This is a genomic window from Acidimicrobiia bacterium, assembly GCA_040881685.1.
Lineage (GTDB): Bacteria > Actinomycetota > Acidimicrobiia > IMCC26256 > PALSA-555 > SHVJ01.
Genome location: JBBECS010000053.1, coordinates 91,217 through 148,887, shown reverse-complemented (window position 1 = coordinate 148,887; position 57,671 = coordinate 91,217). Strand labels below are relative to the sequence as shown.

Here is a 57,671-nt window from a genome sequence, read left to right as displayed (position 1 = left end):
CTCTTCGGCGGCGCGGCGCGCCGCGGCGGGATCGCACGGATACCCGTCCAAGGGCGAGCACTCGCCCCAGCCCGCCGGTCCCTCCAGGAGGGTCACCGCGCGTTCACCGATCCGCAGGCGATGCTCGGTCAGGACAGCCACAAACCCAACCCGAGCAAGAGGGCGGTGACGAGCTGCAGCCGCGCGGTGCCGACGAGGGCCATCACGAGCTCTCGTGGCGACACCGCTCGCAGGACGAGGCGGATGGGCGTGACGGCGAGCGGCAGCGCGGCGTACGCGACCAGCGCTTCGGGGCGGTCGGCGGCGATCGGCGCAACCGCGAGCAAGGCCACGACCACGCAGCCGACGTAGAGCTGCCGCGCTCGCGGCGCGCCGAGGCGTACTGCCAGCGTGCGCTTACCTACGCTCGCGTCGCCCTCGACGTCACGGATGTTGTTCGTCAGCAGGATGGCGCACGCCAGGAGACCAACGGTGAGGGACGCCCACCACGCAGGTTCCGGCACGCGCTCGAGCTGCACGAAGGTCGACCCGGCGGTCGCGACGAACCCGAAGAACACCAGCACCATGACCTCACCGAAGCCGAGGTAGCCGAGAGGCTTCGGGCCACCCGTGTAGAGGGCGGCGGCCGCGATCGCGACCGCGCCGACGAGCACCAGCCACAGCGTCACGATCAGTGCCAGCGCCAGCCCGGCGACAGCCGCGACCGCGAACGCCAAGAGCGCCGCGGTGCGGACGGCATTCGGCGATGCGAGACCAGACGCGGTCAGACGCAACGGCCCCGCTCGGTCCTTGTCGGTTCCGCGGACGCCGTCCGAGTAGTCGTTGGCGAAGTTCACACCGACCTGGAGCGCCAGCGACACCACGAGCGCAAGCAGCGCTCGCTCCCATGCCGCGTCACCGGCGACCGCATGTGCGACCGCGGTCCCCACGACGACCGGGGCGAACGCAGCGCCGAGCGTGCGCGGCCGCGCACCCATCACCCATTGCTTCGCTCCCACTGCGGTACTTCCGCTTTGCATTGGCAAGCCTCGCTTGGCGCCGGGGTACCCGGCGCCACCCTTTGGGACGCTCGTCGCGTCGCGTTGCGCTCGCTCCATTCGCTTCGCTCGCTCCGCGCCTTACGGACGCCTCGGGAAGCGTTCGAACTCCGGCCGCCGCTTCTCGAGGTACGCGCGCTTGCCCTCCTGCGCCTCCTCACTCATGTAGTACAGGAGGGTGGCGTCGCCCGCGAGCTGCTGGAGCCCGGCGAGGCCGTCGTCGGTGGCGTTCATCGACGCCTTGAGCATCCGGAGCGCGAGCGGACTGTGCGCGAGCATCCGCCGGCACCACTCGACGGTGGCGATCTCCAGCTCTTCGAGGGGAACGACGGTGTTCACGAGCCCCATGCGCTCCGCCTCGTCGGCGCTGTACTCGTCGCAGAGGAACCAGATCTCGCGAGCCTTCTTCTGCCCGACCATGCGCGCGAGCAGTCCGGACCCGTAGCCGCCGTCGAACGAGCCGACCTTCGGGCCCGTCTGGCCGAAGCGCGCGTTGTCGGCCGCAACCGTGAGGTCGCAGACCACGTGCAGCACGTGACCGCCACCGATCGCATAGCCCGCGACCATGGCCACCACCGGCTTCGGGAGGCGGCGGATCTGCACCTGGAGGTCGAGCACGTTGAGGCGGCCGATGCCGTCGTCGCCCACGTAGCCGTCGTCACCGCGGACGCGTTGGTCGCCGCCCGAGCAGAACGCCTCGGGGCCCTCGCCGGTGAGGATCACGACGCCGACTTCCGGGTCGTTGCGCGCCAGCTCGAACGCGGCCTGGAGCTCGAAAAGCGTTCCCGGGCGGAACGCGTTGCGCACCTCGGGCCGACAGATCGTGATCTTGGCGATCAGGCCACCCTCGGCCGCGGTGGTCTCGTAGCGGATGTCGGCGTACTCGACGTCGCTCGGCTTCCACTCCGCTCCGGGGCGGATGGCGCGGGGGCGGCCGTCGGCATCGAGGGCCACGGGGGGTCGGTCGGCCATCTCAGCTCCTCCTCCATCGGTCGACTTCGCTTCGCCCTCCCGGCCTCCGGCAGGGCTCGCTGCAGCTCCTGCTCGCGGATGTTGGGAGTGATCACTCCTACGGTACGCTCGGGCCTGATGGCCGGCCAGTCGGGGGCACCCCTCGTCGCGGTCCACCTCCCCCGCCCCGAGGCGGCCCGGGCCGTCACCGCGGCGTGGGACCGGGGAGACGCGGTGCTCGTGCTGGACCCGGCCGCGCCGCCGGCGGTCGTGACTTCCTTGATGGCCCGGCTCCGACCCACGCATCTCGCCACCGCGGAGGGGTTGCGAGCACTGCCAGCGGGCGCGGAGGCGGCCGCCGGGAGCGCAGCTGTCGTCGTCACGTCGGGCACGACCGGAGACCCCAAGGGGGCCGAGCTCAGCGTGGCCGGCCTCGAAGCGATCGGCGGCGCGTTCGCGGCCACGCTCGGTGTGGAGCCCGGCGATCGCGCCCTCGTGTGCCTGCCGCTGCACCACGTCGCCGGACTCGCGATCCTCGCTCGAGCACGCGTCAGCAGGATGCCGGTGACGGTGCATCCCTCGTTCGACCTCGCGGCCGTGTCGTCCGCGCCGCGCACGGAGGGTGTCACGGTCGTGTCGCTCGTGCCGACGATGCTGCGGCGATTGCTCGATGTGGGAGCACCCTTGCACGAGTTTCGACGCGTGATCCTTGGCGGTGCCCCCACACCACCCGATCTGCGTGCACGCGCAGAAGCTGAAGGTGCACCGATCGTGGACGCGTACGGTCTGAGCGAGACGTGGGGTGGCGTGGTTCTCGACGGCACACCGGTGCCCGGTGCCGAGGTGCGCATCGAGGACGGAGAGATCCAGATCCGCGGCGAGATGGTCATGCGCGGCTATCGGCTTGCGCCGCACGCCACGGCCGCCGCCTTCACCTCCGAGGGTTGGTTCCGCACGGGTGACATCGGAACGCTCGACGACGGTCGGGTGCGCGTGATCGACCGGGTTCGCGACATCGTGATCTCCGGCGGCGTCAACGTCAGCCCCACCGCGGTCGAAGCGGTGCTCTCGACTCACCCTGATGTCACCGACGTGTGCGTCACCGGTACACCGGATCGCGAATGGGGCGAGCGGGTCGTTGCTTTCGTGGTGCCCCGTGACGACGCCCACCCGACGCTCGACCAGCTCCGCGCGCACGCCGGCGACCGTCTCAGCACCGTGCAGCTGCCGAAGCAGGTGGTGCTCGTGGACGCCATCCCGCGAACCCCGGGGGGCAAGGCCTTGCGCCGCGAGCTGCGGGTGCCCGAGTGAGCAACCCTCTCCCGCTGCCGATGCTCGCCGTGGCCAGCGACGACCTCCCCCACGACGGCGAGAGCTGGGCCTACGAGATGAAGTGGGACGGCTACCGCGCGATCGTCGAGGTCGCCGAAGGACGGTTACGCATCGCGTCGCGCCGCGGCAATGACGTGACCGCTCGCTATCAAGAGCTCGATGGCCTGCCCGCAGCCGTCGGCGTGGATGCGATCCTCGATGGTGAGCTCGTCGTGCTCGACGAGCAGGGCCTCGCGAGCTTCCAGGCCATCCAGCAGCACCAGGCTCCGGCGGTATTCGTGTGCTTCGACGTGCTGCGCCTCGACGGCCGCGACGTGACGACGCTCCCCTGGCAGGACCGCCGCGCGCTGGTGGAGCGGTTGGGACTCTCGGGGGAGCGATGGCAGACCTCGCCGGCCACGATCGGCGACGGGCCGCGAGCACGCGCCGCGGCCGAGGAGCTCGCCTTCGAGGGCGTGGTGTGCAAGCGGTTGGACGCCCCGTACGTTCCCGGCCGGCGTTCGCCGGCGTGGCGCAAGGTGAAGATCACCAAAGGACAGGAGCTCGTCATCGGGGGCTGGCTGCCGGGCTCTGGTCGGCTCGCCGACACCCTCGGGTCGGTGCTGGTCGGGTACCACGACGGGGTGGGCGGGCCGCTGCGGTACGCCGGTCGCGTCGGCTCGGGATTCAAGGACCACGATCGCGACGCGATGAGCGCGGCGCTGCGTTCGCGCGCCACCAGTCCTTTCGACCCGCCACCCAGGATCAAGGACGCGGTGTGGGTCGAGCCCGACTGCGTTGCCCAGGTGAAGTTCACCGAATGGACGTCCGACGGCGTCCTCAGGCAGCCGGTGTTCCTCGGCCTGCGGGACGACAAGGATCCCAACGACGTCGTCCGGGAACGTTGATGGCGCGCGGCGAGCGAGCGAAGCGAGTGAGCTCGCCGGAGCAGCCGAGCGTCCCGTAGGGCGGCGGCAGGTACCCTGCCGCCGAGCGAGCGCGACCAGGATTTAGGCGTCGCGGAGGGATTCCTTCCAGGTGCGGAACCTGGTGTGGGTGACGCCGTCGGGGCCAGCGCCCTCGCCGGTGCCGTCGGCAAACAAGCGGAACACGTACTGGCGCCCGAAGTCGTCGGCGTCGACCGCCATGTAGCGGGCATCGGCATCGACGGCGGGACCGGCGCGCCACAGCAGGAACCCCTTGATCCGTCGCTTGTAGGCCACGAGCTCGATGCCGAGGTCCGCACCGAGCGTGCACAGCTCGGCTGGCGCCTCGACCCAACGCTCGGCCGGGATGAGGAAGTCGCGTTGCGGCGTCGCCGGGAGCTCGTCCGTGTGCCAGTCGCGCTCGGTCGGCGGACGCTGCTCCGCGGGTACTGGCATCTCTGCCATGCTCCCACGCGCATGGATGTTGACGCGCTATCTACGCCGGCGTTGGTAGTCGACGTCGACGCGCTCGAGCACAACCTCGCCTCGATGGCAACGGCGCTGCCGGGCTCGCGGTGCCGACCTCACATCAAGGCGCACAAGACCACCGCACTCGCCCACCGCCAGCGCGCAACGGGCCACGTCGGCTTCACGTGTGCAACGACACGAGAGCTGATCGGGCTTGCGCGCGCCGGCCTCGGCGACGATCTCCTGCTCGCCAACGAGGTCGTTGACCCCGACCACCTCACAACTCTCGCCGCACTCGACGCGCGTGTCACGGTTGCGGTCGATTCCGACACCACCATCGAGGCCGCGGCACACGCGGGTGTGCGTGAGTGCCTCGTCGACGTGAACGTCGGCCTTCCGCGGTGTGGCTGTCACCCCGACGACGCCGGACGGATCGCCGATCTCGCTCGCGCCAACGGGATCGAGGTGCGCGGCGTCATGGGGTATGAGGGCCACGTGGTCGGCGTCGTCGACCGCGCCGAGCGCGAGCAACAGACCGCCGACTGCATGGGTCAGCTCGCGCGTGCACACCTCGCCGTCGGCGGCGAGCTCGTGTCGGCCGGGGGGACCGGCACGTACGACTGCAACCGATTCGCTACGGAGATCCAGGCCGGTTCGTACGCCCTCATGGACACCACATACAGCCAGCTCGACGTCCCGTTCCGGCTCGCGCTCTTCTTGCTCGCGACGGTTGTCTCGGTCAACGAGCGTGAGGAATACGCAGTGATCGATTGCGGGCTCAAGTCGCTCGGCATGGACCACGGCAACCCCACGATCGAGGACGCCACCGTATGGTTCTGCTCCGACGAGCACACGACGTTCTCGACCGACGACGGCTTGCCCCTGCCCGACGTCGGCCAACGCGTCCGCGTGTGGCCCGCGCACGTGGATCCAACCGTCGCGTACCACGCACGCATGCACGTGATGGAGTCGGATCGCGTGGTCGACACCTGGGAGATCGATCTCCGCGGCTGGTGACACCGGAAGGCCCGGCACAGCGGGAGTACCCTGCCGAGCCATGGACTCTGAGCTCTCCACCCTCGACGCCACGGCGCAAGCGGAGCTCGTGCGCAACGGCGATCTCACACCGCTCGAGCTCGTCGACGCAGCCATCAACCGCATCGAGAAGGTGAACGGCGAGCTCAACGCGGTCATCCATCCGCTCTTCGACAAGGCGCGCGCCACTGCCAACACGGTCGTGGCCGACGGACCATTCCGCGGCGTTCCGATCGTCATCAAGGATCTCGACGGATCGTCGGCGGGCGACCCGCTGCACATGGGGAACCGGCTCCTGAAGCGTGTCGGATACGTCGCTGACCACGACTCCTACCTGTTCACCAAGCTGCGGGACGCGGGCTTCATCGTCGTCGGCAAGACGAACACGCCCGAGTTCGGGCTCATGCCCACGACCGAACCCGTGGCGTACGGGCCGACGCGCAATCCCTGGAGCACCGGGCACGGCACCGGCGGCTCGAGCGGTGGGACTGCGGCCGCGGTCGCGTCCGGGATGGTGCCGCTCGGCCACGCGGGCGACGGCGGGGGATCGATCCGCATCCCCTCGAGCGCGTGCGGCCTCTTCGGGTTGAAGCCGACGCGCGGACGCATGTCGCTCGGCCCGGAGATCGGCGAAGCCTGGGCCGGACTCGTGCAGCGCCACGTACTGACGCGCACGGTGCGCGACAGCGCGGCCGTGCTCGACGTGCTCGGCGGACCGATGCCGGGCGATCCGTACTTCGCGCCTCCCCCGACGCGCGCGTTCGGCGAAGAGGTCGGCGCCGATCCCGGCCACCTGCGCATCGGACTGCGCACGAGTGCGCCGGGAGCGATGGCCGAGACCGACCCCGCGTGCGTCGCCGCGGCCGAAGACGCGGCACGTCTGCTCGAGTCGCTCGGGCACCACGTCGAAGCGTCGTCACCCGCCGCGCTCGACGAGGTCGAGCTCCTGGGCTTGTTCTTCGTCGTCCTCACCACGCACGTCGTGTGGGACATCCGCCAGCTCGAGGCGATGACCGGCCAGACCGTGGGGCCCGACGATGTCGAGCCGCTCACATGGATGTACTACGAGCAAGGGCTGCCGGGCACCGCGATCCAGTACCTCGAAGCCGTCAACGGTACCCATGCGTGGTCGCGACGGATCGCCAACTGGTGGACGAGCGCCGAGAACGGCGGCCACGGCTTCGATCTCTTGCTCACGCCGACGATGGCCGAGCCGCCGCCGGAGATCGGCGACGTGGTGGGAACCAAGGAAGACCCCGAGCGGGGCATGCTCCGCGCCACCGCGTTCGCCACGTACGCGGCACCGTTCAACGTCACCGGCCAGCCCGCGATGTCGGTCCCGCTCGGTACGGATTCCACCCACGGGCTGCCGATCGGCGTGCACCTCGTTGCGCCGTACGCTCGCGAAGACATGCTGCTGCGGGTCGCCGCGCAGCTCGAGACCGCCCGCCCGTGGGCCGGCCGTCGCCCACACGTTCACGCCTGAAGACGTGACCCTGAGGATCGCCGGCGGGCAGGGTTTCTACGGCGACACGCCTCGCTCGGTGGAGGGCCTGCTCGACGACGGCATCGACTACTTGTGCCTCGAAGCGCTGGCCGAGCTGACGTTGGCGATCCTCCAGAAGGATCGCCAGAAGGACGAGGCGCTCGGGTACACACGCGACCTCCCGGCCTACCTCGCCGCTGCGCTTCCCGCGGTCGCGGCCGGGCGCACCAAGGTCATCACCAACGCCGGAGGCATCAACCCGGCCGCGGCCGCGCGCGCGGCGGTCGGCACGGCACGTGACCTGGGGCTCTCAGGCCTCCGGATCGCTACCGTCACCGGCGACGACCTGATGCCCCGCCTCGGCGACGTCGCCGCGGCCACCGGGCTCGCGCACCTCGACACCGGCGCGCCGTACACCGAATTCCCTGCGCCACCGCTGTTCGCGTCGGCCTATCTCGGGGCGCGACCGATTGCCGACGCTCTGGCCCAGGGAGCGGACGTGGTGATCACAGGTCGCGTCGCAGACGCCGCGCTGTTCCTCGCACCCCTCGTGCACGAGCACGGCTGGGCGTGGGACGACTGGGATCGCATCGCGGCGGGCACGCTTGTCGGCCACCTGCTGGAATGCTCAGGTCAGAGCGCGGGCGGGAACTTGAGTCGCGAGTGGTGGAACGTGCCGCGGCCCTGGGACCTGCCGTACCCGATCGCCGAAGTGGACCCCGACGGCTCCGCGGTCATCACGAAGCCGGCATCTTCGGGTGGACGGGTGAGCTTCGACACCGTGCGCCACCAGCTGCTCTACGAGGTACACGATCCGGCTGCGTACGTCTCTCCCGATGTGGTGGCCGACTTCACGAGCGCACGCTTCGATGACCTCGGTGATGACCGCGTGCGCATCACCGATGTCCGCGGCGCGCCTGCGACCGACACCTACAAGGCCTTGCTCTGCCACTCAGCGGGCTGGGCTGGCGAAGCGCGCGTCGCGTTCTCTTGGCCCGAGGCCGTCGAGAAGGCGAAGGCGACTTCGGCCATCTTCGTGAAGCGGGTGGAGCAGGCAGGCCTTTCGGTCGACGAGTGGTGCGTCGAGCTGTGGGGCGTGGACGCGCTCGGCGGTCCCACCGTGCCGGCCACCGACGCCGAGCCACCGGAGTGCGTCGCGCGGGTTGCGTGGCGCTGCGCCGATCCGATGACCGCAGGGCTGGTCGCGCGCGAGATGGTCCCCCTCACGCTCTCGGCGCCACCGGCCGGCATGACAGGCATGGGCCGCGGTGCGGGCCGGCCGACCGAGCTGCTGGGACTGTGGCCGACGCTGGTCGAAAAGGCTCTCGTCGACCCGCACGTCACCATCGCGATCGAGGAAACGTGACCGTGTCGACACTCCGGCTGTACGAGATTTGCGGCTACCGAGCCGGCGACAAAGGCAATATCTCGAACATCGCGCTCTTCGCCGATGACCGCGACGCGTACGACGTGATCGTCCGCGAAGTGTCAGCCGAGCGCGTGAAGGCACACTTCGGCACGATGGTCACCGGCGACGTGCTGCGATACGAGGCCGAGAACGTGCTGGGGCTCAACTTCGTGCTCCACGGCGCGCTCGGCGGCGGCGGTCCCCGCACGTTGCGCGCCGACAACCTGGGCAAGACCCTCGGCGGTGCCCTCGTGCGATTGGAGATCGAGGTGCCAGACGCCTTGCTCGGGCGGCGCGCGCCTCGACCCGACCTGGCCTGGGCCGACGCAATCCTGGACGCGCTGCGCTGACTGAAGACTGACTGAGATCAGACCGCGCGGTGCGACGCGCTCACCGCGATCCGTCCACCACGGCGCCCGAGGAACGCTTCGATCTCATCGGCCGGCAACGCCGGCGCGAATCGGTGGCCTTGCGCGAAGTGACATCCCGAGTCACGGAGGCGCTGCTCCTGGCTGGCCGTCTCGACCCCCTCCGCAACGGTGAACAGATCGAGCCGCCGACTGAGGTCGATGATCGAGTCGACGATCGCGTCGTCGAAGGGATCCTTGCCCAACCCGGCGACGAACGACTGATCGATCTTGATCGAGCCGACCGGGAGCTCCCGCAGGTGGACGAGCGCCGCCGCACCCGTACCGAAATCGTCGAGTGCGATCTTCACGCCCAGGTCGCGCAGGCGCATGAGCAGACCGCGCACTGCGGCGATGTCATCGGCGACAAGACGTTCGCTGATCTCCAGGACGAGAAGTGCTGGATCGATGCCGGTGCTGTGAACGGTGCGCTCGACGCTGATTGCAAGGTCGCGCTCCCGAAGCTCGGCCGCGGCCAGGTTGATGCCCATCACGAAGCGGCCCCAGTGCGGATACTTCGCATGCCACGTCGCCGCTTGCTGGCAGGCCTCGGCGCGCACCCACGCGCCGATCGGGCGCGCAAGCCCGGTCTCTTCGGCAACCTCGAGGAACTCCTGCGGTCCGAGCAACCCGCGTGTCGGGTGCGGCCACCGCACGAGCGCCTCGAAGCCGGTGAGGCGCGACGTCTCGAGCGACACGATCGGTTGGTAGTGCACCTCGAGCTGACATTGGTCGACTGCTTTTCGGAGCTCGCTCTCGATGTCGAGGCGAGCAACCACGCGCCGACGCAGCTCGTCGTCGAACAGCTCAGCTCGGGCCCGCCCTCGTTCCTTCGCCCAGTACATCGCGGCGTCGGCGTCGCGGAGCAGCGACTCCGGGTCGCGACCGTCGACCATCGCGATGCCCACGCTCGCGGTCACGACGACCTCGCTGCGATTGATCGTGAACGGCTCGCGCACGAGCTCGAGGATTCGAGCCGCGAGCGCGTACGCATCGAGCTCGCCGCCGACCCGCTCGCACACCATGACGAACTCGTCTCCACCAAAGCGCGCGACGAGGTCACCGGGTCGTAGGGCTTCACGGAGGCGTTCGCCGAGATCGACGAGGAGCTTGTCGCCGGCATCGTGACCAACGCTGTCGTTGAGCACCTTGAAGCGGTCGATGTCAAGGAAGAGCACCGCCGTCCCTGGGCCGTCGCGCTCGGGTCGAGCGACGATCCGCCGGAGGCGGTCGAGGACGGTCTCGCGGTTCGGGAGACCGGTGAGCGCGTCGTGGGTCGCTTGGTGCGCCAACGCCGCGGCGGTGCGGTCGCGCGCGATGGCGATCGCCGCGACGTTCGCGCCAATCTCAACCACGAGCCGTTCGGTGTCGGATGGCTCCGCGTCGTCCCGCCGGTACACGACCACCGCGCCCAACGCTGGGCGGTCACCGTCGACGCCGCTGACGAGGGCCGCCCAGAACGATCGGTACCCGCGCGCCCGCAGCGCGTCGATCTGCGCCTCGTTGTCTGCGGTGACCTCGATGGGTCCGACGAAGAAGCTGGGATGCGCTCCGGGCGGAGCGGGAGGCGGGAGCGGCATGTCCTGGAGCTCGGCGAACAGCTCGGCGGGCAGGCTCGGGGCGGACACCAGCCGGAACTGGCGGGGTTCCTGGTCGACGACGGCCACCACGCTCTGCGTCTCGGGCAACCATCGCTCGACCATCAGTACGACAGCGTCCAGTGCCTCGCTGAGTGGTGCGCCGCGCGCGACCAACTCGAGGATCCTGGCCTGATCGGCCGCGAGGTGCTCCGCGCGGTGCCGGTCGGTGACGTCACGCGCGTTCACGAGCACGCCAGCCACCGCGGGATCGTCACGGAGGTCGACGGCGATCGACTCGACGTAGCGCCACGACCCGTCCTTGTGCCGGATCCGGTGCTCGACCGGGATGGGGATCCCGGTCACCTGGAGCTGTTCGGCGAAAGCCTTCGCCACCGCTTCCTGCTCGTCGGGGTGCAGAAGGTTCACCGGGGACACACCGGTGAGCTCATCGGGGCCGTACCCCAGCACGCGCTCGTGCGACGGGCTCGCGTAGACGAATTGAGCCTCGGCGTCGTAGATCGACACCAGGTCGAACGAGTGACGAGCGAGGGCCTGGAACCGGTCGTCGCCGATCCGGCGCGCCGACTCCGCGTCGATGCGATCATGGACGTCGACACAGTGGCCGAGGTAGCCGAGGAACGCTCCCGACGTCTCATGCCGCGGCATGCCGCAGTCGACGACCCAGCGGTACTCGCCATCGGCGCGCCGCAGCCGGTAGTCAATCTCGTAACCCACCCGCTCGTCGAACACTTCGTCGAGGTGCGCGATCACTCGGTCGAGGTCGTCTGGGTGCACCCCGTCCCGCCAACCGTGCACGAGCTCTTGCTCTGGCGTCCGGCCGGTGAACTCGTACCAGCGCCGGTTGAACCACGAGGCGCCGTCCTTTTCGGGTCCGGTCGCCCACACCAGCAGTGGGGAGGCGTCAGCGATCGCGCGAAATGCCTCGTCGGCCCGCTCGTGCTGCAAGTGACCCCCCGAACCGACCCGACCGACGCCCATCCCTAGGTTCTTCGGCGATCCGGGACCCGGCCCTGAGATCTTCCGTCGGGTCAGGCGGGAACCGTACCCTCGGGGAGGCCGTCGACGTAGGTGACCGTACGGGTTCGGATCGCACTCACACCGGGACCGGACACGATCACGCCGACGAGGTTGAGGGGGTCGGTTGCGTTCACGACGACCGACTCGCCGTTTCGCGGGGCGCGTCGCACCTGTGCGAGCTGCTCGATGGCGGCCGGCAACGCGTACTGCTCGCCGGAGAACCCGGAGACGAAGCGGCCGCCGCGCACCAAGCCACGGTCCTCGAGGCGCCGCAACGCCCATTGCACTTCGCGCCAGGGGAAGCGTATCGAATCGTGGACCGCAAGGTCTCGAAATACCACGCCCCACCGGTTGAGCAGCAGCTCGGCCACCGCTTCGGCGACCTCGTCGCGTTCGAGCGCGGGGCCGGCCGCCTGCACGAGGGACCATCGCCCGGCCCCCGCCGCGCCCGGTCGGCCGCCGCGCATCAGACGCGACAGGCGTCGTGTCTCGAGACCACGACTCCCTCCGGCGAGTCGGGCGCGGATCGCTCCGAAGCCGTCGGATGTGACCAGCCCCCTCGCGACGCCGTCCCAGAGCGCGCGATCGATGTCGTCGGGGAGACGATTCGTGGCCGCGGCCAGCTCGCCCGCGAAGCAAGCGCCCCGCTCCCGCAGCACCTCGAGGATCTCGGCGGTCGCACCGATTGGCGGCTCGACGGGATCGACACCGATGCGCGCGGCCTCGAGCAGCCAGAACAGGTCGTCACGGAACACCACCGAGATCGGAGTGGCCTTCGAGGGTGCGCCGGGCGTGATCCGAGTGTCGTCGCCGGCGCGCGGTGTGAGGCGCAGCCAGCCCACCTGACCCTCGTGGCACAGCTGGTCGAGCTGCGCGGGTTGGTACCCGCGCACACGACGCGCGAGCAGCTCGGACTCCCATGCGACCGCTGCAGCCTCGTAGCCCTGAAGCTGGTTGATCGCGGCGACCAAGCCGGCCTCCCCCGCGAGCTGGGTGCCGGGGGCGACGTGCTGCCAGCGGAGCACGAAGCGCATGAAGTCTTGTGCGGTCACCGCGGTCACGGATTCGCGCCGAGTCCGACGCGAGTACGAGTGCATCCGGGCGAGCAATCGACGCGACACCCACTCGGTCGAGGCGCCGCCCGCTGGGTAGCGACCCTGGAGGGCGAAGCCCTCACGCTCGAGCGCTGCGAGCCCGGCGCTGACTCGTGCCACGGGCAGTGTCGTGAGCTCGCAGAGCGCGTCGCTCGTTGTGACGCCAGAGATCTCGAGGTGACCACGCAGCACTGCGGTCACCTCGTCGTCGTCGCCGTTCAACGCGCGCTCGGCGTCAGCGTGGAGCTCGGTCGTGCACCACAGCTCGTCTCCGTCCCGCTCGATCACCTGGCCCCGGTTGCGCGCTTGGAGCTCACCCCAGAGCGATCGCCATTCGTCGCGGGCTCTGGTGACGACGAGCGACGACAGCAGGTCGTGCAGATCGTCGGAGTGCGTGGGGTCGGGCGCGACTTCGGCGCGAACCCGCTCGACCGCCTCCGGCTCGAGGGCGCCGATCGCGCTGAGGTCCACGGCGAGCCCACGCCGGAGCGTGACCGCGGTCGTGCGTCGGTTCTGAACCTCTCCCTCGTCGTCGAGGAACGCATACGGGCGGGCGGTGAGGATCTCGTGGGCGAGCACCGACGGCTCGGTCGTCTCCACGCAATGGACCGAGACCTCACCAGATTCGATGCCTAGGAGCAGCTCCCGCACACCGTCGACGTCCAGCGCCTCGTGCAGCGTGTCGGAGAGGGTCTGGCGTACGAGCAGGTGGTCGGGGATCTCGATCGGACCGGCGACGTTCTCGGCGCACGCGGCTGCCTGCGGGAACACCGCGGCCATGAGGTCGTCGGCTTCCATGCGCTGGATCGGAGGCGGGTTGCGCCGGCCATTGCGGAACCGCAGCACCATCAGCGCGCGGTTGAGGTTCCACCGCCAGCGTGACTGGAACATGGGCGAGTCCAGGACGGCGTGGCGCAGTGTGTCCTCGATGGTTCCGCTGGCGAGGTAGCGGGGCACGTCGGCCAGCGGGAAGCTGTGGTGCGGGCCGAGCGAGAGCACGACCGCGTCGTCGTTCGCGGCAGCCTGCAGCTCGAAGTTGAACGTTCGGCAGAACTTCTTGCGCAGCGCGAGGCCGAGGGCCCGGTTGATGCGCCCGCCGTGCGGCGAGTGGACGACGAGCTGCATGCCGCCGGTGTCGTCGAAGAAACGCTCGAGGACCATCCGCGCCTGCGTCGGCATCGTGCCGAGCGCGGCACGGCCCACCGCGAGGTAGTCGACGACCATCGCGGCAACCACCGCGTCGACCCCGGCGACGTCGACGATGTGGGCGCGGGCGCCGTCGGGATCACCGACACCGAGCAGCTCGTCGACCCGATGACGGAGCGCGGACACCTCGGCCGACAGCTCGGCGGTGCGGGCCGGTGCCTCACCAAGCCAGAACGGGATCGTGGGTGGCGCGCCGGCTGCGTCGCGCACGCGCATCACGCCCGGCTCGATCTTGCGGACCTGCCACGAGTGCGTGCCGAGCAGGAAGATGTCGCCAGCCATCGACTCGATGGCCCAGTCCTCGTTGACCGTGCCGATGAACGTGTCGTCGGGCTCGGCAACCACCCGGTAGTCGCCGGTCTCGGGGATCGCGCCACCCGAGGTGAGCGCAGCCAGACGAGCTGCCTTGCGCCCGCGGACCTCGCCGTTCACCGCGTCGTGGTGGATGTACGCGCCGCGCTGCCCGCGCCCCGTGCGAATCCCATCGGCAACGAGCGTGATCACTTCGTCGAATCCTGCGCGGGTCAGCTCCATGTAGGGAGCGGCCTTGCGCACGAGGTCGTACAGATCGTCGGTGCGCCACTCCCGCGCCGCAACCTCGGCCACGATCTGCTGCGCGGCGATGTCGAGGGGGAGGCGCGCCGGGTGGATCGCATCGAGCCGCCCGGCGCGTACGGCCGCGAGCAACGCAGTGCACTCGACGAGCTCGTCGCGGGTGAGCGGATAGAGGCGACCCTTGGGCGTGCCGGCGCGGGAGTGGTTGGATCGGCCCACCCGTTGCAGGAACGTTGCGATGCTGCGCGGCGACCCGATTTGGCACACCAGCTCGACCGGGCCGATGTCGATCCCGAGCTCGAGCGACGCGGTGGCGACCAACGCCTTCAGCTCTCCGGCGCGCAGGCGTGACTCGATGCGGTACCGACGATCCTTCGAGAGGCTGCCGTGGTGCGCGGCGACCACGTCATCGCCCAAACGCTGTCCGAGCTCGTGCGCGAGGCGCTCGGCCAAGCGGCGCGTGTTCACGAAGACGAGCGTGGTGCGATGCTGCGCGACATGGGCGGCGATGCGATCCAGCACATCGGCCATCTGCTCGTGCGAGGAGACCGCCTCGAGCTCACCGTCGGGCAGTTCGAGCGCGAGATCGAGGTCACGCTGGTGGCCCGAGTCCACGATCTCGGGCAGCGGGCGATCACCCACGAGGAGCCGAGCGACGGTCTGGATCGGTCGTTGCGTCGCTGACAGGCCAACCCGGCTCGGTCGCTCGTCACACAGCGATTCCAGGCGCTCGAGCGTGAGCGCGAGGTGCGCGCCGCGCTTGTCCCTCGCGACGGCATGGATCTCGTCGACGATGACCGTGTCAACCGTGCGCAGGATCTCTCGGCTCTTCGCCGCCGTGACCAGCAGGTAGAGGGACTCCGGCGTGGTGACGACGAAGCTGGGCGGGCGGCGCAGCATCGCCGCACGTTGCGAGCTCGTGGTGTCACCGGTGCGCACCGCTACGCCGAGGCTCGGCGCGTTGAACCCGAGCTCGGCGGCAACCGCAGCGATCTCGGCGAGCGGGCGCTCGAGGTTCTCGGCGATGTCGACGGCGAGCGCCTTGAGCGGTGACACGTAGACGACGCGCGCGACGTCGTGGACCTGCTCACCCGCCTCGTGTGCGCGGTAGAGCCGGTCGATCGCGACGAGGAACCCGGCAAGCGTCTTGCCCGATCCGGTGGGTGCGGCGATGAGCGTGTCGGCGCCCGCCGCGATGTGGGGCCACCCATCGCGCTGGGGTGTGGTCGCCCCGTCGGGGAAGCGCCGCTCGAACCACGTGGCGACCGCGGGATGGAAGCCGCTCAGCGCACCGGGGACTCCGATGCCGGGGAGGCGCGGGACAGCGACCGTGGCCATGCCGGTTCATTCTCTCCCATGCGTGTGACAGGCTGCCCACGACTCGCGGCGAGCGAGCTCGCTCAGGGAGCGAGCGCCCGTGGATCGGGTATCCCGGCCCACGGGCGAGCGACCGAGGCAAGGAGGAGGAACCGCGATGGGCATTCTGGACAAGGCGAAGGAAGCAGCCAAGACCGTCGGCGAGAAGGCGAAGGAAGGCGTCGCCGCCGGTCAGGAGAAGGTCGACGACGCGAAGACCAAGCGAAAGATCTCGGACCTCAAGGAAGAGCTCGGCGGCATCGTCTTCACGCAGCACACCAGCGCACCCGCCGCCAACGCCGACTCCGAGATCACCCGCATCGTCGGCGAGATCAAGGAGGCCGAGGCGCACCTCGCCGAGTAAACCCCCCTCTTTGGACGCGAAGTGACGCTCGGTGTCACCCGGCGTCCAAAGAAGGGGTTAGAGGGTGGCGAAGGCGGTGGCGGCGGCGAGGAGATCGTCGGCCAGCGAGTCGTCACCCTCGATGGTGCGCGGGAGGGCACCGGCGTCGAGGCGCTCACCGGCGACCAGACACCAGTCCACGACGTCGGCCGTGACGGTCACGTCGGGCGCGGCACCGCCCTCCACCTTGCCGCCCATGGGCACGAGCCAGTCGCCGCCGCCGGCGCCCGTGAGCACCACGCGTGCGAGCTTGCCGGGCCGCGAGTGGCCGGTGGCGAGCAGCGCCATCGGCATCGTCCGCACAGACAGGTCGGCCATCTCGAAGAGCTCGGCCGCCGGCGGCACTTCCGTGCTCCGCCCGATGGCGCGGCGCAGGTCATCGCGGTGGATCCAGTTCTCGAACGCCCTGGCCACGAGGAGGTTGTCGCGCGGGAGGTCGAACTGGAGCCACGGGAGCGTGGCGCTGCGGTTGGCCTGATCCGCGGCCCACGTGCGGGTGGCCTCGACCGAGCGCTGCCACACGTCGTGGGCGTCAGCGATGGGTCGGTCGGCGAAGTGCTCGATGAGCTCGCTCGTGCGCGTGGGCACGTCTTCGCTCGTCACCTCGGGCACGGGCGACGCGTCGATCACCTGCGCGAGCAGGCTCTCCTGCGCAGCAAGGTGCACGACGAGGTCGCGAGCGTTCAGCCCGTTCGGCGTCGGCTCATCGAAGTCGCCGGGCTCGAGCGTTGCGATGGTGTCCTCAAGACGCGCCGTCGACGCGGTGTACACGCGCAGTGCCGGATCCAACGCTTCGTCACCGCGCCGCGCGCGGGCGCGAGAGAACAACGAGTCGCGCAGGCCGCTTGGAGCCTCCAGCGCTTCGGACGCGCCGATCCACACGGCGGCGTTCGCGAGCTCGGTGGCTTCGGCTGCGAGATCGGGTCGACGCGCGAGGAGCGCCTCGACTGCGGCCACCTCGTCGGGATCACACGCGTCGAGCGCGTACGCGCCCAGCAGCTCCTCGACTGCGGCGTCGTCTCGTCGTGCGGTCATGTCCATTGCTCCAAGCCATCGCGTTCGAGTGCCTCGGCGATCCGCTTCAGCCCAAGGCGGAGTCGTGACTTCGCGGTTCCCTCCGGGATGCCGAGCACCTCGGCCACCTGCCGGTACGTCTTGCCACCGAAGTACGCGAGCTGAATGCAACGACGTTGCTCGTCAGGCAACACATCCAGCGCGTCGCGCACACGCTCGGCGCGCACCATCGCGGTCGCCATCTCCTCGACATCGGGGATATAGGTGGGACGGCGCTCGGCCTCGCGCTGCTGGCGCCGGCGCCGCGCTTCCTCTCGCCGTACGTGGTCGACGGCGCGGCGGTGCGCGAGCGTGCCCAGCCAGGTGCGCAGGGACCCGCGCCCGGGCTCGAACGCCTCGGGGTGCTCCCACATGTGCAGGAACACCTCCTGGGACACGTCTTCGGCAGCACGGGCGTCGCCGATGACTCGCTGTGCGAGCCCGAAGACGAACGACGAGAACTGGTCGTAGATCTCCCCGAGCGCCGCCTCGTCGCCGGCCACGAGGCGCGTCCGAATCACCTGCTCCCAATCGCTCGAGGTCGCCCTCGCGCCGGTCACGGCCGTCACGCCCCCTCGTTCGCACCCGAGCCCCACCTGGATCACTCGAAGTCATCCGTGTCGAGCGCCCACGGCGAAGGCTAGACAGGGCGGCGAACGAGCGAAGCGAGCGAGCTCGCGGGAGCGGCGAGCGTCCCGACCGAGCGAATGGCTGCGGGACGGGTCACCCGGCCTGCAGTGAGCGAGCCATGCAGGAGAGCGGCGGCCGGGTATCCCGGCCGCCGAGCGAGTGCGACCAAGGGAGTGGCATGAAGTACGACCTCGTCATCGTGGGGATGGGCTCGGGCGGCATGGTGGCCGCCGAGTTCGCCGCCACGCTCGATCTCAAGGTGGCCGTGGCCGAGCGGGGTCGTGTCGGTGGCGACTGCTTGTGGACCGGCTGCGTCCCGAGCAAGGCGCTCCTGGCGTCGGGAAAGGTTGCCCACCACCTGCGAACGGCCGACGAGTACGGCATGGAGGCGGTCGAGCCGAAGGTCGACCGCAAGAAGGTGTGGGAGCGCATCCGCTCGATCCAGCAGCAGATCGCGGCCACCGACGACAACCCCGATCGCTTCACGGCCACCGGGATGGACATCGTCTACGGGCCGGCCCGCATCGCCGGTCCCAACACCGTCGTCGTGAAGACGGCCGACGGTGACCGCGAGCTCGAGACCCGCTACGTGCTGCTCTCGACCGGCAGCCGCCCGGTTGTGCCCAAGATCGACGGCCTCGAGGAAGCGGGCTACGTCACGAGCGAGAATCTCTTCGAGCTCACCGACCCGCCGGCGAGCTTCGTGAACATCGGCGGTGGCCCGATCGCGGTGGAGATGGTGCAGGGCTTCACTCGGCTCGGCATCCCGGTCACGCTGCTCCAGAAGGGCCCGCGCATCCTGCCGAGGGACGAGCCCGCGCTCGTCGACCTGCTCGTCGACAAGCTGCGCAAGGAGGGCGTTGACCTCCGCTTCAACGTCGAGACCGAGAAGGTCACGGTCGAGGGCGGCAAGAAAGTGGTGCACGGCACGGAGGACGGCAAGCCGGCGAAGTGGGAAGCCGACGAGCTGCTCGTCGCCGTCGGGCGCGCGCCGAACGTCGAGAACCTCGGGCTCGAAGAGCTCGGGATCAAGACGACACCCAAGGGAGTGGTCGTCGACAACCGCGGTCGAACGAGCGTTGACGCCGTGTACGCAGTTGGCGACATCGCCGGCCGCTACCTGTTCACCCATTCCGCGGCGTACGAGGGCGTCCGCGCGGTCCGTGACATGTTCTTCCCCGGCAAGGGCAAGGTGGTCGCATCGGTGCCGTGGTGCACGTTCACCGACCCCGAGCTCGCGCACGCCGGCCTCACCGAAGCCGAAGCCCGCGAGCAGTTCAAGGGCGACGCCGAGGTGTGGCGCCTGGATCTCGAGCACAACGACCGGGCCCGTGCCGACGGCGCGACCGAAGGCGCGGTGATCGTCATCACGCACAAGAAGAAGATCGTCGGTGCGCACATCCTTGCGCCCGCCGCGGGCGAGATGATCCACGAGTTCGCGCTCGCCATCGAAGAAGGCGTGGGTCTGAGCGAGCTCGCCACGTTCATGCACGTCTACCCGACGGTGTCCACGTCGGTCGGTCAGCTCGCGGGCGAGGCCGCCTTCGAGAAGGCCGAGAAGCTGCGCTGGCTCGTGAAGCGGAAGTGACGATCGAGCGGCTCGACGCGTCGAGGTTCGGGTTCGACAGTCGTTGCTTCGTGTGCAATCCCGACAACGAGCGGGGACTGCGCGTCCCGTTCTTCCACGACCACGATCAGGACCTGGTCTTCGCCGAGTTCGAGCTCCCAGCTGAGTTCTCCGGTGCACCCACCTATGTGCACGGTGGCGCGACGCTCGCGCTGCTCGACGAGGCGATGGCGTGGGCGACGATCGCGATCCTGGGCAAGTTCGCGGTGACGCAAGAGACCAGTGCTCGCTTCGCGTGGCCCGTGCGCGTCGATCGGCCCTACCGACTGGAGGCGCGCGTCACGGGCAGTGACGACACGCGCATCACGACCGAGGCTGTGGTGCTCGACGCCAAGGGCCGGTCGTGCGTCACGGCGAACGCCACCATGGTGGTGCTCGACCTCGGGCAGGCAGCCGATGCCGTCGGTACCGAGATCTCCGGCGAGGACGCGAAGTTCGTACGCTGACCCGGCCGTCCCCGATCAAGGAGACCACCGGTGAAGCAGCGAATCGAACGCGAGATCAAAGAGTTCATCGATCGCGGCAACATGCTCGACCTCGCGGTCGGCATCGTGATCGGCGTCGCGTTCACAAAGGTGCTCAACAGCTTCGTGAACGACGTGCTGAACGCACTCATCGGCGCGGTCGCCGGCAAGCCCAACTTCAACGATCTCAGCTTCGACATCGGCAACGGGGTGGTCCGTTACGGCGCGTTCCTCACCACCCTCCTCAACTTCATGATCGTCGGCTTCGGGCTCTACCTCGTGGTGAAGGGCTTCAACACCTGGCGGCGCAACGACCACGCCGACGATCTGGCCACCGACAAGGACGTGCTCATCGAGATCCGCGATCTGCTCGCGCGGGACCGCTAACCCACGAGGTCGTCGGGGAAGAACACGCACCCCACGGTGCCGAGGCCGGTGTGCGCGCCAACCGACGGGCCGACTTCGTACCGCACGGTCTCCCCCACGACCGGCAGGGAGCTCAAGGCTTCGGCGAGGTCGTCGGCGATGTCCTGTGCTCCGGCATGACCTACTCCGACGCGCTGCACACGGTCACCGGCCCGGTCACGCACGTAGTCGGCCATCGCAGACACCGCGGCGTCTCGATCCGCCGCTTCGCCGACAACCTCCATGGTCCCGCCGTCGAGCGCGAGCACTGGCACCGGACCTGACGACTCGACGCCGGGCGCGAGCCGCCCGCCGCGCCGCGCCAGGTCGAGGGCGCCGACGATGAACACGTTGCCGACCTCCGCCGCGATCGCGCGAGCCACCGAGGCTGCTTCGTCGATCGTGCCGCCCCGTTCGATGACCATGCCCGCGCCCCACACGCAGCACGCGACCGGGAAAGAGGCTGTGCCGGTGTCGAGCACGAGCACCGGCACCTCGATCATCGACACCGCGACCTTCACCGCGTTTACGGTTGCGGACGTGTTCGAGCCGATGTGGATCGAGAGGATCTCAGTCGCGCCTCGCGCAGCTGCTGATTCCCACGCCTCGAGGATGCGTCCCGGCGACGGCGCCGCGGTGGTGACCAGCGCGCCCGACGCGAGCTGGGCGTAGAAGTCGTCGCTGGCGAGGTCGACGCCTTCGGCGTACTCCTGGCCATCGATCACGATCGTGAGTGGCACGACCTGCACGTCGAAGCGATCGCGCAGCGACGCGGGCAGCTGCGAGCTGGAGTCGGTGACGAGTCCGATCACGCGGGAGCAGGCATCGGCGGTCGACGGGCGGCGATGAACTTGCCCAGGATCATGCCGGCCCCGACTGCGGCCGAGATCGGCAACCCCACCGACGGCTCCGGGCCCCAGAGGTTCGGCAGGTCGGCGAGCCACCACCCGAGCGCAGCACCCACCCACACCGGCGCGCTGATCCAGATCGCGCGCTCCGAGTTGTGCGTGGACAGCGCGCCGATGGCGGCAACCGCCGCGTCGACCGGGAAGTAGATGGGGAACACCACGAGCACCGCCCCACCCGACGTCGCCACACCCTTGCCACCCCGAAAGCGCGACCACACCGGGAAGATGTGTCCCGCGATCCCGGCCGTGGCCCCTGCATACGCGCCCGACTCATCGCCGACCAACCAGCCGAGCAAGCCCGCGACCACGCCTTTCACGATGTCGACGACGATGACGAAGACACCCCACTTCGCGCCGACGACCTTCATCGCGTTGAGCCCGCCGGGATTGCCGCTGCCTGCGGCGCGGATGTCCACGCGCCCTCGGGTGGCCAACTGCGTCACGAGGTCAGCAGTCGGGAACGTGCCGACGAGATAGCCCGCGAGCGCAGCCGCGATCGTCAGCAGGACGTCGTTCATCGGTCCAGAGGTTATTGACCGCTACAGATCGAGGGCGGGCGCCGCAGCGCACGGACCTCGGTTTCGAGCGCCTCGACGCGCGCCAACAGCGCGCTGATCGCTTCGGATCCGGTCATCCCTGCCCCCCACCCATGCCGAGCCCCGCCTCAGGTCGATCCAGGCTTGCACCAGCCTCGCGAACGTCAACCAGCGCCGGAGCGTTTCACCCGTTCGTCCATACCCAACCTTGAACTCGGTATTCTGCGGATCACCAACGGGAGGTAACGGTGCCGTACTTCATGGACCGCCACGACAATGTCGAGGGCACACCAGACGAGGTCGCCGAGGCTCACGCGCAGGATCTCGCCGTGCAGGAGAAGTACGGCGTCAACTACCTGAGCTATTGGTTCGACCCCGCGGATCGAGCAGTCTTCTGCTTCGTCGAGGCGCCGAACCAAGAGTCGGCCGAAACGGTGCACCGTGAGGCGCACGGGCTGGTGGCGAATCGGATCATCCCGGTTGAAGGTCAAACGGTGAACGCGTTCCTCGGACGGCCTCCCGACCATCCCGCCGGTGAGGGCTCCACTGCGTCCGCCTTCCGCACGATCCTGTTCACCGACGTCGTCGGATCGACCGACATGACGCAACGGCTCGGCGATGCCGAGGCGATGACCGTCTTGCGCGTGCACGACCAAATCGTTCGAGACGCGATCACGCATGCGAACGGCTCAGAGATCAAGCACACGGGCGACGGGATCATGGCCGCGTTTGCGTCGTCCAGCGCGGCGATCGAGTGCGCGATCGCCGTCCAGCGCAACCTTGCGAATCACAACCGAGATGCCGAGCACCCGCTCCATGTGCGAATCGGACTGAGCGCGGGTGAACCTGTGACCGAACGCGACGACTTGTTCGGTGCGGCGGTGCAGCTCGCCGCCCGTGCTTGTGATCGCGCGGCGGCAGGATCGATCCTCGTGTCGACCGCCGTCAGGGAGCTGGCCCGAGGCAAGACCTTCGCGTTCGAAGCTCGCGGACCGTTCGCGCTCAAAGGTTTCGACGAAGAGATCCCGCTCTTCGAGGTGGCGTGGGCAGAGAGCGGCCCTGCCTAGACGTCCATCTACCCGCCGGACACGTCTTGTGGACGGGCCTTGCCGGCACCGATCCACGGCATCATCGAACGCAGGCGCTCGCCGACCTCTTCGATCGGGTGGTCGGCCGATGCGCGCCGCAGTGCGTTGAACACCGGCCGCCCGGCCTGGTTCTCGAGGATCCACTCCTGCGCGAACTTGCCGCTCTGGATCTCGTCGAGGATGCGCTGCATCTCGGCGCGGGTCTCGTCGGTGATGATGCGGGGACCGCGGGTCATGTCGCCGTACTCGGCCGTGTCCGAGATTGAGTAGCGCATGTTCGCGATGCCGCCCTCGTAGATGAGGTCCACGATGAGCTTCACCTCGTGCAGCGTCTCGAAGTACGCCGACTCGGGCTGGTAGCCAGCGCGCACGAGCGTCTCGTAGCTCGCCTTGATCAGCTCGGTGAGCCCACCGCAGAGCACCACTTGCTCGCCGAAGAGATCCGTCTCGGTCTCCTCCTCGAACGTGGTGTCGAGCACACCGGCCCGCGTCGCGCCGAGGGCCTTGGCATAGGCCAGCGCGGTCTGCTTCGCCTTGCCCGTCTCGTCGGCCGACACCGCCACGAGTGACGGCACGCCACCGCCCTCTTCGAAGGTGCGCCGTACGAGATGACCGGGTCCCTTCGGCGCGATCATCCACACGTCGACACCCTTCGGCGGCTTGATCTGCCCGAAGTGGATGTTGAACCCGTGCGCGAAGGCCAACGAGTCGCGGTCGTCGAGGTTCGGTTCGATGTCCTCCTTGTAGATGCGCGCCTGCTCGGTGTCGGGCAGGAGCACCATGATCACGTCGGCTTCCTTGCACGCCTCCGCGGTCGCGAGCACCTTGAATCCGGCGGCTTCCGCCTTCTCCCACGACCGCGATCCCTCACGCAAGCCGACACGCACGTCGACACCCGACTCCTTGAGGTTCAGCGCGTGCGCGTGCCCTTGCGAGCCGTATCCGAGGACGGCGACCTTGCGCCCCTCTAGCAAGGCGAGGTCAGCGTCGGCGTCGTAGTAGATGGTCGCGGGCATGTCGGAACGTTCCTCTCGTGGTGATGGTGGGCAACAGGTTACGCCAGCATCGTCATCCGGCTCGACTGAGCAACACGTCAGCGAGCGGTACGTCGGGATCCTCAGCCAAGGCCGGGAGGCGGCGACGGTAGGCATCGATGTACGACGCAGCGTCATGACGGTCGGCAACCGTGCGCGCCGCAGCGGCCCCGAGGCGCTCGCGCTCCACTTGCTGGAGCGAGAGGAGCCTGACCAATGCGTCGCGCAACGCACCCACGTCTCGGGCTTCGAAGAGCAAACCGTTCTCACCATCACGGATCACCTCACTGGGCGGCTTGCCGTCATGTTCTGCGCTCGCAGGTCACAGTCAGACGCTCCTGTCGGACGAGCAACGGGTCGGGGGGAAGCGGGAACCGAGAGGCAGTCGAGGCGGTCACACCCCGCGGGTCTTGACGGCCCGCAAGCGCTGGGGTCGCCGGGAGAGCTTGGGGAGCGCGATGCGGCCGGTCCGCTGGAGCTCGACGATGCCGAACGGCGTGAGCAGATCGGTCATCGCGTCGAGCTTGTCTGGCCGCCCTGCGGCCTGAATCGTGATCGACTCGAAGCCGACGTCCTCGATGCGAGCCTCGAAAATCGACGCCAGCTCGGTGATCTGCGAGCGCGTCTCCGACTCGGCCTTCACCGTCACGAGCATCAACTCGCGTTCGACCGCGTCGTCCGGGTGCAGCTCCATGACCTTGATCACGGGGATGAGCTTGTGGAGCTGTTTCGTGACCTGCTCAAGCGGCGCGGACGCCGCGTCCACGACGATCGTCATGCGGCTGAAGCGCTCGTCCTCGGTCGGGCTCACCGCCAGCGAGACGATGTTGAAGCCGCGCCGCGCGAACAAGCCGGCAACGCGACTCAGCACGCCGAACTTGTTCTCGACCGTGATCGAGTAGATGTGGTGTTGGATGTCACCAAGGTTCGACACGGTCAGCGCTCCCCGTACGTATCGTGCGCGGGATCGAGGATGATCTCGTCGTTCGAGTGACCGGCCGGGACCATCGGGTACACCTTCTCCCGGTAGTCGGTACGGAAGTCGATGACCACCGGACGATCGTCGATGTCATTAGCCTTGTCGATCGCCGGTTCCACTTCCTCGGGCGAGTCCACGCGGATTCCCACGCAGCCCATCGCCTCGGCCCACATCACGTAGTCAGGAAGGTCCGGCGACAGGTACACCTCGCTGTAGCGCTCCTCGTAGAAGAGCTCCTGCCACTGCCGCACCATCCCGAGATACGCGTTGTTGAGGATGGCGATCTTCACGGGGATCCGCTCTGAGCTCGCGGTCACGAGCTCTTGCGCGGTCATCTGGAAGCAGCCGTCGCCGTCCACGGCCCACACCATGCGATCGGGCATCCCGACCTTGGCCCCGATGGCAGCCGGCACGGCGAAGCCCATCGTGCCGAGGCCACCGGAGTTCACGAACGTGTACGGGTGGTTGAACTTCCAGCGCTGGCTCGTCCACATCTGGTGTTGGCCCACGCCGGCAACCACGATCGTGTCGTCGGGCGTGTGGTCGCGCAGCTGGTCCACGCAGAACTGCGGCTTGAGCGGACCGTCGGGCTGCTGGTCGTAGACGAGCGGGAAGTCGCGCTGCCAATCACGAAGTCGCGTCTGCCACTCAGCGAGCGACGGCCACTGGGTGTCGTCGCCGGAGTGCTTGGCCTTGTCGGCCAACACCGCTTTCACCAGCTCCTCGATGACCTGTCGGCAGTCGCCCACGATCGGGACGTCGGGCTGACGCACCTTGCCCAGCTCGGCCGGGTCGATGTCCACATGGATGATCTTGGCTTCGGGCGCGAAGGCACCGACCTTGCCGGTCACGCGGTCGTCGAAGCGCGACCCCAGCGCAACGAGCAGGTCGGCCTGTTGCATGGACGTGACCGCCGTGTAGTTGCCGTGCATGCCGGGCATCCCGAGACACAGCTCGTGGTCGTCGGGGAACGAACCCCGCGCCATGAGTGTGGTCACCACCGGAAAGCCGGTGAGCTCGACGAGCTCACGCAGCACTTCCGCGGCGCGCGCCTTGAGGATCCCGCCACCCGCGTAGATCACCGGACGGCGTGACTGTGACATGAGCCGCGCCGCGTCCTTGATCTGCTTCGCGTGACCCTTCGTCGTCGGCTTGTACCCGGGCATGTCCACGCCGTCGGGCCAGTACCAATCCATCTGCTGGTTCGCGATGTCCTTCGGCACGTCCACGAGCACCGGACCAGGTCGGCCGGTCGTCGCCACGTGGAACGCTTCACGCACGATGCGCGGGATGTCCTGCGCATCCGTGACGAGCCAGTTGTGCTTCGTGACCGGCATCGTGATGCCGACGGTGTCGCATTCCTGGAACGCGTCGGTTCCGATGTTCGCGTAGGGCACCTGGCCGGTGATCACCACGATCGGGATCGAGTCCATGTAGGCGTCGCACAGCGGCGTCACGATGTTCGTGGCCGCCGGCCCGCTCGTCACCATCGCAACGCCCGGGCGCCCGGTCGCGTGCGCGTACCCCTCGGCCATGTGGCCAGCCCCTTGCTCGTGGCGCACGAGGATGTGGCGGATCGACGAGTCGATCAGGGGGTCGTACACCGGCAGGATCGCCCCACCCGGGAGGCCGAACATGACCTCCACGGCCTCGTGCTCGAGGCTCTTGATGAGGGCTTGGGCACCGGTGAGCTTCATCTCGGGTCCGCTTTCTCGGTTGGGTCGCTCGAAACGGGTCGGGATATGAAACGCCCCTCGCTGTGGCAAGGGGCGGGAGAGCGCACGCGCGCGTGGAGGCGGGCGTGCGCTACATAACGACTACGAGGAGGTCGGCGATGTGCATCGGACGATCAGTTTGCCCGAGTCCTCACCGGAAGGCAAGGGGTTTGGGCCCTGGACGGGGTCTCCGCCCGTGCCCTGAGGCACTTCAGACGGGCCGAGGGGAGGCCGATGATCTTCGTGGATTGGGCCAACACCACGAGGTGAGGCCGTGGGAGAGCACCAGGACATCGTGATCACGGACGCCGACCGGGCGGCCGCGCGCGAAGACGTCATGAATGCCTCCCGTGGCACCGGCGTGGGCGGCTTCATCATGGTCGGGCTCACCAACCTGATCGGTGCCGGCCTCGCGCAGCTGATCTTCCCGTCGCTCGAAGGCTTCCTCGGCGCCCTCGTCACCGCGGCTTTCGCGTTGACGTTCGCGATCCCACTGCTCTTCCTGATCTCCCGCATGGCCAAGGCCAAGGGCATGCACGCCGGTGCGCAGAACGCCGCGCAGGAGCGCGTGATGCGAGCTGACGCCCACCGGCGCGATTTCGAGACTCGTCTCGGTCGCGCGCTGGAGATGTCTGACGACGAGCCCTCCGCGTTCGACATCGTCGAGCGGGCGATGCACGACATCGCGCCGAGCGCTCCCGTGGAGCTCCTCCTCGCCGACAACAGCCACGCGCACCTCGACCGCGTCGTCGTGTCCCTTCCGGAAGGCACCAGCGAGCCGGGATGCCCGGTCGCCTCGCCCGACGACTGCGTCGCCGCCCGCCGCGCGCAGGTGCAAGTTTTCAACGACAGCGAAGACCTCGACGCGTGCCCGATGCTGCGTGGACGCGCGCAAGGCCGTTGCTCAGCTGTGTGCTTGCCCGTCTCGATCATGGGTCGCACCGTGGGCGTCGTCCACGCCGTGGGCGAGGCCGAGAGGCCGCTCGAAGAGAGCGCGGTGCACTCGCTGCAGACGCTCGCCAACTACGCCGGCAACCGTCTCGGGATGCTCCGCATCATGGCGGAGACGCACGTACAGGCCGCGACCGACGGCCTGACCGGGCTGATCAACCGCCGGACGCTCGAGAACCGCCTCCGCCACCTCGGCAACGACAGTGTCGAGTTCACCTTCGTGATGGCCGACCTCGACCACTTCAAGTCGCTGAACGACTCGCACGGGCACGAGACCGGTGACCGAGCGCTTCGGATCTTCGCCGACACCGTGAAGCGAGAGCTGCGCGCCGACGACCTCGCGTGTCGCTACGGCGGTGAGGAGTTCGCATTCGCGCTTCCCCATGCCGAGACCCACGACGCCATCGAGGTCGTGGAACGGATCCGGCTGGCGCTCGCCAACGCAACGGGCAGGGGTGACGCCCCGACGTTCACCGTGAGCTTCGGGATCGCGCACTCTCGTGATGCCGCCGACCTCAAGGACGTCGTGGAACGCGCGGACCGTGCGCTCTTCGCCGCCAAGGACGCCGGCCGCGACCGCACCTGCATCGACGGCCACGCCACGCCGATCACCCACACGCTCACCGCGCTGGGCTGAACGCCATGAGCATCAAATACGACGCACTGGCTACGGCCGAAGACCGCGCGAACGCCGAGGAGCTGACGCGCCGAGGCATCAAGGGTGCCGTCCCGGCGCTTGCGGTGATCATGGCGATCGCGTCGCTGGGTGGTGGCGCCATCGCGAGCGCAGCCCTCCCGGACGCCGGAGTGCCGGTGTTGGCGCTCGCGACTGGGGTAGCCGGGACCTTGGTCGGGCTGCCGATGCTCGCGGTCGTCGCAATCGTGACGAGGCGACGCGGCAACCTGATGAGCGTCGAGACCGTCGTGCGCGAGCGCGTGATGGAGACCGACGCCCGCCGCCGCGAGTTCAGCAGCCGTCTTGCACGTGCACTCGAGATGGCCGACGACGAGGTCGCTGCGTTCGATGTCATCGACCGCGCCATGCGTGACGTCGTCGGTGAACGGCCGATCGAGCTGCTCCTCGCCGACAACAGCCATGCCCACCTCGACCGCGTCGTCGTGTCGTCGCATGAAGATGCGCCCGGCTGCGGCGTCAGCTCGCCCGACGAGTGCGTTGCGGCGCGACGTGCACAGACGCAAGTCTTCAGTGACAGCGAGGATCTCGATGCGTGCCCGCTGCTCCGCGGCCGCGACCGCGGGCGCTGCTCGGGCGTGTGCATCCCTGTCTCGATCATGGGCCGCACGGTCGGCGTGATGCACACGGTCGGACCGGTCGACGAGCCACTCGCCGAACAGGAGGTCGCCGCGCTCCAGTCGGTGGCAAACCAGTCCGGCAACCGGCTGGGCATGCTGCGCGTGATGGCCGAGACCCAGGTGCAGGCGTCGACCGACGGGCTCACCGGGTTGATCAACCGCCGCAGCCTCGAGAACCGGGTGCGGCAGCTGCGCGCCGCACGGACGGATGTCGCGTTCGTCATGGCCGATCTCGATCACTTCAAGACCCTCAACGACGCGCGCGGCCACGAGGCCGGCGACCGGGCACTTCGGGTGTTCGCCGAGACGCTGCGCACGGAGCTTCGGGGCGAAGACTTGGCGTGTCGCTACGGCGGCGAGGAGTTCGCGATCGTGCTGCCTGGCCTCGACGTGCCCGAGGCGGTCGAGGTCGTCGAGCGCGTGCGTGATGCCTTGGCGAAGAGCACAGGCGGCGGCGACGCTGCGTCGTTCACGTGCAGCTTCGGCATCGCGCACTCCGCCGACGCCAGCGACTTCGAAGATCTGGTCCAGCGGGCCGACAAGGCGCTCTTCGCCGCGAAGAACGCCGGACGCGACCGCATCTGCCTCGACGGCCACAGCGCTCCGATCGCCCCCACGCTCACCGCCTTGGCCTGAACAGCTTCCCCTATTTGGTCAAATAAAGAGATCACACCTGGTGGACCGGACAGGAGTAGGTGGTGCGACCGCCCACGGTTCGTCGTTCGAGGGGCGCGCCGTCCTTCGGGCAATGACCGCCGGGCACGCGTGAGGCCATGTGGTCGCCGGTGTGCGAGCCCCCGCGGCGACCGAGCACCCGCAGCGTGTTGGCGATCGCGCGGCGCAGCCGCACCTGCTCGCCCGCGTCGAGCGACTCGGCGGGACGAGCGGGGTCGAGACCGGCGCGCCAGAGCGCCTCGTCGACGAGCAGGTTCCCCAACCCGGCGATCCTTGACTGATCCATGAGCACCGCCTTCAGCGGTGCCCTGCTGCGCGACACGATCGCCTGCAGGTACGGCAGCGTGAGCTCGAGCGCGTCGATGCCCAGCCGGTCCTCGTCAGGATCGAGCTCGACCGCGCCGAGGCGACGCGGGTCGCGCATCGCCAGACGGCCACCATCGGCGAACTCGAGCGTGAAGCGATGCCATTGCGTGACCTCTCGGTTGCTCGCGTAGAGGAGCGGGTCGCCCGCAGCTTCGCCGTCGATCAGCACGCGGCCGCTCATCCCGAGGTGCAGCCCGATCACCGGGCCGGCGCCGTCGTCGGTGTCGACGAGCATGAGCTTTCCGCGACGTCGTGCCGTGGTCAGCCGGCGACCCGGGAGCGCCTTGCGCACGGCACGGGGCGTGAGCCCGCGCTTCAAGTACCAGGTGTCGGGAGCATCGACCTTCGCGATCGGTCGCCCGAGGGCGCGCTCCTCGACGAGTGCTCGCGCGGCCTCGACCTCGAGGAGCTCGGGCACGAAGGCCTAGAAGACGTTCGTGATCGCGCCTGTCTCGGCGCCCTGCGCCAGGCGCGCGTACTTGGCGAGGAAGCCACTCGTGTAGCGCGGCTCCATCGGCTTCCAGTCGGCGCGTCGCTTCGCGATCGTGGCGTCGTCGACCATGAGGTCGATCGTGTGCTTCTCGGCGTCGATCACGATGCGGTCGCCTTCTGCGACGAACGCGATCGGGCCACCGTCGACGGTCTCAGGCGCAACGTGCCCCACGCAGAAGCCGTGCGTGCCGCCAGAGAAGCGACCGTCGGTCACGAGCGCAGCGTCGGCACCGCGGCCGACACCTTTCATCGCGCCGGTGATGGCGAGCATCTCCCGCATGCCGGGCCCACCCTTCGGGCCCTCGTAGCGGATCACCACGATGTCGCCCGCCTCGATCTTGCGGGCGAGGACGGCCTCCATCGCAAGGTCTTCGCCGTCGAACACGCGGGCGCGTCCTTCAAATCTGAGCGCATCCAGCCCGGCCACCTTCACCACGCTGCCCTTCGGCGCGAGCGAGCCGGTGAGGATCGCGATCCCACCGTGGGTGTGGATCGGTGCCGACAACGGGTGCACGACCTCGCCGTCGGGCGCGGCAGGATCGAGCGCCGCGAGGTTCTCGGCCATCGTCCGGCCGGTGACCGTCAGGCAGTCTCCATGGAGCAAGCCGGCATCGAGCAGCTCGCGCAACACGACCTGCACGCCCCCCACTCGGTCGAGGTCGGTCATGTGGTACTTGCCGTGCGGCTTCATGTCAGCGATGTGCGGGACCCTGGCCCCCACCCGGTTGAAGTCGTCGAGCTCGAGCTCCACCCCTGCCTCGAAGGCGATCGCGAGAAGGTGCAGCACGAGGTTCGTGGAGCCGCCGAGCGCCATGCCGATGGCGATGGCGTTCTCGAACGCCTCCTTCGTGAGGATCTGGCGCGGCCGGATCCCCGCCTCGAGCAGACCCATGACCGCGCGTCCGCTCTCGAACGCGAAGTCGTCGCGCCGACCGTCGACCGCGGGCGCGGCCGAGCTTCCGGGCAATGACATGCCGAGCGCTTCGGCGGCCGCCGCCATCGTGTTGGCGGTGAACATCCCGGCGCAGGAGCCGATCGTCGGGCACGCGGCCATCTCGATCTCGCCGAGCTCGTTCTCCGAGAGCGTGCCGGCGGCGCACGCGCCGATGCCTTCGAACACGTCCACGACGGAGATCTCCCGATCCTTGTGCTGGCCCGGCAGGATCGTGCCGCCGTACAAGAAGACCGAGGGGAGGTTGAGGCGGGCCGCGGCCATGAGCATGCCGGGCAGGCTCTTGTCGCACCCGGCGAACGTGACCAGCGCGTCGAGACGCTCCGAGTGCATCACGCACTCCACCGAGTCGGCGATGATCTCGCGCGACGGGAGCGATCCGCGCATGCCCTCGTGCCCCATCGAGATCCCGTCGCTGATCGCGATCGTCACGAACTCGAGCGGGAACCCGCCCGCCTCGCGCACGCCGTCCTTGGCCTTCTTCGCCAGCCGGTCCAGCGCCATGTTGCAGGGCGTGACCTCGTTCCAGCTGGAGGCGACGCCGACTTGTGCCTTCCCCCAGTCGTCGTCGGTCATGCCGACCGCGCGCAGCATGGCGCGCGAACCGGCCGTCTCGATTCCGTCGGTCACATCACGGCTACGGGGCTTGATGTCGGCCATGGAGGGGATCGTACCGGCCGGGGTTACTCTCACCTCGTGGTGTTCGCACTGGTTGCCACCGACGAGGGCATCACGATGCTCGACGCGGATGGCACAGCGCGCCCTGAGCTCGACGATGCCGCGGTCGCACGGCTCGTCCGCACCGCTGACGGGTGTTGGGCGATTGCCGACAGGACCTGCCTGTTGCGCCGCCTCGAGGACGGTTCATGGGATGAGATCGCGCAGGCCGACGCCAACCTCACGTGCCTGCTGCCGTTTCAAGGCGGGGTGCTCGCCGGGACCACTGATGGCCAGTTGCTACGCGTAGACAGCGACTCGGTCATGCCCCTGGCCGGCTTCGACTCCATCGACGGACGCGAGGACTGGCACGCCGTCCCGAGCGGAGTGCCCTACGTGCGCTCCCTCACTGCGACGGCCGACGCCGGCGCGGTGCTCGCCAATGTGCACGTCGGCGGCATCCCGCGTTCCACCGATGCCGGGGCGACGTGGTCGCCGACGATCGATCCCGACGCCGACGTGCACGAGGTCCGCGCCCACCCGACCGACCCGGCCCTCGTGCTTGCAGCCGCGGCGGTTGGCTTTGCCAAGAGCACCGACGGTGGCGTGGCGTGGCACGTGATCACCGACGGCTTGCACGCCACGTACGCCCGCGCCGTGGCGTTCACGAACGAGGCCGCGTTGGTCACGGTGTCGGACGGCCCGTTCTCGACCACGGGCGCGGTCTATCGGTGGATCCTCGGCGGGGACGAGCCGCTCGAGCAATGCCTCGACGGCCTCCCCGGCTGGCTCGCGGGCAACGTCGACACCGGCTGCCTCGACGCCGCGGGAGAAGACGCGGTGCTCGTCGATGCCGGCGGCGCGGTGTTCGCCTCCGGCGATGACGGCATGTCCTGGTTCCACCTCGCCGACGTCGAAGGCGCGAACTCGGTCGTGCTGGCGTAGGCCGGGAGGGCAGGCCCTCCCCGCCTCATCAGCCTCCGAGGCGGGTGTCGAGGAGGCGTTGGAGGACCTTGCCGTTCGCCTGGCCCTTCGTTGCCTGCATTGCCTTCCCGATGAAGAAGCCCTGGAGCTTCTTGCGCGCCTTCTCGTCCCCAGCCCGGTAGGCATCCGCTTCTTTCGGGTTGGCATCGATGATCTCGTCGATGACGGTGGAGAGCTCGGACTCGTCGCTCACCTGCGCCAGGCCCCGCTCCTCCACTACTTGCTCCGGGCGTTGGCCGGTGCTGAGGGAGACGGCAGCAACTTCTTTGGCTTGGTTTCGTGAGATCGAGCCGGCGGCGACCAAGTCGACGAGCTCGGCGGTGCCTTCCCCGGTGAGACGAAGCTCAGTCGGCGACTCGCCGGTCTCGTTGATATGCGCGAGCACCGGGCCGAGCTCCAAGTTCTCGACATCTCGAGCTTCGCCGCCGGTGAGATTCACGACAGCCGTTGTGGTGTGTGTGGCCAACCCGGCACCCACCAGCGTGCGCGCACCTTGTTCAGAGATGCCGAGCTCGACCAGCTTGGCTCGGTCTTGGCTCGGGAGATTGGTCCCGCTGACGTCCTGCGCCGCCCGTGCGCGCTGCTCGGCGGTCGGCTCTACCGGCAGCAGGTCGGGCTCGGGGAAGTAGCGGTAGTCGCTCGAACCCTCCTTCGAGCGCATGCCGTGGGTCCGGCCGTCGCTCTCGTCCCAGTGCCGGGTTTCCTGGGCGATACGCTCGCCCGCGTCCAACAGTTCGGCCTGGCGTCCGATCTCGTGCTCGATCGCCCGCCCGAGCGAGCGCAGCGAGTTCATGTTCTTGATCTCGACCTTGGTGCCGAGTTCGGTTGACCCAGTCGGGCGCAGCGAGACGTTGGCGTCGACCCGCATCGACCCCTCTTCCATCTTCACATCGGAGAGGCCGATTGCCCGCAGCACCGCGCGCAGCTCCGTGATGTACGCACGCGCTTGCTCCGCCGAGCGGATGTCGGGACGACTCACGATCTCCATGAGCGGTACGCCGGCGCGGTTGTAGTCGACGAGCGAGTGCGAAGCCTCGTGGATGCGGCCGCCGCCGCCCACGTGCATCGTCTTCCCGGTGTCCTCTTCGAGGTGCGCCCGTTCGATTCCCACGACCGCGCCGTCGACCTCGAGTCGGCCGTCGGCGAGGATCGGTGCTTCGTACTGGCTGATCTGAAAGTCCTTCGGCATATCCGGATAGAAGTAGTTCTTCCGCGCGAAGACCGAGCGCTCGGGAACATCGAACTCCAGTGCCTCGGCGAGGCGCAGCGCGAGCTCGACGGCGCGCTCGTTGAGCACGGGGAGCGAACCAGGCAGACCAAGGCACACCGGGCACACGTTGGTGTTCGGCTCCGAGCCGAACTCGCTCGGACACCCGCAGAACAGCTTCGTCTTCGTCAACAGCTCTACGTGCGACTCGAGCCCGATCACCGCTTCATACGTCGTGCCAGACTCAGCAGCCATGAGCGACACCCCCGATCCGAACGCGTTCACAATCCGGCGCGAAGAGGTGCGCAACGGAACGGAGCTCGCGTTCGTACACGAAGGGGTTGGTGGGTTCCCCATCCTCCTCGTGCACGGGTACCCCGAGACCAAGCGCATCTGGTGGCGCAACATCGGCCCACTCGCGGACGCTGGCTTCGAGGTCATCGCACCCGACCTGCGCGGCTTCGGCGACTCCGGCCTCGCGCCCGACGGCTTCTATGACGTCGCCGCATACGGCCTGGACATGTACGCGCTCGCCCACGACGTGCTCGGGCACGAACATTGCGTGGTGGTGGGTGGTGACCTCGGCGGATGCGTCGTCTACGACGTGGCGATGCGCAACCCCGGCTTCGTGCCGCGCATGTGCTTCTTCAACACCATCGTTCCGCTGCGCCCCGAGCTCTACGAAGCGGCCGGCATCCCGCCCGACGAGCCTCACGCCACACGCCAGACCGCCGACTACTTCCGCCGTCAGGGGACCGATGGCGACAACCTGATCAAGGAGCTCGACACGCCGGAGCGCCGCCGCGCGTGGGTAGCGGCGATGTACGGAGCACGCCTGTGGGCCGCTCCTGGCCACTTCACGCAAGCCGACGTCGACTTCATGAGCGAGCCGTTCGCCGACCCCGAGAAGCTGCGCGTGTCGTGGGGTGCGTACGAGACCGCGTTCGGGAACCGGGACCTCGAAGACATCCCGTGCCTGTTCGAGCCCACCGATGTGCCGACACTCGCGTTGTACGGACCCGACGACCACGTGCTGGCGCCGACGTTCCCCGACCGGTGTCGCGTCGCCTTCACCAACTGCATCGGTCCGTTCGTGCTCCAGCGTTGTGGACACTTCGTGCAGTGGGAAGCGGCTGACGTGCTGAACAACGCCCTGCGTTGGTTCTGCTCGGACTTGCTCGACGCACATCAACGCGCCGACTCCAACGCCTGAGCCACCCGCAGCATCACGACCTCGGCGAGCGCCGGCGCGAGCACCTGTACGCCCACCGGCAGGTCGTCAATGCCCGAGCCGAACGGAACGCTCATCGCGGCGTGCCCGGCGAGACTGCTCGGTACGGTGCACACATCCGACAGGTACATCGCAAGCGGATCCGCGGCCTTCTCTCCGATCTTGAACGCCACGGTTGGCGCCGTCGGTGCGAGCAAGACGTTGTGCGACTCGAAGACCCGCGCGAAGTCGCGGATGATGAGCGTACGCACTCGCTGCGCGCGGCCGTAGTAGGCGTCGAAGTAGCCGGCGGAGAGCGCGTACGTGCCGAGCATGATGCGGCGCTTGACCTCCGCACCGAAGCCAGCGGCGCGTGTGAGTGAGTTCATGGTCCCGGCATCTTCGGCATCGACCCGCAAGCCGTAACGCACACCGTCGTAGCGAGCAAGGTTCGAAGAGGCTTCGGCGGGGGCGATCATGTAATAAGCGGAGATCCCGTAGACCGTGCTGGGTACGGAGACGCGGTCTACGGTCGCACCCGCAGCTTCGAGCGCCGCCGCGGCCCGCTCGACCGCGCTGCGAACCTCGGGCTCCACGCCGTCAGCATCGGTGAGCTCTTCGACGATGCCAACGCGCACGCCCTCGATGCCGGTGCTCAGCGCGTCGACGAAGGAAGGTGGTTCGTCGGGGATGCACGTGGAGTCCCTGGGGTCGGGGCCCCCGATCACCTCGAGCACGGTCGCAGCATCGGCCACCGTGGTGGCGAACGGACCGATCTGGTCGAGGCTGCTCGCGAACGCGACGAGCCCGTAGCGAGACACGCGCCCATACGTGGGCTTGACCCCCACCACACCGCACATCGCCGCCGGCTGACGGATCGAGCCGCCGGTGTCGGATCCCAGCGAGATCGGCGCGAAACCAGCAGCCACCGCGGCGGCCGACCCACCACTCGAGCCGCCGGGCACCCGTGTCGTGTCGCGGGGATTCACGGTCGGGCCGAAGGCCGAGTTCTCGGTCGAGGACCCCATCGCGAACTCGTCGAGGTTGGTCTTGCCGACGGCAACCGCGCCGGCGGCACGGAGGCGTTCGACGACGGTCGCGTCGTACGGCGGTCGCCAACCCTCCAGGATGCGAGACCCGCACGTCGTCGGGATGCCGCGCGTGCACATGTTGTCCTTGAGCGCGACCGGCACACCTGCGAGCGGTCCCGGATCGTCACCCGCGGCGACGGTGGCATCGACCGCATCGGCTGCGGCGCGCGCTTCATCGGCGAGCACCGTGTTGAACGCGTGGATCGCACGTTCGCGAGTCTCGATCTCAGCGAGGTGCTCGTCGACCACTTCGCGGGCGGAACGGCGACGCGCCCGCACGTCGGCCGCGATGTCGATGGCGGTCGCTGTCACGGGGCGTCGAGGATGCGAGGGACTCGGAACCGGCCGTCTTCAGTCGCGGGCGCCTCGCCGAGAACCTCGTCGCGGTCGAGCGTGGACCCGACCTCGTCGGCGCGCAGCACGTTCACGAGTGGGAAGGGGTGCGCGGTCGGCGGTACGCCGTCGAGATCCAGCGCGGCAAGATCCTCGGCGTGCTCGAGGATGCCCGCGAGCTCGCCGATGAAGCGCTCGATCTCGTCATCGCCGAGTGCGAGGCGAGCCAACCTGGCCACGTGCTCAGCGTCTGCTCGCGTGATCCGGGACGTCACGGTGGCGAGTCTACGATCCGGTCGCGCGGCGATACGGAGGAGTTGGGTGACAAAGCACGCCTTCCTGTCCGACGAGTGGTTCGCAGTGGTCGAGAAGCTGTTCGAAGAGCACGGCGCCGAGGGGCCCGCCAACGTCGATCTCGTCACCAACGTCGTCGTCACCGACACGCCGTTTGGTGCCGAACGTCATCTGCACATGTCGTCGCGCGGCGGGCGCGGCCACGTCGGCATCGGTCACGCGCCCGACGGCGACGCGATCGTCACCACGGACTACGAGACGGCCAAGGAGATGTTCACGTCGGGCGATCCGAGCGCCGCGATGCAGGCGTTCATGGCCGGCAAGCTGCGCATCCAGGGTGATCTCGCCAAGATCATGGCCACGCAAGCGGCCGGCAACCCGACCGCGGCGAACGTGGCGCTCCTCGAAGCGATTCAGGGGATCACGGCCTAGCTTCGGTCGTTCGCTGTGTGCCGGGATACCCGGCCCACAGCCGCTCACTCCCTGGCGAGCACCTCCGCTCCCTCCGGTCGCTGCGGTGCCGCGTCTTGTCGACCGATGACTAGCGGTGCTCGGGCAGCCAGTTCCAGCTGCGCAGGAAGATCAGCACCGACGCGAGCGCCAGCGACCCGTACGACAGGAGGTCCGCAATGCCCTGCTGGCGCGCGACATCGCCGCCACCGCCGCCCAGATCGAAGAACTCGCCCGAGAACTCTTCGAGTGCGGGTGGCAGATCTCCACCGGGCGGCACCGCGTTGATGCCGTCTCCCCCTCCGAACACGCCAGGGGCGATGATCTGGAAGATGCCATAGACCGCCTTCGACGCCGCCACGAGCGCGATGACCGCGGCGACGAAGCACACGCTGTAGTGCGTCGCGCGTGCGACCGCGCCGGTCGCACCGCGAGCCACCTTGCCCGCCGGCGCGAGCGCAGTACAGCGTTGGTAGTGGAACATGAAGACCACGCCCGCCGCGATCAGCAGCAGGCCGTTCTCGAGCGCGTGACGGTAGATCGAGTTGTCGTCATGGCCGTCCACGATGAACCCCGTGAGCCCCCGAACCACGTTGTAGAACGCCACGAGAGCCACGAAGAGTGTGATGATGCCAATGGCCCCGACGTAGCGCGTCTGCGTGCGAGTCCCACCGGTGTCCTCGTCGCGGCGGCCGGACGCGAGGATCAAGATCGTTGCGACCAGGACCAGGACCCCGACCAAGATCAGCAGGAAGTCGGGCGTGTTCTGGAACAGGTTCATCTCGCCCCCCAACATGGGACGCTCGGAGCGCCCCGTCCCCGTCAGTCTTTCAGGGCGACACCGATCTCGTCGGGACCTCCGCGCCGCTTCTTGGGCTCGAGCCCCTTCGCCGCCTTCGCCAGCTGCTCCACACTCCAACGCTCACCGTTGTTCGTGATCTTCTCGGCGATCGAATACGACTGGTAGCGCGCGACCCGGTCGCCTTCCACGAAGAACGTCTCGCCGGTGAAGGGACAGTCGGCCGTCGAGAGGTACGCGACCATCGGCGACACGTTGGCCGGGTCCCACATGTCGAACTTCGACGCGTCGGTCGGTGCCTTCACCATGTCTTCCATGCCTGGTGTTTGCTCGGTGAGGCGGGTGCGCGCCATCGGAGTGATCGAGTTCGAACGCACGCCATAGCGCCGGAGCTCCATCGCGCAGATCGACGAGAACGTGGCAATACCGGCCTTGGCCGCGCCGTAGTTCGTCTGACCCGCGTTCCCCAGCACGCCCGACGTGGACGACGTGTTCACGATGGCAGCGTTGACCGTCTTCTCGGCCTTGACCTGCTCGCGCCAGTACGCAGCGGCATGCCGCGTCGGGCAGAAGTGGCCGCGGAGGTGCACTTCGATGACCGAGTCCCAGTCCTCGGCGGTCATGTTGACGAGCATCCGGTCGCGCAGGATGCCGGCATTGTTCACGAGCACGTGGAGATCGCCGAACGTCTCGATGGCGAGGTCGACGAGGCGCTTGGCGCCGTCCCAGTCGGAGACGCTGTCGGTGTTCGCGACGGCTTCGCCACCCATGGCATGGATCTCGTCGGCCACCTGCTGCGCCGGCGCTCGATCCTCTCCCTCACCGTGGATGTCGCCACCGAGGTCGTTCACCACGACCTTGGCACCCTCGCTCGCGAACAGCAGCGCGTGCTCGCGCCCCAGCCCGCGCCCAGCCCCCGTGATGATCGCGACCCGACCGTCCAGCGTTCCCATGTGCGCTCTTCCTTCTTCAGCCGACGACGCCGGATCGTACGCGGGCTACCGAGGCGAACGCCCGCGCCGTAGGTACCCTGCGGCTCATAGGAAGAGGGTGACCTTGGACCCGATCTTCACGACCGTGCCGCCAAGCGGGGCCTGGGCGCGCACGGTGGCACCCGGGGAGTAGTTCTCGACGTCGGGGCTGAGTCCGAGGTCGCGCAGCGCCGCGCTCGCAGCCTCGACCGTCATGCCCACGACGTTGGGCACCTCCACCATCTGGGGGCCCTTGCTCACCACGATCGTGACCACGGAGTCGCGCGCCGCGGGCTGGCCGACCGCCGGCTTGGTACCCATGACGACGCCCGCCGCCACCGTGTCGCTGAAAACGTCCTCGCGCGCCGCGCCGAGGCGTGCGGAGGCGAGGATCGCCACCGCCTCGTCGTACGTCTTCCCCGCGACGTCGGGCACCGGCACCGGCTTCGGACCGTCGCTCACGACGAGCGTGATCGTCGACTCGGGTCGCGCCTTCTTGCCGGCGACCGGAGTCGTGCCGAGCGCGATGTCCTTGGCCACGAACTCGTTGAACTCGCGCGCGATCGAGACCACGAAGCCAGCCTGCTCGAGCGTGGCTTGGGCCTCGGCAACCGGCTTCCCGGCGACGTCGGGCAGCGCGATGGGTGGCGGTCCACGCGACACGACGACCGTGATCTCGTCGCCCTCGGTGAGGAAGGCACCCGGACCCGGCCGTTGCTCGATCACGAGCCCTCGAGGGTCCTCGGACGTACGCCGTTCGACGATCTTCATGAGCAAGCCCGCGTCGGTGGCATCGCGGGCAGCGGTCGTGCGGTCGAGGCCGACCAAGCTCGGCACCGCAGCAGTCGCCCCACCGGTGGACAGGAAGAGCGCGACCGGCGCGATCAACATGGAGGCGATCGCGAGGCCGACAAGCACCGGGATCGCGCTGCGGCGCATCACGGCGTGGCGCGACTCGGCGCCGATGATCTCCAGCGGCGCCGCCGACTCAGACACGGTGTCGTCGGTCGACGAGTCGCCGCTGCTCACGCCGCGGCGGGAGCGCCCGATCCGCGTGGGGTCGATGTCGTCGAGACCCTCGCCGAGCCCGGCGATCGGCAACGGCGCCGGCGGCGGAAGTTGTCGCGCGACGCGCGCGAGCGCGGAGCCCATGTCGGACGCATCGGCGTAGCGCTCGGCAGGATCGGGACGGCCAGCGCGCGCGAGGACGTGCGCGAGCGGCCCGAGCTCCAGCGGAGGCTGGATGCCGCGAGTGGCGCGCATCCGGATCGTACCGAAGGCGGTGTCCGCGACGACCGGAACCACCCCGGTGCACGCCTCGACGAGCACGAGCGCGAGCGCGTAGAGGTCGGCGCGCCCGTCGAGGCGACCCTCTTCGGCCTGCTCGGGCGCCGCATAACGGGCGGTGCCCAGCATGGTGCCGCTCGGTTCCGTCCACGAGGCTTCCGCGAGCGCGCGGGCCAGCCCGAAGTCGGCCACGCGCACGATGCCGTGCTCGTCGAACAACAGGTTGGCGGGCTTCACGTCGCGATGCACCAGACCGCGCGTGTGCGCGTAGCGCAGCGCGGCGGCCACCTGACGGCCGATGTGGGCGGACTGCTCGGGCGTCAGGCGGGCGCCCGAGTCGAGCAGGCCCCGCAGCGACCCACCTTTCAGGAGCTCGAGCGCCATGAAGGGCACGCCTTCGTCTTCGCCCCAGTCGTAGACGGCCATCACGTGCGGGTGGTGCAGCGCCGCCGCGATCTGGGCTTCGGCCCGGAAGCGGCGGAGGAAGCCGGCGTCCTCGGCGAGCCCGCTGTGCAGGACCTTGACCGCGACGCGGCGCCGCAAGCGGACGTCGTCGGCCAGGTAGACACGGCCGCTCCCGCCGGCTCCTACGGGGGCGAGGAGGCGGTAGCGCCCGGCCAGGACGCGACCAACGAGGTCAACGAGGGCAGTGTGGGCCATGTGGCGTACCAGGGTACGGGCCACACGCCGTGTTCCGAGCCACCCCTCTGCGCTCGCTCTCTGCGGGCCGGGACCCACTCCCTGGTCGACTCCGCAGGCTCCGTCTCCTGGGTGTCGAGCGGCAAAGCCACCCGACCCCCGTCCCGCGGGCGTTCGCTCGCTGGCGAGCGCCCCCGCTTCGCGGCGGCGCCGCATCACGGTCACGCGGGCGCGTCGGTAGCCTCCGCTCGATGCTCCCTACGCCGCGTGTCCGCGAGCGCCGGCTGCGTCACCCGTGGCGCGTCGTCATCGTGGTCGGCCTGCTGGCGGCGGCAGTCAGTCTGGGCGCGATCGCGATCAACTCGGCCGACACCACACGCGTGGGCGAGGAGCCCCGCGACGCCATCGACAGCGTGAACCCCGCCCCCGGCGAGATCCTCCAGGACGCGATCACCGCCGACCTGCGCAACACCTTCACCGGTGTACTGGTGATCGACGGGATCGAGGTGCCCGAAGACCAGGTCGACCGGGTCGAGCCCCTCGGACAGGTCAGCTTCCGGCCAGGCCCGGGGAAGGACGTCGCGCGGTTCTCGCCCGGCGTCCACACGGTGGTCGTGCTGTTCTGGGAGCAGGGCAAGGAACGCCCTGCGAGCCCGGAGGCCTATTCATGGACGTTCCGCTCGGTCGCCTGAGTCAGCCCGGCGCGCGCATCACTCCTGGGGGCCGTGCTCGAGCAGCGCGAGGAAGCCCTCCTCGGCGAGGATGGTCACGCCGAGGCTCTCGGCCTTGGCGAGCTTCGACCCGGGGCTGTCGCCGACAACCACGTAGCTGGTCTTCTTCGACACCGACGACGTGACCTTGCCGCCGCGCGCCTCGATCTCGGCCTGTGCCTGCTCGCGCGAGAGGGACTCGAGCCCTCCGGTGAGCACGAACGTGAGGCCTTCCAACGGACCTCCGGCCACGGGCGCGGCGCGCGGTGCCGTGAGATCGACGCCGGCGGCGCGCAGCTTTTTGACGAGGGCGCGGTTGTCCTTCACCGAGAAGAAGCGCTGCACGCTCTGGGCAATCACCGGCCCGACGCCGTCGACTGCCGTCAGCGCTTCCTCCGATGCCTCCTCGATCACGGCCAGGTCTCCCATCGCGCGTGCGACGGCCTGCGCAGCCGTCGGGCCGAGATGACGGATGTTGAGCCCCACGAGCACCCGCGCCAGGCCGCGCGCCTTGGACGCCTCGATCCCCGCGACGAGGTTCTCGGCCGACTTCTGCGCCATGCGCTCGAGCGGCACGAGCGCCTCGACGGTGAGTGAGTAGATTTCGGCGGTGTCGCGCAGCAGCCCGGCATCGACGAACTGCCGCACGCGCTCCTCGCCGAGCCCTTCGATGTCCATTGCGCCCCGGCCGGCGAAATACACGATGCGTTGGACGCGCTGCTCCGGGCACTCGACGTTCACGCAGTGGTGGTCGGCTTCGCCTTCGAGACGCACCAAGGGAGCACCGCAGGCCGGGCACTCTTTCGGGAAGACCCACTTGCGCGCGCCCCGTTTGCGCTTGGCCAGCACCGGTCCGACGACCTCGGGGATCACGTCGCCGGCCTTGCGCACAATGACGGTGTCGCCCGGGCGCACGTCTTTGCGCGCGACTTCGTCCTGGTTGTGCAGCGTGGCCAACCCGACCGTTGAGCCCCCGACGAACACGGGATCGAGCTGCGCGAACGGTGTGGCGCGCCCGGTCCGCCCGATGCTGACGAAGATCCCGCGCAACAACGTGGCCTTCTCCTCGGGCGGAAACTTGTACGCGATCGCCCAGCGCGGCGCGCGGCTCGTCGTCCCCATCTCGTCGCGTTGCGCGAGATCGTCGACCTTCACGACGATGCCATCGATCTCGTAACCGAAGGAATGGCGGTGCTCGAGCATCTGCGCACAGAACTCGTACACCGCGTCGATGTGGTCGAGCTGCTCAACATGGGGATTGACGGGAAGGCCGAGGTCGCCGAGCCAAGCAAGCGTCTCGTGATGAGAGCGCAGCTTGGGGCCACCGCGCTGCACTCCCAGCTGGTATGCGAAGAAGTCGAGGTCGCGGGAGGTGGTGACGCGCGCGTCCTTCTGGCGCAGGCTCCCGGCCGCCGCGTTCCTCGGGTTCGCGAACAGCCGATCATCCGCTTCGCCCTGGCGCCGGTTCAGCTCCTCGAACGACTTCAGCGGCATGAACACCTCGCCACGCACCTCCAGCTGCTCAGGAATCGAGCTTCCGGTCAGCCGCTCGGGGATGGAGTCGATGGTGGCGACGTTCGGGGTGACGTCCTCTCCCGTGATGCCGTCGCCGCGCGTCGCCGCCCGCGTGAGACGCCCGGCCTCGTACAGCAGCGAGATAGCGAGCCCATCGAGCTTCGGCTCGCCGTCGAACACGATCGGGCCGGGAACGAGCTTCACGATGCGGTCGTGCCACGCGATCAGCTCCTCGCGTGAGAAGGCGTTGTCGAGCGAGAGCATCGGTGACACGTGGCGCACGGGCGCGAACGTGGCGGAGGCACCGCCACCGGGTCGCTGCGTCGGTGATTCGGGCGTGACGAGCTCGGGATGGGCGCGCTCGAGCTCGCGGAGCTCGCGCATGAGCTCGTCGTAGTCGGCGTCGGAAACCTCTGGCGCGTCTTCGAGGAAGTAACGCTCGTTGTGGTACTCGATCAGCGCGCGCAGCTCTTCGATGCGCTCCGCGGGATCAGCCATGCGTCGCAGGATACCGATCGACTGTGACGCCTCTCCCCTACGGCATGATCGACGTGGTCGTGGGGTTCGTGGAGGTGGTCGTGGTTGGCCCAATGACCGACAGTCGCATCATCGTCGCTCATCCGCGCCGAAGTCTCGGCAGGCCAGACTACGGCGATGTCCTCGAGGTTGTGGCTGTTGCGCGTCGCGTGGATCACCCTCCCGTTGAGCACTGGCGCGGCAGCGAGCGACGCCATCGCCAGCTTCGACGAAGCCGCACGTTGGGTCGGCGCGGGGCTGTTGTTCGCATCGTGGGGTGCCGGCGCGGTAGCGGTGTTGGCCCCTCGCCCGGTCGGACTCACGCTGCTGCGCGCGACCGCGCCTGCGTATGCATTGCTCGCCATCGCGGCACTGGTCGCGAACGAGACAGATGGCCTCGAAGGCTGGGGCGCAGTCGCCATCACCATTGTCACCGCAGTCCTCACTTCGATGCCTGACATCGCGCGCGCCGCGGCGAACGGCATCGCATACGGCAACGAGGAGCGTTTTCCCCTGCGCGTTCCGCCCGCGCTCTTCATCGGACCGCTGCCGATCGTGCGCGTGGCGGTGGTCGTCGGCGCCGCGGCGGGACCCCTGCTGCTCGCCGATGGCGAGATCGCATGGGGCATCGTCGCGCTGGTCCTCGGTCTGCCGGCGCTGGTGTTCGGCGCCCGCGCCCTGCACGGGCTCTCGCGTCGATGGCTGGTTCTCGTACCGGCCGGCGTCGTGGTCGTCGACCCCATGACCCTCGCCGAACCGGTGCTGTTCGTGCGCCGTCAAGTGCGCACGCTCCACGCGGCCGACGTGACCGTGCCGATCCCTGGGGATGCCGCAGACCTGCGGCTCGGCGCGTCGCTCGGCAACGTGCTCATGGATCTCGCCGAGCCCGTCGAGCTCACGCGCATCGCACGGGGCCGCCGAGGAACCATCGCGACGCGGGCGACCCAGCTCCTGGTGGCCGTGGGCTCGCGACGGTCCTTCCTCGAGACCGCCGCCCGTCGCGGGGTGACTGCTTCTCGCGCGCGCTGATCGCTACGCGGCGATGCCGCCGCCCACCAGCGCGTCGTCGTCGTAGAAGGCGACCACCTGACCCGGCGCCACCCGCGGCTGCGGCTCGTGCAACACGACGCGGTCTGGTGCAACGACCCTGCCCCGAGCAACGTGACCGTGCGCGCGTACCTGAACGTCGACGTCTCGCTCGGCATCGATGGCACTACAGACCCATGTGACCTCACGAACTGGGATCTCGTGTCGCAACAGGTCCTCGCGACGGCCGATCGTGACGGTCGCACTCGCCGCGTCCACGTCGACTACGTATCGGCGCTCACCGGCCGCGACGCCGAGCCCGCGACGCTGACCCACGGTGAAGTGCGCGATGCCATCGTGCTGCCCGAGGGGGTGCCCTTTGGTGTCGACGACCGAGCCGGGTCGACGTGGTGCGCGCACATCGAGGAACTGCCGACGCTCGTCGCGCGCAACGAAGCAGACGTCCATGCTCTCGGCCTTGTGCGCGGTGCGCAGATCGAGCGCGGCTGCGTGCGCCCGCACCTCGGCTTTCGTGAGGTCACCGACTGGGAGGACGACCTGGGCCAGCTCGCGCTGGCCGAGCATGTAGAGCACGTAGGACTGGTCCTTGGCCGAGTCGATGCCGCGAAGCAGGTCGTACCGCCCGTTGCTGCTGCGCCGCACGCGCGCATGGTGCCCCGTCGCGACGGCATCGAACCCGAGCGCCCGTGCTCGACCCAGAAGCACTCCGAACTTGATGGAACGGTTGCACTCGACGCACGGGTTCGGCGTACGACCGGCGGCGTACCCCTCGACGTACGGGGCCACGACACTGGCGTCGAACTGCTCGGTGAGGTTGAACACGTAATGTGGGACGCCCAGCTGCGCGGCGACGCGGCGGGCGTCCTCGACGTCGCCGACGCTGCAGCAGCCGGAGTCGGTGTTGCCACCCCAGAGCCGCAGCGTCACGCCGGTGACGTCGTGGCCGGCGTCGAGCAGCAGCGCAGCGGCCACCGACGAGTCGACCCCGCCGCTCATGGCGACGAGCACGTTCATCTTGGTCGGGCTCGCTCGGCGCCGGGGACCACAACGCTGGTCGACTCCGCAGGCTTCGTCTCCTGTGATGACGAACGGCGAAGCCCTTCGTCATCGGCGCCGCCCGCCGGGACGTTGGCCACTCCCGCGAGCTCGCTCGCGGTGCTCGCTCGCCGCCCTTCCTGACGGAGTTGCTCGACCGCGTCGGGGATCACGGCGAGCGCATGGTCCACGTCGGCGTCGGTGGACGCGAAGCCGAGACTGAGCCGGATCGACGCGAGAGCCCGCTCGCGCGCGATACCCATCGCGGCGAGCACGTGGGACGGCTCCGTCGCACCGGATGAGCAGGAGGACCCGGCCGCGGCCAGCACGCCGCCGCGATCCAGCGCCACGAGCAAGGTCTCGGCCTCGACGCCAGGGAAGCCGACGTGGCAGTTCCCGGCGACCTTGCACATGGGGTCGCCGTTGAAGAAGGCGTCGGGCACCGCGTCGGCGATGCCCGCGATGAGTCGATCGCGCAACCGACCGGCCGCGGCCACCTCGTGTGCGCGCTGCTCGTGCGTGACGCGCAGCGCGGCCGCCATCGCCGCGGCTCCGGCCACGTTGACGGTCCCAGCGCGCAGCCCACGCTCTTGTCCCCCACCCTCGATCAGCGGCTCGATCGCCACCGCGCCCCGCACGACGAGTGCACCGGTCCCCTTCGGCCCGCCGAACTTGTGTGCCGAGACGGACACGAGGTCCGCAGGGTTGGTCTCGGTCGAGACATCGAGCCACGGCACGCCCTGCACCGCGTCGGTGTGGATCACCGCCCGCGGGGCGCGCGCTCGCACCAGTGCGGCGACCTCGGCCAGCGGCTGGACGGTGCCCACCTCGTTGTTCACGAGCATCACCGACACCACGACGGTCCGCTCGTCGAGCGAGGCCTCCAGGGCGTCCAGGTCGACGACGCCACCGGGCGTGACAGGGACCCGGGCGACGCGGAACCCGTCGCGCTCCAGTCGGTCGCACGGCGCGAGCACACCTTTGTGCTCGAACTGCGTGGTGACGACACCGTCACCTCGCCCCGCTGACCGAGCCGCGCGTGCGGCGCCGAGCAGCGCCAGGTTGTCGGACTCGGTGCCGCCCCCCGTGATGACGACCTCACCTGGCCGCGCGCCGAGGAACGCCGCGACGACCTCGCGGGCTTCCTCGAGCGCGTTCTTAGCGGCGCGGGCACCGGCGTGCCCGCCGGACGGGTTGCCAAAGGACTCGACGAGGAATGGCGCCATCGCGGCCAACGCTTCGGGCCGCATCGGGGTGCTGGCCGCATGGTCGAGACAGGCCGAGGGGTCTCCGTGCACGCCTGGAAAGTCTACGGGTGCCAGCCGCGTCCTCGAACAGGACGATGAGGTCGCGTGCGAAGGCTAGGTGTCGCTCCTACGAGCAGCCGGAAAGCAGCATTGCGTTCGGGTCGATCAAGCCGAACCCGAACGAGTTGTCGCGCCCAGGGAGACCGAGATCGATCACGGCCCCACTCAACGGATCGGTGAGCTTCGACGTGACAAGGGTGACCGCTCCGACCGTGTCGTCGGCTCGCACTGCCGGGCACATCGCGAGGAACAGCGCGGCGGCGGCGGCCACGTACGGCGAAGCCATCGACGTGCCGCTCAGCGCGATGTACCCATTGTTCGGATACGTGGACCAGATCGCCGAACCCGGTGCAGACAGGTCGACCTCGCCATTGGCTCTCGAGAACGGTGCCCGCACGAGAGGCAGCGGCGGAACCTCCGGAGGGGCGGGATCGTCCGCGAGCGCATTGGCGGCTACCGAGATCGCCTCTGGGTACGCAGCCGGATACACGGGGCCGTCGGGTGTCCCCTCGGGGTCGCTCGAGCATTGCGGGTTGCAGTTCCCTGCAGATGCCACCACCACCACACCGTGGTCTCGTGCGTACTGCACCATTGCCTGCACCGTCGGCATCGGTGCAGGGTCGCCCAAGCTCAGGTTGATCACGTCCGCGCCGTGATCAACGGCCCATTTGATGCCGTCGGCCAGATCGGAAACGAGCCCGGAGCCGTTCTGACCCAACACTCGAACCGGCATCAGCTTCACGTTCGGCGCCGCGCCGGCGATGCCGATTGCGTTGTTTTCGATGGCGGCGATGACCCCAGCCACGTGCGTGCCGTGACCGTGCGCGTCAGCACAGCCCGGACGGCCATCGACGACCCAGTCGACGCCCGGCACGAATTGGCCGGCGAGGTCCGTATGCACGCCGTTGATGCCAGTGTCGACGATGGCGACTACTACCCCGTCTCCGAGAGTGCCGGCGGTGTCCCACGCGTCCTCGAACGGCACGCGGTCGAGCGCCCACTGGTCAGCGCGCCGTGGGTCAGTAGCCGTGGTGACGGCCTGAACGAGTCCGTTGGTCTCCACGGCAAGCACGACGCCGGCGGCCTCGAGCTCATCGACGAATGCTTCCGCCGCGGCGGGCGTTTCGGCCTCGTGCGTCACCACGTCGACCGTGCCGTCGTCGGCCTCGGTCACGGCGACGAGCGACACCCCCTCACCATCGAAGACGGCGGCCGCGGTGGGACCGCCGCTCGAGAGGGCGCACGCCAACGTCGGCGGTGGCGGCGGCGGTGGCGGCGGGGGCGCTGGCTTCAACGTCCGACAGGCGGTGCCTGTCACGGCCGTGAGCCCGAGTAGCAGCGCTGCGGTCGCTCTTCGGGAGCCCATCAGACCATGAGGGTGGAGGCGGTGGCAGCGATCGCGTCGCCGAAGCGGAACGCACCCGAGGCATAGACCGGGCACGGCGAGGCGTGCGCGATCGGGCAGAAATGCCCACGAGACGTCGGGTTGCCGGCGTCGGGTGGGAGTCCGTCGCGGACTTGGATCTTGAGCGTGTTGTCGGTGAGATCCATCACGCATCCGGGAAGTGTGAGCTCATGGGGAAGGCACGGCATGCGCAGCGGGAACACGAACTGGCCTGGCACCGAAGGGTCAGCGACCGCCAGCGCCATCTCGGGCGCGTTTGAGAACGTCACGCCACTCGCGGCGCGCGCGGCGGCGACCGATGAGTACACCCCGTCTAGGACGTGGGGAGCAGGGAAAAGAGGGGGCGGCTCGAGGAAGGGTCCAGGGCTGGCGACGAAGCCAACCTTCACCCCTCGAGCTGTCCAGATCGCTGCTGCGGCGTTGGCATCGGTGGTGTACTTGGCCAGATACCCGGGGCTGCCAGCCGGAGTACTTGCCGCCATGCACGGGGTGAGCGCGTTGCCTGAGAACTGGACGATCACGACTCGCGCGTTCAAGCCCCCGTCCTTCTGCATCTGCGCGAGCCAGTCGCAGATTGCGGTCCCTCCGAAGGAGCGGATCACCACTCGCCAACCCGGGCGTCGCTTCGCGATTCCCGCTTCGATGAACGCCTTCGATCCATTGGTCAACGAGTCGCCGTAGACGATCACCGTGGGCGGCGGAGGGGGCGGTGGGCGTGCCGGGCGACAGGCCGCGGCGATCAGGACGAGCCCGATCAGCGCTGCTCCCCGCCCTCTCATCACGATGCCTCCCTCCTTCCGACCCCTCAACACCATCGGCACCCACCGCCGATCTATTGAGACTGACGTTCCATCCCAAGAAGGACGCAAGAACCTACGGAAATGTTGGGCAAGGGACCCAAAAACTGCCCATCTCGGGAATGACTGTCACACCCCTGGGGGATATTCATGGTGTGAACACGCAGCTGCATCTCGTCGACGCCCCAGCCGGGCGTGCGGTTGCCCGCAAGCCCCGTCGCGCCCGGACCGTGAAGTCCTCTCGAACACCTCGGGTCCGTTGGGGCACCGACTGGCGCCTCGACGCCCAGGCCCGCCGCGTGGGCCGTGAGGGCGTGGCCGCGGCCCGGGCGGAGCTCGCGCGCGTCAACCAGCCCGACTCCCGGCTCCCGAAGGCCAGCTAGGCCCGACGGCAGCCCCGACGAGCTAAGGCTGGCTCGTCGTCGTGACGGGACCGCTCGTCGTCGTCGAGCTGGTGGGGACTGCGCCGCCCGAGAGGGTGGTCGACGTCGTGCTGCTCGTGCTCGTGCTGCTGGTGCTCGTGGTCGTCGGTGGGTACACGATCCCCGCCTTCACTTGCTGCCGCAGGGTGGCGAGCTCGCTGTAGAAGGCATTGCCCGGGCAACCGGTCTTGTCGACGTCGCGGTGCGTGACGATCGCGTTCGGCAGGAACACCTTCGATCCCACTGGCCAGTTCTGGCAGTTGCACGGCGACGAGGCGACGGTCTGCCAGAACCCCCTCAGTGGGTCGACGAACCCGACGCTCAGCCGCCAGCGCAAGAGATGCACGAGTGACTGCCATTGCGCGTTCGTCGGCTTGATGCTCGTGAAGTCACCGAGCAGCGCCACGCCCACGGAGCCGGTGTTGAAGCCACCGGCATGACCGCCGATGACTGGGTTCGCGATGCCGCCGGCGCGGCCTTCGAAGATCTGGCCGTACTTGTCGATGAGGAAGTGGTACGCCACGTCGCAGAAGCCGTTCGCGTTCATGTGGTACGACTGGATGCCGCGCACGATCGACGCGCTCTGACTCGCGGTGTAGTTGTTGCTCCCTGCGGTGTGATGCACCACGGCAAAGCGCAGGCCACCAGCAGCCATCTGGGGCGCGCTGCACGTGACGGGCCCGGTACCGAACGGTCGGGCGGCCCACTGCGATCGCATGATCATCCCCGGTTGCACCGTGCCGTTGGCGGCCGGCGCCGGGCGACAGGCGGAGACCGCGAGCGCGCCCACGACGACCACGAGCAAGGTCCGGCGCGCGGCGCGGTAGCGCCAAGGTGACCAGCCGAACGCGATGGCAACCAACAGGGCAGCCGAGGCCAGGAGCGCGCCCGCGAAGAGGTACCGCTGCGGTCCGTCGATGATCGGGAAGAAGCCACCCGCGGCACCGGCCGAGCCAGAGGGCGGGTCGGCCGCCGACGCATCCACGGCTTCGACGGTCACGTTCGTGGCGGTGCCGTCTGCGAGCGTGACGCGCACGGCCGTCGCGTTGTCGCCGATCCAGATCGGGTCAGTTGCTGTCGACGGATCGGCGATTGCGCCGACCGCATCCGCGCTTCCGGTCTCGACCTGGCCGTCGGAATCGCCCTCCACGGCCGTGGCCTTCGACCATGTGCCGTTGGACTGCTGGACCTCGACGGTGAACTCGGCCGACCGGTCGCCCTCCCACGAGATGCCGACAACGTTGGCGTCGACAGGAGTCGTGGCGGACTGCCAGCCCTCGGCCACGGTCTGGCCCTCGGCCACCACGGGGACCTCGTCGGTGGTCACCGGCGGTGGCGTGGTGCTCTCTAGGGCGAAGACGGGCCCGCCGAGCAGCACGAGCAGTGCCGCGGGAAGGATGAGCAGACGGCGCATGGGGGGCGTCCTCAATATCGTTGGGCTGGATGTCCCGTACTGACCGCCCGCCCCGGCAGTCTCGCGCGAGTTCTCGTCCACTTCCAGGGTTCACTTGACCCACATCTGCCCACCGTCCTGGTCGCACTCGCTCGCCGCCCGCCTGACGCCAGGTCGCTCAACGGGCAGAGACCCCTCTACCGTTGAGTTCATGCCGAGTGTGCCCGACTGGAAGGGCCTGGCCGCCAAGGAAGTGGGTGGGGAGCCCGACCAGCTGGTCTGGGAGACGCCGGAGGGGATCCCGGTCAAGCCGCTCTACACCGAGGCCGACCTCGAGGGCCTCGAGGCCGTTGGCACGCTGCCTGGCTTCGACCCGTTCGTACGGGGCGTGCGGGCCACGATGTACTCCAACCGCCCGTGGACGATCCGCCAGTACGCCGGGTTCTCCACCGCCGCGGAATCGAACGCCTTCTATCGCCAGAACCTCGCCGGCGGGCAGACGGGCGTGTCGGTGGCCTTCGACCTCGCCACCCACCGCGGCTACGACAGCGACCACCCGCGCGTGGTCGGCGACGTCGGCAAGGCGGGCGTCGCGATCGACTCGGTCGAGGACATGAAGATCCTCTTCGACGGGATCCCGCTCGACCGCATGACGGTCTCGATGACGATGAACGGCGCAGTGCTGCCGGTGCTCGCCGGCTACATCGTCGCGGCCGAGGAGCAGGGCGTCTCGCAGGACCAGCTCGGCGGGACCATCCAGAACGACATCCTCAAGGAGTTCATGGTCCGCAACACCTACATCTATCCGCCCGAGCCGAGCATGCGGATCGTTGCCGACATCATCGAGTACACGACGCAGCACATGCCGAAGTTCAACTCGATCTCGATCTCGGGTTACCACATGCTCGAGGCCGGCGCGACCGCCGTGCAGGAGCTCGCGTTCACGCTCGCCGACGGCCTCGAGTACGTGCGCGCCGCCCTCGGCCGCAAACTCGACGTGGACGCGTTCGCCGGTCGCTTGTCCTTTTTCTTCGGCATCGGCATGAACATCTTCATGGAGGTTGCGAAGCTGCGCGCCGCCCGCCTGCTGTGGGCTCGCGTGATGCGCCAGTTCGATCCGAAGAAGCCCGGATCCCTGATGCTGCGCACGCACTGCCAGACCTCGGGTGTCTCGCTCACCGAGCAAGACCCGTACAACAACATCGTGCGCACCGCATATGAAGCGCTGGCCGCAGTGCTGGGCGGAACGCAGAGCCTGCACACCAACTCCTTCGACGAGGCGCTCGCGCTTCCCAGCGACTTCGCCGCGCGGGTGGCGCGCAACACCCAGCTGATCCTCGCCGAGGAGACCGGCGTCACCCACGTGGTCGACCCGCTGGGCGGCTCGTACTACGTGGAGGCACTCACCGACGCGGTCGCGAAGCACGCATGGGCGCTGATCGAGGAGGTCGAGGCTCTCGGCGGCATGACCAAGGCGGTCGAGTCGGGGATGCCGAAGCTGCGCATCGAGGAGGCCGCCGCCCGCCGCCAGGCGGCGGTGGACCGTAGCGACGAGGTGATCGTCGGCGTGAACAAGTACCGGCTCGCCGAGGAGTCAGCCGTCGACATCCGCACGGTGGACAACTCGGCGGTCCGCGAGTCGCAGATCGCCCGCCTGGAGCGGGTGCGCGCGACCCGCGACGAGGCGGTGTGCACGGCCGCGCTCGAGCGGCTCACCGAGGGGGCGCGCGGCGACGCCAACCTGCTCGAGCTCAGCACCGAGGCCAGCCGTGCCCGCGCCACCGTGGGCGAGATCTCCGACGCGCTCGAGCAGGTGTTCACCCGCCACCGGGCAACGGTTCGTACGATCTCTGGTGTGTACGGGAGGGCGGCCGAGGGCGACGAGGAGTGGGACCGCGCCCGGGCCCAGGTCGAGGAGTTCGCGACGGCCGAGGGCCGTCGCCCGCGGATCCTGGTGGTCAAGATCGGTCAAGACGGCCACGACCGCGGCGCCAAGGTGATCGCGACCGCGTTCGCTGACCTCGGGTTCGACGTGGACGTGGGACCGCTGTTCCAGACACCCGAGGAAGCGGCGCGCGACGCCGTCGAAAACGACGTGCACGTGGTCGGCGTGAGCAGCCAGGCCGCGGGGCACAAGACGTTGGTGCCGGATCTCATCGCGCAGCTTCGCAAGCAGGGTGGCGACGACATCGTGGTCGTGGTCGGTGGCGTGATCCCACCGGCGGACTACGACTTCCTGCGCGATGCCGGTGTCGCCGCGGTGTTCGGCCCGGGTACGCACATCGCCACGGCCGCATCCGAGGTGCTGGCCGCGCTTCCGCGGCACGGGTGAGCGAGCTCGCAGCTCAGATCATCGGGGGCGATCGGCGCGCGTTGGCGCGCGGGATCACGCTCGTGGAGTCGACGCGTGCAGATCACCGCGAGGAAGCCGACGCGCTCCTGACCGAGCTCATGCCGCGCACCGGAGGCGCGGTGCGCGTCGGGATCTCCGGCGCGCCGGGATCGGGAAAGTCGACACTGATCGAGACGCTCGGGCTGCACCTCGTCGATGCGGGCAAGCGGGTGGCGGTCTTGGCGGTGGATCCTTCGAGCACGCGGTCGGGGGGTTCGATCCTCGGCGACAAGACGCGCATGGAGGAGCTCACGCGCCGGCCCGAGGCGTTCGTACGGCCGTCGCCGACGAGCGGGACGTTGGGCGGCGTGGCGCGACGCACTCGCGAGGCGTTGCTGCTGTGTGAGGCAGCCGGGTTCGAAGTGGTGCTCGTGGAGACCGTGGGCGTCGGACAGTCGGAGGTCGCAGTCGAGGGAATGGTCGACTGCTTCGTGCTGCTGATCGCGCCGGGTGGAGGCGACGAGCTGCAGGGGATCAAGCGGGGGATCATGGAGCTGGCCGACGTCGTCGTCGTGAACAAGGCCGACGGCGAGCTCGCGACGGTGGCGGGCGTCACGGCATCCGACTACGCGAACGCCGTACGCCTCATCCGGCCGAAGACGCCCCCGTGGGAGCCGCGCGTGGTGTTGTGCTCGGCGCTCGAAGGGCTCGGCGTGGACGAGTGCTGGGCCGCGGTCGAGGAGCACCACCGGGTCCTCGACGAGGCCGGGGAGCTGGGACGTCGCCGGGCCGAGCAAGCGAAAGCATGGATGTGGGGCGAGCTGTCGGCCGGCCTGCTCGAACGGCTTCGCCACGACCCGACCTCGGCCGAGGCGACGGCGCGGCTCGAGGCCGACGTGGTCGCAGGGAAGATCCCCCCCACCGTTGCCGCCGAACGGGTCCTGGACACCTTCAAGGGCTGACCCGGCGGGTTTCGGAACTTCAGACGGGGGCCCGAAATTGTCGATCACTCGTTGGGATGGGGATCGAGATCACGGGGCGAAAGCACCGGCGCTCTGACGAGACGGCCGGGGTGCGGTTGCGACGCAGCGAGTCGCGCTTGCACGCCCTCCTCAGCGACACCGACGACGCGATCGGCGTCTTCGACCGCGACGGGCGACTCTCGTACGCCAATCCCGCGACCGAGCGACTCCTCGGCCGTCCGGTCTCTTCATTGCTCGGAGCTGCGCCGATCGACATCGTGCACCCGACCGATCGAGCCCGCGTCGTCGCCACGGCGCGGGCGAGCAGCGAGCGCGTCGGAGAGACCGAGCGTGTCGAGCTGCGCGTCCACCACCAAGACGGCAGCTGGCACACGGTCGCCGTCGCGGTGACGAACCGCATCGACGACCCGGCCGTCGGAGGATTCGTGGTCACGGCGAGCGACGTGACCGATCGCCGCCTCGTCGAATCGGCGCTGGCCGAGGTGCGCGCCCGCTTTCACGCGACCTTCGACGACTCACCGATCGGGATGGCCCTCACGACAGTCGATGGGCGGGTGCTGAGGGCCAACCGCGCGCTCGCGCAGACGCTCGGCATGAGCGAGGAGGCACTCGAAGGCGTGTCGCTCGTCGCGCTCTCGTACCACGAGGACCGCGACTCCGTAGCGAGCGCATTGGCCAACGCGGCTGCCGGCTACGGCGCGGGCGATCGAAGCGAGCAGCGCTGGGTGCACGCCGACGGTCGGCCGATCAGCGCGCGGATGTCGTCGTCAGTGGTGCGGGGCCACGACGGGCAACCCATCTATCTCGTGACCCAGATCGAGGACACGAGCAAACACGAAGAGAACGACCGGCTCCTCGCACACCAGGCCGCTCACGACCCATTGACCGGCCTTCCCAACCGCTCGATGTTCATGGAGGAGCTGCGCCGTGCACTCGCCAACGGCGACCGCCGCGAACAGACCGCGATCCTGTTCATCGACCTGGATCGCTTCAAGGTCATCAACGACAGCCTCGGGCATCCGGCTGGCGATCGCATCCTCATGACGATCGCCGATCGCCTCCGAGCAACGACCCGTCCGAACGACATCGTGGCGCGCTTCGAAGGCGACGAGTTCACCGTGCTCTGCTCCGGAGTGTCGGAAGAGTCAGGGGCCCGCGCGGTCGCGGCCCGCCTCGTCGAGGCGATCTCGAAGCCGGTGGTGATCACCGAAGGCGAGGTGTTCGTGACGGCGAGCGTCGGCATCGCGATCGCCGTAGGCGAGCTCGAGACCCCGGAGACACTCCTGCGCAACGCCAACGCCGCGATGCACCGGGCGAAGGACGAGGGCCGCGACCGGATGGAGTGCTTCGCGTCGGAGACGCACGACCAGGCCGTCCACCACTTCCGCACTGCCAACGACCTCCGGCGTGCGCTCGAACGCTCTGAGCTGCGGCTCCACTACCAGCCGATCGTTCACCTCGAGAACGCACGGGTCACCGGCTTCGAGGCGCTCGTCCGTTGGGAGCACCCCGAACGCGGCCTCGTGGCACCAGCCGACTTCATCGGACTGGCCGAGGAGACCGGGCTCGTGGTGCCGATCGGCGCCTGGGTGCTCGAGGCCGCGTGCACCCAGCTGGTCCGATGGCACGAGCAAGGCGCCCACCTCGCCATGAGCGTGAACCTCGCCGCCCGCCAGCTCGCGGAGCCCGGCCTGGTGAGCGAAGTGGCGCGCATCCTCGACGCGACCGGCGTTCGACCCGACGCGGTCTGGCTCGAGCTCACGGAGAGCGCGTTGATGCGCGATGCGGAGGCAACGATCACATCGCTACGCGCGTTGCGCGACCTCGGGGTACAGCTCGCGGTCGACGACTTCGGCACCGGGTACTCTTCGATGGCCTACCTCAAGCGCTTCCCCGTGAGCTCATTGAAGATCGATCGTGCGTTCGTGGACGGGCTCGGACGTGACGCAGACGACACGGCGATCTGCGCGACCGTCGTGGGCCTGGCGCACTCCCTCGGGTTGCGTGCGGTGGGCGAAGGTGTCGAGACCACCGACCAGCATTCCGAGCTGCGCTCGTTGGGATGCGACTACGGGCAGGGCTACCTGTTCGGTCGTCCCCAGGACGCGTCGATGTGGGGCTCTCGGCCTGACGTGAACGGCTGGTCCGAGTCCGGAGTGGTCGAGGAATAGACCGCCCACTGTCACTACGGCGCGCGTCGCGGGTCGTCGGCGCCACCTGCCCACCCCTGCTCGGAGGCCCCATGCCGACGACCCTCACGATCCAGCCGTGGCCCGATCCCGTGATCGACACCGTCGGCCACGACCCGCGCTCGATCTACGCCGAGACGTTCTGGCTCCCCACCCTCGGGCCGACGTCGCTCCTCTTGCTCCGGCACCTCGCGGCGCGCTTCGACGAGCGCAACGGGGCGATCGAGCTGCCGGTGGCCGAAGCGTCACAGCGGCTCGGGCTCGGCGAGCGCGCCGGCAACAGCTCGCCCATCGTGCGCAGCCTGACCCGGCTCGAGTCGTTCGACCTCGCGTGCTCCGACGGACGTGGCACCGTGGCCGTGCGCCGCACGCTGCCCTCTCTCCCCCAGCGTCACCTTCGCCGACTCCCCGCTCCCTTGCAGACGGCGCACGCGCAGTGGACCGAGACCGTGCTCGCCGAGGCGCCGCACGCGGAAGCGCAGCGGCGCGCTCGGCGCATGGCGCTCGCGCTGCTCGAACAGGGTGACGACCTCGATCACGTCGAGCGCGTGCTCTTCGCCACCGGCTTCCACCCCACCGTCTGCCATGACGCCGCGCGCTGGGCCTGGCAGCGCCATCGCGACGCAGCTGCAGCCGCCGGCCTGGCGT

General features: G+C 69.1%; 51 protein-coding genes (1 of these 51 cut by a window edge). 23 read left to right on the top strand and 28 right to left on the bottom strand.

Annotated elements, in window-relative coordinates; genetic code table 11:
* The 3 genes from WEE69_14430 to menB all read right to left on the bottom strand — a co-directional run.
* Positions 1–141: the start of an enolase C-terminal domain-like protein gene (locus tag WEE69_14430; protein MEX1146494.1), read on the bottom strand. The gene continues 711 nt to the left of window position 1, outside the view; only the first 141 of its 852 coding nucleotides appear in the window; it begins with the start codon at positions 139–141; the stop codon falls past the left edge of the window.
* Complete coding sequence (locus WEE69_14425) at positions 129–998, bottom strand: 1,4-dihydroxy-2-naphthoate polyprenyltransferase (GenBank protein ID MEX1146493.1); 870 nt, start codon at positions 996–998, stop codon at positions 129–131. The genes WEE69_14430 and WEE69_14425 overlap by 13 nt, the downstream gene beginning before the upstream one ends.
* A gap of 120 nt (positions 999–1,118) precedes the next feature.
* Complete coding sequence (gene menB / locus WEE69_14420; protein MEX1146492.1) at positions 1,119–2,009, bottom strand: 1,4-dihydroxy-2-naphthoyl-CoA synthase; 891 nt, start codon at positions 2,007–2,009, stop codon at positions 1,119–1,121.
* 117 nt (positions 2,010–2,126) lie between these two features.
* Here menB and WEE69_14415 point away from each other — a divergent pair, with 117 nt between their 5' ends.
* Together WEE69_14415 and ligD are read left to right on the top strand one after the other, a co-directional pair.
* Positions 2,127–3,299 carry a fatty acid--CoA ligase family protein gene (locus tag WEE69_14415; GenBank protein MEX1146491.1) on the top strand — a complete coding sequence of 391 codons (1,173 nt, stop codon included), beginning with the start codon at positions 2,127–2,129 and terminating at the stop codon, positions 3,297–3,299.
* Complete coding sequence (gene ligD / locus WEE69_14410) at positions 3,296–4,207, top strand: non-homologous end-joining DNA ligase (GenBank protein ID MEX1146490.1); 912 nt, start codon at positions 3,296–3,298, stop codon at positions 4,205–4,207. Before WEE69_14415 ends, ligD begins: the two co-directional genes overlap by 4 nt.
* A 102-nt stretch (positions 4,208–4,309) precedes the next feature.
* On the opposite strand, the gene WEE69_14405 is transcribed toward ligD, so the two are convergent.
* Positions 4,310–4,681, bottom strand: a complete 372-nt coding sequence (locus WEE69_14405; GenBank protein ID MEX1146489.1) for a hypothetical protein — start codon at positions 4,679–4,681, stop codon at positions 4,310–4,312.
* A gap of 21 nt (positions 4,682–4,702) precedes the next feature.
* On the opposite strand from WEE69_14405, the gene WEE69_14400 reads away from it, so the two are divergent.
* Genes WEE69_14400 through WEE69_14385 form a run of 4 tightly spaced genes read left to right on the top strand, consistent with a single transcriptional unit; the run spans position 4,703 to position 8,972 of the window.
* Positions 4,703–5,710, top strand: coding sequence for an alanine racemase (locus WEE69_14400; protein MEX1146488.1), 1,008 nt, complete (start codon positions 4,703–4,705; stop codon positions 5,708–5,710).
* 40 nt (positions 5,711–5,750) lie between these two features.
* Entirely contained in the window at positions 5,751–7,214 is a 1,464-nt protein-coding gene (locus WEE69_14395) for an amidase (protein ID MEX1146487.1), read from the top strand.
* A 4-nt stretch (positions 7,215–7,218) separates the two neighbouring features.
* A complete protein-coding gene (locus WEE69_14390) occupies positions 7,219–8,580 on the top strand; it encodes an acyclic terpene utilization AtuA family protein (GenBank protein MEX1146486.1) in 1,362 nt (453 codons plus the stop codon).
* Positions 8,577–8,972 carry a hypothetical protein gene (locus tag WEE69_14385; protein MEX1146485.1) on the top strand — a complete coding sequence of 132 codons (396 nt, stop codon included), beginning with the start codon at positions 8,577–8,579 and terminating at the stop codon, positions 8,970–8,972. Before WEE69_14390 ends, WEE69_14385 begins: the two co-directional genes overlap by 4 nt.
* A 17-nt stretch (positions 8,973–8,989) precedes the next feature.
* Here WEE69_14385 and WEE69_14380 read toward each other — a convergent pair whose 3' ends face one another.
* Entirely contained in the window at positions 8,990–11,608 is a 2,619-nt protein-coding gene (locus tag WEE69_14380) for an EAL domain-containing protein (GenBank protein ID MEX1146484.1), read from the bottom strand.
* Between the two features lie 50 nt (positions 11,609–11,658).
* Entirely contained in the window at positions 11,659–15,840 is a 4,182-nt protein-coding gene (locus WEE69_14375) for a DEAD/DEAH box helicase (GenBank protein ID MEX1146483.1), read from the bottom strand.
* 136 nt (positions 15,841–15,976) lie between these two features.
* On the opposite strand from WEE69_14375, the gene WEE69_14370 reads away from it, so the two are divergent.
* Positions 15,977–16,222 carry a hypothetical protein gene (locus WEE69_14370; protein MEX1146482.1) on the top strand — a complete coding sequence of 82 codons (246 nt, stop codon included), beginning with the start codon at positions 15,977–15,979 and terminating at the stop codon, positions 16,220–16,222.
* Positions 16,223–16,279: 57 nt separating this feature from the next.
* Here the strand turns inward: WEE69_14370 and WEE69_14365 are convergent, their stop codons facing one another.
* Both WEE69_14365 and WEE69_14360 read right to left on the bottom strand, forming a co-directional pair.
* Positions 16,280–17,296 (bottom strand): maleylpyruvate isomerase family mycothiol-dependent enzyme, encoded by a 1,017-nt coding sequence (locus tag WEE69_14365; protein ID MEX1146481.1) that lies wholly within the window; start codon positions 17,294–17,296, stop codon positions 16,280–16,282.
* Positions 17,293–17,883 carry a sigma-70 family RNA polymerase sigma factor gene (locus WEE69_14360; GenBank protein MEX1146480.1) on the bottom strand — a complete coding sequence of 197 codons (591 nt, stop codon included), beginning with the start codon at positions 17,881–17,883 and terminating at the stop codon, positions 17,293–17,295. The genes WEE69_14365 and WEE69_14360 overlap by 4 nt, the downstream gene beginning before the upstream one ends.
* Before the next feature lie 239 nt (positions 17,884–18,122).
* On the opposite strand from WEE69_14360, the gene WEE69_14355 reads away from it, so the two are divergent.
* From WEE69_14355 to mscL, 3 genes are read left to right on the top strand one after another with little or no spacing between them, the layout of a single operon-like run.
* Complete coding sequence (locus WEE69_14355; GenBank protein MEX1146479.1) at positions 18,123–19,532, top strand: FAD-dependent oxidoreductase; 1,410 nt, start codon at positions 18,123–18,125, stop codon at positions 19,530–19,532.
* A complete protein-coding gene (locus WEE69_14350; GenBank protein MEX1146478.1) occupies positions 19,529–20,017 on the top strand; it encodes a PaaI family thioesterase in 489 nt (162 codons plus the stop codon). Before WEE69_14355 ends, WEE69_14350 begins: the two co-directional genes overlap by 4 nt.
* A 30-nt stretch (positions 20,018–20,047) precedes the next feature.
* Positions 20,048–20,422: a large conductance mechanosensitive channel protein MscL gene (gene mscL / locus WEE69_14345; GenBank protein MEX1146477.1), complete on the top strand. Its 375-nt coding sequence runs from the start codon at positions 20,048–20,050 to the stop codon at positions 20,420–20,422.
* On the opposite strand, the gene WEE69_14340 is transcribed toward mscL, so the two are convergent.
* Together WEE69_14340 and WEE69_14335 are read right to left on the bottom strand one after the other, a co-directional pair.
* Positions 20,419–21,252 (bottom strand): DegV family protein, encoded by an 834-nt coding sequence (locus WEE69_14340; GenBank protein MEX1146476.1) that lies wholly within the window; start codon positions 21,250–21,252, stop codon positions 20,419–20,421. The genes mscL and WEE69_14340 overlap by 4 nt on opposite strands.
* On the bottom strand, positions 21,249–21,866 hold the full coding sequence (locus WEE69_14335) for a glycerol-3-phosphate acyltransferase (GenBank protein MEX1146475.1): 618 nt from the start codon (positions 21,864–21,866) through the stop codon (positions 21,249–21,251). The genes WEE69_14340 and WEE69_14335 overlap by 4 nt, the downstream gene beginning before the upstream one ends.
* Before the next feature lie 266 nt (positions 21,867–22,132).
* On the opposite strand from WEE69_14335, the gene WEE69_14330 reads away from it, so the two are divergent.
* On the top strand, positions 22,133–22,951 hold the full coding sequence (locus WEE69_14330; GenBank protein MEX1146474.1) for a nickel-binding protein: 819 nt from the start codon (positions 22,133–22,135) through the stop codon (positions 22,949–22,951).
* A gap of 8 nt (positions 22,952–22,959) precedes the next feature.
* Here WEE69_14330 and ilvC read toward each other — a convergent pair whose 3' ends face one another.
* The 4 genes from ilvC to WEE69_14310 form a co-directional block, all read right to left on the bottom strand.
* Positions 22,960–23,988 (bottom strand): ketol-acid reductoisomerase, encoded by a 1,029-nt coding sequence (gene ilvC / locus WEE69_14325; protein MEX1146473.1) that lies wholly within the window; start codon positions 23,986–23,988, stop codon positions 22,960–22,962.
* Between the two features lie 52 nt (positions 23,989–24,040).
* Complete coding sequence (locus WEE69_14320; protein MEX1146472.1) at positions 24,041–24,289, bottom strand: hypothetical protein; 249 nt, start codon at positions 24,287–24,289, stop codon at positions 24,041–24,043.
* Positions 24,290–24,400: 111 nt separating this feature from the next.
* Positions 24,401–24,940 carry an acetolactate synthase small subunit gene (gene ilvN, locus WEE69_14315; GenBank protein MEX1146471.1) on the bottom strand — a complete coding sequence of 180 codons (540 nt, stop codon included), beginning with the start codon at positions 24,938–24,940 and terminating at the stop codon, positions 24,401–24,403.
* A gap of 2 nt (positions 24,941–24,942) precedes the next feature.
* On the bottom strand, positions 24,943–26,682 hold the full coding sequence (locus WEE69_14310) for an acetolactate synthase large subunit (protein MEX1146470.1): 1,740 nt from the start codon (positions 26,680–26,682) through the stop codon (positions 24,943–24,945).
* 292 nt (positions 26,683–26,974) lie between these two features.
* Between WEE69_14310 and WEE69_14305 the strand changes: the two genes are divergently transcribed.
* Together WEE69_14305 and WEE69_14300 are read left to right on the top strand one after the other, a co-directional pair.
* Positions 26,975–28,288, top strand: a complete 1,314-nt coding sequence (locus tag WEE69_14305; GenBank protein ID MEX1146469.1) for a sensor domain-containing diguanylate cyclase — start codon at positions 26,975–26,977, stop codon at positions 28,286–28,288.
* Between the two features lie 5 nt (positions 28,289–28,293).
* Positions 28,294–29,601: a sensor domain-containing diguanylate cyclase gene (locus WEE69_14300; GenBank protein ID MEX1146468.1), complete on the top strand. Its 1,308-nt coding sequence runs from the start codon at positions 28,294–28,296 to the stop codon at positions 29,599–29,601.
* A 31-nt stretch (positions 29,602–29,632) separates the two neighbouring features.
* On the opposite strand, the gene WEE69_14295 is transcribed toward WEE69_14300, so the two are convergent.
* On the bottom strand, positions 29,633–30,424 hold the full coding sequence (locus WEE69_14295; protein MEX1146467.1) for a DNA-formamidopyrimidine glycosylase family protein: 792 nt from the start codon (positions 30,422–30,424) through the stop codon (positions 29,633–29,635).
* A 6-nt stretch (positions 30,425–30,430) separates the two neighbouring features.
* Entirely contained in the window at positions 30,431–32,110 is a 1,680-nt protein-coding gene (gene ilvD, locus WEE69_14290) for a dihydroxy-acid dehydratase (protein ID MEX1146466.1), read from the bottom strand.
* A gap of 36 nt (positions 32,111–32,146) precedes the next feature.
* Between ilvD and WEE69_14285 the strand changes: the two genes are divergently transcribed.
* Positions 32,147–33,052, top strand: a complete 906-nt coding sequence (locus WEE69_14285; GenBank protein MEX1146465.1) for a hypothetical protein — start codon at positions 32,147–32,149, stop codon at positions 33,050–33,052.
* A gap of 28 nt (positions 33,053–33,080) precedes the next feature.
* On the opposite strand, the gene gatB is transcribed toward WEE69_14285, so the two are convergent.
* Positions 33,081–34,553, bottom strand: a complete 1,473-nt coding sequence (gene gatB / locus WEE69_14280; protein MEX1146464.1) for an Asp-tRNA(Asn)/Glu-tRNA(Gln) amidotransferase subunit GatB — start codon at positions 34,551–34,553, stop codon at positions 33,081–33,083.
* On the opposite strand from gatB, the gene WEE69_14275 reads away from it, so the two are divergent.
* On the top strand, positions 34,552–35,511 hold the full coding sequence (locus tag WEE69_14275; protein ID MEX1146463.1) for an alpha/beta hydrolase: 960 nt from the start codon (positions 34,552–34,554) through the stop codon (positions 35,509–35,511). The two genes, gatB and WEE69_14275, sit on opposite strands and share 2 nt — an antisense overlap.
* Here WEE69_14275 and gatA read toward each other — a convergent pair.
* Both gatA and gatC read right to left on the bottom strand, forming a co-directional pair.
* Positions 35,487–36,911: an Asp-tRNA(Asn)/Glu-tRNA(Gln) amidotransferase subunit GatA gene (gene gatA, locus WEE69_14270; GenBank protein ID MEX1146462.1), complete on the bottom strand. Its 1,425-nt coding sequence runs from the start codon at positions 36,909–36,911 to the stop codon at positions 35,487–35,489. The genes WEE69_14275 and gatA overlap by 25 nt on opposite strands.
* A complete protein-coding gene (gene gatC, locus WEE69_14265; protein MEX1146461.1) occupies positions 36,908–37,207 on the bottom strand; it encodes an Asp-tRNA(Asn)/Glu-tRNA(Gln) amidotransferase subunit GatC in 300 nt (99 codons plus the stop codon). Before gatC ends, gatA begins: the two co-directional genes overlap by 4 nt.
* Positions 37,208–37,253: 46 nt before the next feature.
* On the opposite strand from gatC, the gene WEE69_14260 reads away from it, so the two are divergent.
* Positions 37,254–37,658, top strand: a complete 405-nt coding sequence (locus WEE69_14260) for an SCP2 sterol-binding domain-containing protein (protein ID MEX1146460.1) — start codon at positions 37,254–37,256, stop codon at positions 37,656–37,658.
* 109 nt (positions 37,659–37,767) lie between these two features.
* Here the strand turns inward: WEE69_14260 and WEE69_14255 are convergent, their stop codons facing one another.
* From WEE69_14255 to WEE69_14245, 3 genes are all read right to left on the bottom strand, one after another.
* Positions 37,768–38,472, bottom strand: a complete 705-nt coding sequence (locus WEE69_14255) for a hypothetical protein (GenBank protein ID MEX1146459.1) — start codon at positions 38,470–38,472, stop codon at positions 37,768–37,770.
* A gap of 26 nt (positions 38,473–38,498) precedes the next feature.
* The gene (locus WEE69_14250; protein ID MEX1146458.1) at positions 38,499–39,428 is read right to left on the bottom strand and encodes an SDR family oxidoreductase; all 930 of its coding nucleotides are present in this window, start codon (positions 39,426–39,428) and stop codon (positions 38,499–38,501) included.
* Positions 39,429–39,512: 84 nt separating this feature from the next.
* On the bottom strand, positions 39,513–41,393 hold the full coding sequence (locus tag WEE69_14245; GenBank protein MEX1146457.1) for a PASTA domain-containing protein: 1,881 nt from the start codon (positions 41,391–41,393) through the stop codon (positions 39,513–39,515).
* A 230-nt stretch (positions 41,394–41,623) separates the two neighbouring features.
* On the opposite strand from WEE69_14245, the gene WEE69_14240 reads away from it, so the two are divergent.
* Positions 41,624–42,064, top strand: a complete 441-nt coding sequence (locus WEE69_14240) for a hypothetical protein (protein MEX1146456.1) — start codon at positions 41,624–41,626, stop codon at positions 42,062–42,064.
* Positions 42,065–42,082: 18 nt separating this feature from the next.
* Here the strand turns inward: WEE69_14240 and ligA are convergent, their stop codons facing one another.
* On the bottom strand, positions 42,083–44,095 hold the full coding sequence (gene ligA, locus WEE69_14235) for an NAD-dependent DNA ligase LigA (GenBank protein ID MEX1146455.1): 2,013 nt from the start codon (positions 44,093–44,095) through the stop codon (positions 42,083–42,085).
* A gap of 156 nt (positions 44,096–44,251) precedes the next feature.
* Between ligA and WEE69_14230 the strand changes: the two genes are divergently transcribed.
* Positions 44,252–45,142: a hypothetical protein gene (locus tag WEE69_14230; protein ID MEX1146454.1), complete on the top strand. Its 891-nt coding sequence runs from the start codon at positions 44,252–44,254 to the stop codon at positions 45,140–45,142.
* Positions 45,143–45,145: 3 nt separating this feature from the next.
* On the opposite strand, the gene mnmA is transcribed toward WEE69_14230, so the two are convergent.
* From mnmA to WEE69_14210, 4 genes are all read right to left on the bottom strand, one after another.
* Positions 45,146–46,174 (bottom strand): tRNA 2-thiouridine(34) synthase MnmA, encoded by a 1,029-nt coding sequence (gene mnmA, locus WEE69_14225; protein ID MEX1146453.1) that lies wholly within the window; start codon positions 46,172–46,174, stop codon positions 45,146–45,148.
* Positions 46,171–47,493, bottom strand: coding sequence for a cysteine desulfurase family protein (locus tag WEE69_14220; GenBank protein MEX1146452.1), 1,323 nt, complete (start codon positions 47,491–47,493; stop codon positions 46,171–46,173). Before WEE69_14220 ends, mnmA begins: the two co-directional genes overlap by 4 nt.
* A 76-nt stretch (positions 47,494–47,569) precedes the next feature.
* Positions 47,570–48,691, bottom strand: coding sequence for a S8 family serine peptidase (locus tag WEE69_14215; protein ID MEX1146451.1), 1,122 nt, complete (start codon positions 48,689–48,691; stop codon positions 47,570–47,572).
* 176 nt (positions 48,692–48,867) lie between these two features.
* Positions 48,868–49,686, bottom strand: a complete 819-nt coding sequence (locus WEE69_14210) for an SGNH/GDSL hydrolase family protein (GenBank protein ID MEX1146450.1) — start codon at positions 49,684–49,686, stop codon at positions 48,868–48,870.
* Positions 49,687–49,826: 140 nt separating this feature from the next.
* Here WEE69_14210 and WEE69_14205 point away from each other — a divergent pair, with 140 nt between their 5' ends.
* A complete protein-coding gene (locus tag WEE69_14205; protein ID MEX1146449.1) occupies positions 49,827–50,087 on the top strand; it encodes a hypothetical protein in 261 nt (86 codons plus the stop codon).
* 22 nt (positions 50,088–50,109) lie between these two features.
* Here WEE69_14205 and WEE69_14200 read toward each other — a convergent pair whose 3' ends face one another.
* Positions 50,110–51,540 (bottom strand): peptidoglycan recognition protein, encoded by a 1,431-nt coding sequence (locus tag WEE69_14200; protein ID MEX1146448.1) that lies wholly within the window; start codon positions 51,538–51,540, stop codon positions 50,110–50,112.
* 190 nt (positions 51,541–51,730) lie between these two features.
* Here WEE69_14200 and scpA point away from each other — a divergent pair, with 190 nt between their 5' ends.
* The 4 genes from scpA to WEE69_14180 all read left to right on the top strand — a co-directional run.
* Positions 51,731–53,851 carry a methylmalonyl-CoA mutase gene (gene scpA, locus WEE69_14195; GenBank protein ID MEX1146447.1) on the top strand — a complete coding sequence of 707 codons (2,121 nt, stop codon included), beginning with the start codon at positions 51,731–51,733 and terminating at the stop codon, positions 53,849–53,851.
* Positions 53,848–54,813, top strand: coding sequence for a methylmalonyl Co-A mutase-associated GTPase MeaB (gene meaB, locus WEE69_14190; protein MEX1146446.1), 966 nt, complete (start codon positions 53,848–53,850; stop codon positions 54,811–54,813). The genes scpA and meaB overlap by 4 nt, the downstream gene beginning before the upstream one ends.
* Before the next feature lie 56 nt (positions 54,814–54,869).
* Positions 54,870–57,005, top strand: a complete 2,136-nt coding sequence (locus WEE69_14185; GenBank protein MEX1146445.1) for an EAL domain-containing protein — start codon at positions 54,870–54,872, stop codon at positions 57,003–57,005.
* A 71-nt stretch (positions 57,006–57,076) separates the two neighbouring features.
* On the top strand, positions 57,077–57,671 hold a 595-nt coding region (locus WEE69_14180), incomplete at its 3' end, for a hypothetical protein (protein ID MEX1146444.1).

Excerpts from the sequence above, each read along its gene's own strand:
- menB (MEX1146492.1), bottom strand. The coding sequence starts at position 2,009 with ATGGCCGACCGACCCCCCGTGGCCCTCGATGCCGACGGCCGCCCCCGC.
- WEE69_14415 (MEX1146491.1), top strand. The coding sequence starts at position 2,127 with ATGGCCGGCCAGTCGGGGGCACCCCTCGTCGCGGTCCACCTCCCCCGC.
- WEE69_14405 (MEX1146489.1), bottom strand. The coding sequence starts at position 4,681 with ATGCCAGTACCCGCGGAGCAGCGTCCGCCGACCGAGCGCGACTGGCAC.
- WEE69_14400 (MEX1146488.1), top strand. The coding sequence starts at position 4,703 with ATGGATGTTGACGCGCTATCTACGCCGGCGTTGGTAGTCGACGTCGAC.
- WEE69_14395 (MEX1146487.1), top strand. The coding sequence starts at position 5,751 with ATGGACTCTGAGCTCTCCACCCTCGACGCCACGGCGCAAGCGGAGCTC.
- WEE69_14380 (MEX1146484.1), bottom strand. The coding sequence starts at position 11,608 with ATGGGCGTCGGTCGGGTCGGTTCGGGGGGTCACTTGCAGCACGAGCGG.
- WEE69_14375 (MEX1146483.1), bottom strand. The coding sequence starts at position 15,840 with ATGGCCACGGTCGCTGTCCCGCGCCTCCCCGGCATCGGAGTCCCCGGT.
- WEE69_14370 (MEX1146482.1), top strand. The coding sequence starts at position 15,977 with ATGGGCATTCTGGACAAGGCGAAGGAAGCAGCCAAGACCGTCGGCGAG.
- WEE69_14365 (MEX1146481.1), bottom strand. The coding sequence starts at position 17,296 with ATGACCGCACGACGAGACGACGCCGCAGTCGAGGAGCTGCTGGGCGCG.
- WEE69_14355 (MEX1146479.1), top strand. The coding sequence starts at position 18,123 with ATGAAGTACGACCTCGTCATCGTGGGGATGGGCTCGGGCGGCATGGTG.
- WEE69_14335 (MEX1146475.1), bottom strand. The coding sequence starts at position 21,866 with ATGAACGACGTCCTGCTGACGATCGCGGCTGCGCTCGCGGGCTATCTC.
- ilvC (MEX1146473.1), bottom strand. The coding sequence starts at position 23,988 with ATGCCCGCGACCATCTACTACGACGCCGACGCTGACCTCGCCTTGCTA.
- WEE69_14310 (MEX1146470.1), bottom strand. The coding sequence starts at position 26,682 with ATGAAGCTCACCGGTGCCCAAGCCCTCATCAAGAGCCTCGAGCACGAG.
- WEE69_14300 (MEX1146468.1), top strand. The coding sequence starts at position 28,294 with ATGAGCATCAAATACGACGCACTGGCTACGGCCGAAGACCGCGCGAAC.
- ilvD (MEX1146466.1), bottom strand. The coding sequence starts at position 32,110 with ATGGCCGACATCAAGCCCCGTAGCCGTGATGTGACCGACGGAATCGAG.
- WEE69_14275 (MEX1146463.1), top strand. The coding sequence starts at position 34,552 with ATGAGCGACACCCCCGATCCGAACGCGTTCACAATCCGGCGCGAAGAG.
- gatB (MEX1146464.1), bottom strand. The coding sequence starts at position 34,553 with ATGGCTGCTGAGTCTGGCACGACGTATGAAGCGGTGATCGGGCTCGAG.
- WEE69_14255 (MEX1146459.1), bottom strand. The coding sequence starts at position 38,472 with ATGTTGGGGGGCGAGATGAACCTGTTCCAGAACACGCCCGACTTCCTG.
- WEE69_14250 (MEX1146458.1), bottom strand. The coding sequence starts at position 39,428 with ATGGGAACGCTGGACGGTCGGGTCGCGATCATCACGGGGGCTGGGCGC.
- WEE69_14245 (MEX1146457.1), bottom strand. The coding sequence starts at position 41,393 with ATGGCCCACACTGCCCTCGTTGACCTCGTTGGTCGCGTCCTGGCCGGG.
- WEE69_14240 (MEX1146456.1), top strand. The coding sequence starts at position 41,624 with ATGCTCCCTACGCCGCGTGTCCGCGAGCGCCGGCTGCGTCACCCGTGG.
- ligA (MEX1146455.1), bottom strand. The coding sequence starts at position 44,095 with ATGGCTGATCCCGCGGAGCGCATCGAAGAGCTGCGCGCGCTGATCGAG.
- WEE69_14230 (MEX1146454.1), top strand. The coding sequence starts at position 44,252 with ATGTCCTCGAGGTTGTGGCTGTTGCGCGTCGCGTGGATCACCCTCCCG.
- mnmA (MEX1146453.1), bottom strand. The coding sequence starts at position 46,174 with ATGAACGTGCTCGTCGCCATGAGCGGCGGGGTCGACTCGTCGGTGGCC.
- WEE69_14210 (MEX1146450.1), bottom strand. The coding sequence starts at position 49,686 with ATGAGAGGGCGGGGAGCAGCGCTGATCGGGCTCGTCCTGATCGCCGCG.
- WEE69_14205 (MEX1146449.1), top strand. The coding sequence starts at position 49,827 with ATGACTGTCACACCCCTGGGGGATATTCATGGTGTGAACACGCAGCTG.
- WEE69_14200 (MEX1146448.1), bottom strand. The coding sequence starts at position 51,540 with ATGCGCCGTCTGCTCATCCTTCCCGCGGCACTGCTCGTGCTGCTCGGC.
- scpA (MEX1146447.1), top strand. The coding sequence starts at position 51,731 with ATGCCGAGTGTGCCCGACTGGAAGGGCCTGGCCGCCAAGGAAGTGGGT.
- WEE69_14185 (MEX1146445.1), top strand. The coding sequence starts at position 54,870 with ATGGGGATCGAGATCACGGGGCGAAAGCACCGGCGCTCTGACGAGACG.